At 58.5% G+C, this 57,671-nt stretch carries 44 protein-coding genes and 1 pseudogene; 2 read left to right on the plus strand and 43 right to left on the minus strand.

Translation table 11 applies throughout. The features are described from left to right. Positions 1-284: 284 nt before the first annotated feature. From HY868_09630 to HY868_09780, 31 genes are all read right to left on the minus strand, one after another. A complete protein-coding gene (locus tag HY868_09630; protein MBI5302387.1) occupies positions 285-2,279 on the minus strand; it encodes a twin-arginine translocation signal domain-containing protein in 1,995 nt (664 codons plus the stop codon). After that, a complete protein-coding gene (locus tag HY868_09635; GenBank protein MBI5302388.1) occupies positions 2,272-3,474 on the minus strand; it encodes a LamG domain-containing protein in 1,203 nt (400 codons plus the stop codon). The genes HY868_09630 and HY868_09635 overlap by 8 nt, the downstream gene beginning before the upstream one ends. Next, positions 3,471-4,487, minus strand: a complete 1,017-nt coding sequence (locus HY868_09640) for a LamG domain-containing protein (GenBank protein MBI5302389.1) — start codon at positions 4,485-4,487, stop codon at positions 3,471-3,473. Before HY868_09640 ends, HY868_09635 begins: the two co-directional genes overlap by 4 nt. Before the next feature lie 286 nt (positions 4,488-4,773). Further along, positions 4,774-6,534, minus strand: a complete 1,761-nt coding sequence (locus tag HY868_09645; protein MBI5302390.1) for a LamG domain-containing protein — start codon at positions 6,532-6,534, stop codon at positions 4,774-4,776. A 325-nt stretch (positions 6,535-6,859) separates the two neighbouring features. Then, positions 6,860-9,106: a family 16 glycosylhydrolase gene (locus HY868_09650; protein MBI5302391.1), complete on the minus strand. Its 2,247-nt coding sequence runs from the start codon at positions 9,104-9,106 to the stop codon at positions 6,860-6,862. A 79-nt stretch (positions 9,107-9,185) separates the two neighbouring features. Continuing rightward, positions 9,186-10,463 carry an NAD(P)/FAD-dependent oxidoreductase gene (locus tag HY868_09655; protein MBI5302392.1) on the minus strand — a complete coding sequence of 426 codons (1,278 nt, stop codon included), beginning with the start codon at positions 10,461-10,463 and terminating at the stop codon, positions 9,186-9,188. A 198-nt stretch (positions 10,464-10,661) separates the two neighbouring features. After that, positions 10,662-11,786 (minus strand): UDP-N-acetylglucosamine 2-epimerase (non-hydrolyzing), encoded by a 1,125-nt coding sequence (gene wecB / locus HY868_09660; GenBank protein MBI5302393.1) that lies wholly within the window; start codon positions 11,784-11,786, stop codon positions 10,662-10,664. Beyond that, the gene (locus HY868_09665; protein ID MBI5302394.1) at positions 11,783-12,547 is read right to left on the minus strand and encodes a glycosyltransferase family 2 protein; all 765 of its coding nucleotides are present in this window, start codon (positions 12,545-12,547) and stop codon (positions 11,783-11,785) included. The genes wecB and HY868_09665 overlap by 4 nt, the downstream gene beginning before the upstream one ends. A gap of 91 nt (positions 12,548-12,638) precedes the next feature. Next, positions 12,639-14,696 (minus strand): PD40 domain-containing protein, encoded by a 2,058-nt coding sequence (locus tag HY868_09670; protein ID MBI5302395.1) that lies wholly within the window; start codon positions 14,694-14,696, stop codon positions 12,639-12,641. Between the two features lie 106 nt (positions 14,697-14,802). Beyond that, positions 14,803-16,536 carry a polysaccharide biosynthesis tyrosine autokinase gene (locus HY868_09675; protein MBI5302396.1) on the minus strand — a complete coding sequence of 578 codons (1,734 nt, stop codon included), beginning with the start codon at positions 16,534-16,536 and terminating at the stop codon, positions 14,803-14,805. A gap of 241 nt (positions 16,537-16,777) precedes the next feature. Beyond that, a complete protein-coding gene (locus tag HY868_09680) occupies positions 16,778-18,253 on the minus strand; it encodes a sugar transferase (protein MBI5302397.1) in 1,476 nt (491 codons plus the stop codon). A gap of 103 nt (positions 18,254-18,356) precedes the next feature. After that, positions 18,357-19,583, minus strand: coding sequence for a glycosyltransferase (locus tag HY868_09685; GenBank protein ID MBI5302398.1), 1,227 nt, complete (start codon positions 19,581-19,583; stop codon positions 18,357-18,359). Beyond that, positions 19,580-20,776, minus strand: coding sequence for a glycosyltransferase (locus HY868_09690; GenBank protein ID MBI5302399.1), 1,197 nt, complete (start codon positions 20,774-20,776; stop codon positions 19,580-19,582). Before HY868_09690 ends, HY868_09685 begins: the two co-directional genes overlap by 4 nt. Positions 20,777-20,896: 120 nt before the next feature. After that, positions 20,897-22,558 (minus strand): hypothetical protein, encoded by a 1,662-nt coding sequence (locus HY868_09695; GenBank protein MBI5302400.1) that lies wholly within the window; start codon positions 22,556-22,558, stop codon positions 20,897-20,899. Then, positions 22,548-24,026, minus strand: coding sequence for a hypothetical protein (locus HY868_09700; GenBank protein MBI5302401.1), 1,479 nt, complete (start codon positions 24,024-24,026; stop codon positions 22,548-22,550). The genes HY868_09695 and HY868_09700 overlap by 11 nt, the downstream gene beginning before the upstream one ends. After that, complete coding sequence (locus HY868_09705; GenBank protein MBI5302402.1) at positions 24,023-24,913, minus strand: glycosyltransferase family 2 protein; 891 nt, start codon at positions 24,911-24,913, stop codon at positions 24,023-24,025. Before HY868_09705 ends, HY868_09700 begins: the two co-directional genes overlap by 4 nt. 18 nt (positions 24,914-24,931) lie before the next feature. Further along, positions 24,932-26,332 (minus strand): O-antigen ligase family protein, encoded by a 1,401-nt coding sequence (locus HY868_09710; GenBank protein ID MBI5302403.1) that lies wholly within the window; start codon positions 26,330-26,332, stop codon positions 24,932-24,934. Positions 26,333-26,370: 38 nt separating this feature from the next. Beyond that, complete coding sequence (locus HY868_09715; protein MBI5302404.1) at positions 26,371-27,552, minus strand: glycosyltransferase; 1,182 nt, start codon at positions 27,550-27,552, stop codon at positions 26,371-26,373. Positions 27,553-27,563: 11 nt separating this feature from the next. Next, positions 27,564-28,469 carry a glycosyltransferase family 2 protein gene (locus HY868_09720; GenBank protein MBI5302405.1) on the minus strand — a complete coding sequence of 302 codons (906 nt, stop codon included), beginning with the start codon at positions 28,467-28,469 and terminating at the stop codon, positions 27,564-27,566. Further along, positions 28,466-29,599, minus strand: coding sequence for a glycosyltransferase family 4 protein (locus HY868_09725; protein ID MBI5302406.1), 1,134 nt, complete (start codon positions 29,597-29,599; stop codon positions 28,466-28,468). Before HY868_09725 ends, HY868_09720 begins: the two co-directional genes overlap by 4 nt. 27 nt (positions 29,600-29,626) lie before the next feature. Then, a complete protein-coding gene (locus HY868_09730; protein ID MBI5302407.1) occupies positions 29,627-30,943 on the minus strand; it encodes a glycosyltransferase family 4 protein in 1,317 nt (438 codons plus the stop codon). 14 nt (positions 30,944-30,957) lie between these two features. After that, on the minus strand, positions 30,958-32,694 hold the full coding sequence (locus HY868_09735) for a hypothetical protein (GenBank protein MBI5302408.1): 1,737 nt from the start codon (positions 32,692-32,694) through the stop codon (positions 30,958-30,960). Between the two features lie 107 nt (positions 32,695-32,801). Then, a complete protein-coding gene (locus tag HY868_09740; GenBank protein MBI5302409.1) occupies positions 32,802-34,664 on the minus strand; it encodes a hypothetical protein in 1,863 nt (620 codons plus the stop codon). After that, the gene (locus HY868_09745; protein MBI5302410.1) at positions 34,661-36,544 is read right to left on the minus strand and encodes a hypothetical protein; all 1,884 of its coding nucleotides are present in this window, start codon (positions 36,542-36,544) and stop codon (positions 34,661-34,663) included. The genes HY868_09740 and HY868_09745 overlap by 4 nt, the downstream gene beginning before the upstream one ends. A gap of 22 nt (positions 36,545-36,566) precedes the next feature. Next, a complete protein-coding gene (locus tag HY868_09750) occupies positions 36,567-38,054 on the minus strand; it encodes an oligosaccharide flippase family protein (GenBank protein ID MBI5302411.1) in 1,488 nt (495 codons plus the stop codon). Positions 38,055-38,079: 25 nt separating this feature from the next. Next, positions 38,080-39,051: a GDP-mannose 4,6-dehydratase gene (locus tag HY868_09755; GenBank protein MBI5302412.1), complete on the minus strand. Its 972-nt coding sequence runs from the start codon at positions 39,049-39,051 to the stop codon at positions 38,080-38,082. Beyond that, a complete protein-coding gene (locus tag HY868_09760; protein MBI5302413.1) occupies positions 39,051-40,676 on the minus strand; it encodes an O-antigen ligase family protein in 1,626 nt (541 codons plus the stop codon). Before HY868_09760 ends, HY868_09755 begins: the two co-directional genes overlap by 1 nt. A gap of 3 nt (positions 40,677-40,679) precedes the next feature. Continuing rightward, positions 40,680-42,332: a radical SAM protein gene (locus tag HY868_09765; GenBank protein ID MBI5302414.1), complete on the minus strand. Its 1,653-nt coding sequence runs from the start codon at positions 42,330-42,332 to the stop codon at positions 40,680-40,682. Between the two features lie 48 nt (positions 42,333-42,380). Next, positions 42,381-43,580: a glycosyltransferase family 2 protein gene (locus HY868_09770; GenBank protein ID MBI5302415.1), complete on the minus strand. Its 1,200-nt coding sequence runs from the start codon at positions 43,578-43,580 to the stop codon at positions 42,381-42,383. A gap of 11 nt (positions 43,581-43,591) precedes the next feature. Further along, positions 43,592-44,311, minus strand: a complete 720-nt coding sequence (locus HY868_09775) for an acyltransferase (GenBank protein MBI5302416.1) — start codon at positions 44,309-44,311, stop codon at positions 43,592-43,594. Between the two features lie 280 nt (positions 44,312-44,591). Next, positions 44,592-44,771: a hypothetical protein gene (locus tag HY868_09780; protein MBI5302417.1), complete on the minus strand. Its 180-nt coding sequence runs from the start codon at positions 44,769-44,771 to the stop codon at positions 44,592-44,594. 940 nt (positions 44,772-45,711) lie between these two features. Here HY868_09780 and cysK point away from each other — a divergent pair. Both cysK and cysE read left to right on the plus strand, forming a co-directional pair. Beyond that, a complete protein-coding gene (gene cysK, locus HY868_09785) occupies positions 45,712-46,644 on the plus strand; it encodes a cysteine synthase A (GenBank protein ID MBI5302418.1) in 933 nt (310 codons plus the stop codon). Positions 46,645-46,721: 77 nt separating this feature from the next. After that, positions 46,722-47,420, plus strand: coding sequence for a serine O-acetyltransferase (gene cysE, locus HY868_09790; protein MBI5302419.1), 699 nt, complete (start codon positions 46,722-46,724; stop codon positions 47,418-47,420). Positions 47,421-47,476: 56 nt separating this feature from the next. Here cysE and HY868_09795 read toward each other — a convergent pair whose 3' ends face one another. The 12 genes and pseudogenes from HY868_09795 to trmD all read right to left on the minus strand — a co-directional run bounded on the left by HY868_09795 (position 47,477) and on the right by trmD (position 57,608). After that, positions 47,477-48,898: a hypothetical protein gene (locus HY868_09795; protein MBI5302420.1), complete on the minus strand. Its 1,422-nt coding sequence runs from the start codon at positions 48,896-48,898 to the stop codon at positions 47,477-47,479. Next, the gene (locus tag HY868_09800) at positions 48,891-51,221 is read right to left on the minus strand and encodes an ABC transporter permease (protein MBI5302421.1); all 2,331 of its coding nucleotides are present in this window, start codon (positions 51,219-51,221) and stop codon (positions 48,891-48,893) included. Before HY868_09800 ends, HY868_09795 begins: the two co-directional genes overlap by 8 nt. A gap of 199 nt (positions 51,222-51,420) precedes the next feature. Beyond that, complete coding sequence (locus HY868_09805) at positions 51,421-51,831, minus strand: thioredoxin domain-containing protein (protein ID MBI5302422.1); 411 nt, start codon at positions 51,829-51,831, stop codon at positions 51,421-51,423. Between the two features lie 39 nt (positions 51,832-51,870). Continuing rightward, the gene (locus HY868_09810) at positions 51,871-52,125 is read right to left on the minus strand and encodes a hypothetical protein (protein ID MBI5302423.1); all 255 of its coding nucleotides are present in this window, start codon (positions 52,123-52,125) and stop codon (positions 51,871-51,873) included. Positions 52,126-52,132: 7 nt separating this feature from the next. Then, positions 52,133-52,600 (minus strand): annotated as a pseudogene (locus HY868_09815) (thioredoxin domain-containing protein). A 3-nt stretch (positions 52,601-52,603) separates the two neighbouring features. Continuing rightward, entirely contained in the window at positions 52,604-52,834 is a 231-nt protein-coding gene (locus HY868_09820; GenBank protein MBI5302424.1) for a hypothetical protein, read from the minus strand. Between the two features lie 247 nt (positions 52,835-53,081). Then, positions 53,082-53,711, minus strand: a complete 630-nt coding sequence (locus tag HY868_09825) for a ribonuclease HII (protein MBI5302425.1) — start codon at positions 53,709-53,711, stop codon at positions 53,082-53,084. 40 nt (positions 53,712-53,751) lie between these two features. Next, a complete protein-coding gene (locus HY868_09830) occupies positions 53,752-54,279 on the minus strand; it encodes a hypothetical protein (protein MBI5302426.1) in 528 nt (175 codons plus the stop codon). Next, positions 54,276-54,917, minus strand: coding sequence for an HD domain-containing protein (locus tag HY868_09835; GenBank protein MBI5302427.1), 642 nt, complete (start codon positions 54,915-54,917; stop codon positions 54,276-54,278). The genes HY868_09830 and HY868_09835 overlap by 4 nt, the downstream gene beginning before the upstream one ends. A gap of 60 nt (positions 54,918-54,977) precedes the next feature. Continuing rightward, positions 54,978-55,373: a 50S ribosomal protein L19 gene (gene rplS / locus HY868_09840; GenBank protein MBI5302428.1), complete on the minus strand. Its 396-nt coding sequence runs from the start codon at positions 55,371-55,373 to the stop codon at positions 54,978-54,980. A gap of 235 nt (positions 55,374-55,608) precedes the next feature. After that, entirely contained in the window at positions 55,609-56,781 is a 1,173-nt protein-coding gene (locus HY868_09845) for a putative C-S lyase (GenBank protein MBI5302429.1), read from the minus strand. A 95-nt stretch (positions 56,782-56,876) separates the two neighbouring features. Further along, on the minus strand, positions 56,877-57,608 hold the full coding sequence (gene trmD / locus HY868_09850; GenBank protein ID MBI5302430.1) for a tRNA (guanosine(37)-N1)-methyltransferase TrmD: 732 nt from the start codon (positions 57,606-57,608) through the stop codon (positions 56,877-56,879). Between the last annotated feature and the right edge of the window lie 63 nt (positions 57,609-57,671).

The raw sequence follows: 57,671 nt of genomic DNA on the forward strand, positions 1-57,671 counted from the left end.
ATGTTGTAATTACAATTCCCGTCCACCTTGCCACGCTTGTCGTTAATACGTGTCGCAAAATGAAACGGATTGACCCGCCGCGTCGCCCATCGTACTGAACATCGCGGTTCTTCGCTTTGTTCTAGATAATAGACGCGAGTAACGTCTGTGTCAAGATGGGCAAAATTCCTATCCCAGTGACTAGCCAACCTTGCGAAGGTTTGAACGCGCAATTCTCAAAATCGAATTTGACATCGTCGCGCGAGGTCTCGACAAAGTGGTTGGAAACCTTCACAAGGGTGGGGTCACTCGTACATCGCCACAACGCGATGCGTACCCGCCATCATCGCGATCGCCGCAAATTCCGCGCCGCTTACTGCGCGCGCACGCGTGTTCACCATCGCGCCATCCATCTCGACGCGCGCTACACGCCGCGCGTTGAATTGCGCCGGTACGAGTATCTCCATCGTCACATCCGCCGCCGCGCGGCTCGTCACTTGAAACGCCAAGCGCCGCGCCGTCGCATCCCAGACGAGATTCTCGAATGCCGCGTCGTGCCGCGTGTCGCTCCAACGCAACCAATGTTCGGCATTCCAAATCGGCATGCCGCGCGACGCCGCGTACGCGAGCGTGCCATCGAGAAAGCGCGTCGCGTTCGCGGCAAAATCGCCGCCCGCCGCGAACGGGTCAACGTGAAACTGCGCGCCGAGCGCCGCCGGCGCGTCGCGCAACGCGCGGTCTATCGCCGCGCGCGCGATGTGCGCGGCAGCATCGCCGGTCAGATTCGCCCAGCCACCGCCCCACGGCATTTTCATCAAATGCTCGTCCACCAACTGCGTGGCTTGTTGGAGGATATCGAGCACACGTCCTTGCTCGTCCACAAATTTCATCGGCACACCACTGCCGGTAAAATAACCGTATGCCCAATCGCCGGACGCGCGTTGGAACGCCGTGCCATAATGATAGTAATCCAAATTCATCCGAATGCCGAAACCGGCTTGCACGCGCGCCGTCTCGACCCAGCCCGTCCACAAAATGCGATGCGTCCGCACCGTCGGCGCGACCGGCGCGTATCCGTGCGTCGAAAATTCTTGCCAATATCGTCGCGCGCCGTTCTCCAAACCTTCTTCGACGTAGGGATGAAAACCAAACTCGTGACCGCGCGCGCGCCACTGCGCGACCTGGGTCGGCGTCGGCTCGACCCAGCGACCGCCGAACAACGCCAGCGCGTCCGCGCCGCCCACTTTGAACACGCCGCGCCGCCAGCCATTCCAAAATCCCGGCGTGTAATAAATACTCATCCGCCCGCCGAACGATTCGACGCGCGCGAGCACCTGTTCAACCGCCTCCGCGGGCGCTTGATGCGCGTCGCCAGTCGCAATCAATAGAGCATCCATCTGGCTTGGAAAATACCACACACGCGGCAAGGGCAACACATCGGTCAGCATTTCGTTGATGAGCCGGCTGAACAAACGCATCTGCTCGTCCGCCTGCGGAATTTCGCAACGCTTCAAATCCATCCAGCCGACAAATGCGTCTACCGCGCGAATACCCTCGCGACCGTCGCGCTCTTGATTCGCCCACTGTGGATTGCCCTGTCGCGTGTACGCGATACTCTGCGCGAGATCGAACGCCCAGAGCGCGGCTTGTCCTTTGCCAAAACGATTGAGCGTGACCGCCGGAAAATCTCCGCGCGTGCCCACGTCATCCGTCAGTCGCGCGACGATCTCCGCGCTCGTCACGCGATACGAATCTGCCGCGGCGTGAATCTGCAACGGCGAGTTCATACCACTTGCGTAGCGCGATTCGATTTTGAGATTCGTTTCCGCGCGCACGCCCGCGGCTTGCTCGACGCCGAACAGTGCGCTCGCCTCGGGTCGCAACGCGATCAACTTGCCGCCGTTCGCGACGTACGCGCTAAACCGGTCGCTTTCCGCGCGCGTCCACGCGCCGGCGCTCACGATCACCAGCGCGCATCGCGCGAGCATCTCGCGGTCGAGCGCCGCGAGTCGCGTGATACGAAAACAGTTCAACCCCTCAGCGCGCAGAATTTCGGCGAGGTACGCGCCGAATGGATGCTCTACGCGATTGTTGACGACGACCAGGATCGGCGCGTCCGTCACCGCCCAACCTGGGTCGCGCGCGTACGGCGAACGCGTGTTGGGAAGATTCGCCGAATCATCGGCGACCCAGCGATAGCCGAAGGCGAGCGGTACGGTTGTCGCGCCCGCGACGCCGGCAATCTTGAGAAATTGGCGACGCGAGAGTCCGCGCCGCGTGGGAGAGGTTGCGTTAGTCATGCACTTTAGCAGTGCGATGTGAAATAAAATAGATCAGCCCAACTAAAACCAATCCCAGCACGAATAGGATAATCGCGTCCAGTTTGAAAATCATCGGTAAGAAAGTCGTGCTCGGCACCGGCGGCGGTGGCGTCGGTGTTAAGGTTGGCGTGTTCGTTGTCGTGTTCGTTGCCGTGCTCGTCGGCGTGATGGTGCGCGTACTGGTTGGCGTGCTCGTTGGCGTGATGGTGCGCGTACCGGTTGCTGTGCTCGTCGGTGTGTTGGTGCGCGAACTGGTTGGGGTGTTCGTCGCGCCGCCAACCGCAAAGGGAATGTCTGTTGTGTAAACGGGACCGGCTGGGGCAGAGCCGCCGGGCTTGCACGTTCCGTTGCTGGGTCCGCCGCTCGCGCCGGAACTATCGAGGATCGTCTGATTCGTCGCGCACAACCCGGCAGGTCCTTCGTCGAAATGGTACAACGCCATCGTGTTGGCATCGGTCGTAAACGGCGCACCGGGGCGCGTGAAATTCGCGCTGTACCGAATTGAATTCGAAATGCGAACTTCGTCAACCCAGCCCTTGAACGAGGGATATTGCGAACCAGCATCGTGTTTTTCCGCGCCGATAACGAGGAAGGGATCACTGTTGGGAAAACTCGTCGTGCGTCCGTCGCGATAACTAAGGTTACCGGTCGGACCATTCACCGGCGCGGCAATATCAAGTGACCCATCTACATAGAGTCGTATTGTACCACTAGAATTACGAGTAACGGCGATGTGATGCCATATTCCATTCGCCACAGTAGTGTTGCCACATACGGTCGTGCCACTTGATCCATTGTTCGCACCGAACGCAATCCTGCCACTACCCAGCGCGATGCCGTAATCACCGTAATCTCCGCTATTGAACACATCGCGATCGAAAATAATGTTCGCCGTGATCCAGCCATCATTCGCGCCGCAACTCGCGGTGCCGGCGTTTTCACCGGCGTTCGCCTTCATCCAAAACTCGAACGTCAAATCGCCCGCGCCGACATCGGCAGGCACTTGCGGATCAATTGGAATCTTGACGCGATCAATGTCACCGACGCCATGTCCGTAAAAGCGCAACGAATAATTCGTTCCTTGCGCGTGACTGGGACGCGCGGACGTCAACGTAACGAACGACCACGCACACAGCAACACGAATGTCGCGAGAATCCACGTCGCGCGTTTCATCGCCGTCTCCACCACACACCGAGCGCAAGCGCGCCCGTGCCAAGCCCACCGAGTATCAGCCACATCCAATCCGTTGATTCGCCGCGCACTCTCAGGTTTGAAACTTGCACCGCCGTTGGCGGACCGAATGGCACATCGGTTGTGTAGACCGGACCGGCGGGTGCAGCGCCGCCGTACTGACACGCGCCGTTGCTCGGTCCACCGCTCGCGTTGGACGCGTCGAGAATAGCGCCGGTGCACGCACCCGCGGGTCCTTCATTAAAGTGGTACAACGCGACCGTGTTGCCATCGGGTGTAAAGGCGGAGACCGGTCGTGTAAAATTCGCGGTGTAACGAATCGAGTTTGAAAGGCGAACCTCGTCGAGCCAACCTTTGAACGCGGGGTACGCCGCGCCAACGTCGTGTTTTTCCGCGCCGAGGACGAGGAACGGATCGCTGTTCGGATAACTCGTCAGCCGTCCATCGCGATAACTGATGTTGCCGGTCACGCTAGCGACTTGGGCATCCAACTGCCCGTCCACAAACATGCGAATCTCGCCGGTGGTCGCGTTACGCGTCACCGCGATATGATGCCACGCGCCATTCGCCACATTTGTCGCGCCGCACACGGTTGTGCCAGTCATGCCATTATTCACACCGAACGCGATTTTGCCGCTGTTGAGTGCGACGCCAAAATCGCCGTAATCACCATTGCCGAACACATCGCGATCAAAGACCACATTACCCGTAATCCAACCATCGTCTTGATTGCAGGTTACGCTCCCGGAATTTTCGCCGGTCGCCGCTTTGAGCCAAAACTCGCAAGTGAAATCGGTTGCGCCTACATCCGCCGGCACGGCTGGGTCAATCGCGATTTTCACGCGATCCAAATCCGGCGCGCTAGAGCCGTGTCCGTAAAAACGGAGCGACAAGTTAGTGCCTTGTGCGTGACTAACCTGCGCGAAAAACAGGACAACACAAAAAGCCATCACGCCCAGTGCGCCTCTGCGCCAAGTCAGTCGAAAAGTAAACATCGTTCACGATCCTTTCACGTTAATCGTCAAAAGTGGTTTTGGATCCTCCACCCTTGCAAAGGCAAACGCGAACGCGGTCTTTCAGAAACGCGTTTCCATTTACAATACCTTCGCCAAATCGTTTTCGCCCGTTTTTTTATCCGCGAATAGCGCGAATCTCCGCTAATTTTCAAAATCATTCGGGTTACACTTGCCCTGGCGGGAACACAAGTGCCAGGGTTCGCGTTATGCGCGGATAAATTAATGATTTTGGCGAAGGCGTTGATTTAACCTTCGCAAAATTTCTCTAGAACCCGGAAATCCAAATCGGGTCGGCGCTGTCCGGACTCGTACTCGTACCGAGTGTGGCGGCGTTGCCGGACGCGGAAGCATCGCGCGCGGTTTGTCCCGCGCCCTCGTTGAACTGCCACAAGCCCAGCGTGTTTGCATCAGGCGTAAATGGCGCGGTCGGCGGCGTAAAGTTCGCCGTGTAGCGCAACGCATTCGAAATGCGTATCTCATCCAACGCGCCAGTGAAGTACGGATACCCAATGAGTCCCCCGAATTGCAACCAGGGTCCCTGGGTCAACGTGCCGACGCTCCGGGCGGTCGAGCCGACACCGTTCACGAACACACGCGCCGAGCCGGCGGAGTACGTCGCGGCAACGTGATACCACTGTCCCGCGACCAAACTCGTCGTATTCTGCGCGAGCTGCCAACCCAGGTTCGTCGCGACCCAGAACGACGCGCGCCCATTGTTGAGTTCGAGCGACCATCCGAAATTGTCATCACTGCCGACGATCACAAGACCATCCGCGTTGTTGATGGCGGGTCGTACCCACGCTTCAATCGTCAACGCGCTCGCGCCGATCACACGACTCGCGACTAGCACGTCGTTCACCCCATCGAACGCGAGCGCATAATTCCCAGTTCCCGACGTGGGCGTACTCGTGCGCGTCGCAGTGGGAACGGGTATTGCCGTGTTGGTCGCGGTTCCGGTTGCCGTCGGCGTGCGCGTGGGCGTACTGGTCTGCGTCGCGGTGGGCGTACTCGTGCGCGTCGCGGTAGCGATAGGTATCGCCGTGTTGGTCGCGGTTCTAGTCGGCGTATTCGTTGGCGCGGCAATCGTCGTGGCAGTCGCGGTGGCAGGAACAGCCGGTGTGTTCGTGGGCGTTGCTATCGGCGCGGTTGGATTAAATGGTGTATCGGTTGTATAAATCGGACCTGCCGGCGCACTGCCGCCGTAATTGCACACACCATTGCTCGCGCCCGTGGCATCAAGAATCGCGCCGGTGCACGCCCCTGCCGGACCTTCGTCAAAGCGATACAACGCCATCGTGTTCGCGTCGGTTACAAAGAATGTCGTCGGTCGCGCAAAATTCGCGGTGTAGCGAATGGCGTTGGAAATGCGAACCTCGTCCAACCAGCCGCGAAAAGAGGGATACTCGACGCCGGAATCGTGTTTTTCTGCGGCGATGACCAGGAACGGATCGCTGTTCGGGAAATTGGTCGCGCGTCCATCGCGATAACTCACATCGCCCGTAGGTCCGTTCGCCTGACCGTCGAGTCGTCCATCTACATACGCGCGCAATTCGCCGGTCACGCGATTGCGCGTTAGCGCGACGTGATGCCACACGCTATCGGCGAGATTCGTCGCGCCGCAAAGCGTTATGCCCGACGATCCATTGTTCACGCCGAACGCGATTCTGCCACCGCTCAACGCGATGCCGAAATCGCCATAGTCGCCATCGAAGTACACATCGCGATCAAAGATGATATTCCCATAGATCCAGCCGTCGTCCGCATTGCAATACGCCGCGCCGGTGTTTTCGCCCGGACTCGCCTTGAGCCAGAACTCGAACGTGAAATCGGTCGCGCCGACATCCACCGGCACTTGGGGATCAATGCGAATCTTGATGCGGTCAATGTCACCCACGCCGTGTCCATAAAACCGTAAGGAGTAGCCCGCGCTTTGCGCTTGAATGGTCGGTACGAGAATGAGCAGACCCAGGAATGCCAAACCAGCGAGCAAAAACCGGCTCCCAATGGCTAAACGCAACGTACTCATGTGTCTTCCTCCCTTCACACCAGGAACTGAACAACCCGCCGATCAGTGTTGGGTTGTCCATGGCAAGACTCGCCATTGAGCCAATTCCCAAAAAGCCGTCTGCCGCTAACCCAGCCAAATGTTCGCGTACAAGACGCGACCGATTTGCCGCTCGTCAGCGCCGGTTAAATCTGCATAGACCTCGCGAGTACACTACTTTCGCCAATTTATTCTTTCATCCGCGAATCCCGCGAATCTTCGCTAATTTGTTTTTTATTCGCGTGATTCGCGTTATTCGCGGATCAATTTATGATTTTGGCGAAGGTGTTGGAGTGGAGAAAGAGTTTCATCGTGTCACCGCGCTCCAAATTGGATCATCCGCACCGCTCGACGCATTCGCTCCCAGCGTTGCGTTGTTGCCGGATGGTGACGCGTCGGCGGTTGTCTGCCCAACTCCTTCATTAAACGTCCATAATCCAATCGTGTTTCCATCGAGCGCGAGTGCGGCGGGCGGCGCAAAGTTCGCGGTATAACGCGCGAGATTGGAGATACGAACGTCGTCGAGCGTACCATTCAAAAACGGATACCCGGTCAAGCCGCCAAAGCGCAACGCGGGTCCCTGCGTCAACGTACCGACCGTCGCGGCAGCGGACGCGTTACCGTTTACAAAGACGCGCACAGACCCGGCGGAGTACGTCGCGGCGATGTGAGACCATTGGTTCGCCGGCAACGCAGTTGGATGTTGCACCGATTGCCAACCCAGGTTTGTCGCGACCCAGAATGTTGCCATGCCGTTCGTCAGTTCGAGCGACCAGCCCGTGTTGTCATTCGCCGCGACGACGATCAAACCCGTTGCGCCGTTAACGCCTGGGCGCACCCAGGATTCAACCGTGAGCGGACCGACACTGTTAACTGGATTCGCCGCGGCGAGATCATTCACACCGTCGAACTGCAAACCATAGTTGCCACTCGGCGGCGGAGTGTTGGTACGTGTAGGTGTCGCGGTCGGCACGATAGGAGTGTTGGTACGCGTCGCGGTTGCGGTCGGCGGAATTGGCGTGTTCGTACGCGTTGCCGTCGCGGTCGGCGGGATCGGCGTGTTCGTCGCCGTCGCGGTCGGCGTGCCGGGCGCTGGTGTGTTGGTTGGCGTGGCGGTAACCGCTACCTGAGTCGGCGTGCGCGTGATGGTGGCGGTTCGCGTTGCCGTTGCAGTACGCGTGGGTGTGCGAGTACGGGTTGGTGTGCGCGTGCGCGTGGGCGTGCGCGTGATCGTGGGTGTGCGCGTGATCGTGGGCGTGCGTGTCGCGGTCGCCGTTGCAGTCACAGGAGTGTTCGTCCACGTTGCGGTGGCGGTGCTCGTCGGCGTGTTCGTCGGCGTGTTCGTCGCCGTCGCGGTCGCGGTGCTCGTGGGTGTACTGGTTGGCGTGTTCGTCGCCGTCGCGGTGCTCGTGGGCGTACTGGTCGGTGTGTTCGTCGCCGTCGCGGTTGGAGTGCTGGTTGGCTCACTGGTCGGCGCAAAAGTGACGCTCACTTGCTGCACTTCGGGTGAACGCATCACATCACTCGAAGTCAGGTCTACCGCATATTGCAAGTAACGACCATTCGGACTGGTGAGCGTGTTGGAGACTGGCGCAGACCACGCCGACCAAGTGTTGCCGTCATTCGAGGTGCGCGTGCGATACGCAATCCCGGTGCCGGATGGGATTGTGTCCGTTATCGCGACCGTCGTCCAAGCCACGACCTGGCTCGCATCCAACGGGCACGATACGTACGAACCACTTGGCGGATATTGTCCTCCGCGCACCCAATCCACATCGAGCGGAGTCGCGCCGTACGCGCTGGGGTCTTGATGATATAAAAAGACCCAGGAATTGATCACCGTCGTGTCAATCGTCATCGGCGCTTGCAACACATCGTCAATGTAAAAACGTGTTTGGGCAGACTCCCATTCGATGCGGAACGTATGGAACTGGGTCTTGTCCGGGTCGAGGATGTCAATGTCAACCGGCGTGTCAACTGCATTGCGCCCGCGCACAATCAAATTGTTCGGTTCGGCGTCGCCTCCAATGAACAAACGGATCGCGGTCGTATTGAAATCCGGAGTGTACAACGGCGGTTGATCGCGATAAAAACCCAGGTCGGGACGCCCGGAGGTATTCGGCGTTCGCATCAGACGCGCACGCGTTTCGTACACGCGCGGGATCGCGGTGATCCTGGCTTGCGACAGCATATAGTTTCCGTCCAGCGTAACTTGACCGCCGGATACGACGGGCAAATTCGTGTTGCCCGCTGCCGGATTCGAGATGCCAAAAGTCCAGCGCGTCCCGTCAATCGCCGCGCCGTCGAAATAATCTTCGACGGTTGCGTTCAAGCGCAACTCGCCGCCGTTCGCGCTACTCACACTCACGTTCGTCGGCAAAGCGCAGACCGCGCTAAAATCGGCGACACTCGTATGCGTAAACGTTCCGCCGCCGCTCTGCGCGACTACGCGACGCGGTCGCGCCAATCCCAATGTTATCATCACACTGGCTAGCGTAATCATCACAAACACATAGAGCAAAATTGGTTTGTGAATCACATTGTTGTGTATCATATTTTCTCCCCTCCCTCAGGGACACATCTCTTCGGATGCAAACGATTAGTGTTTGTGCGCCCGTCGCTTAACGGTGTGGCTAGGTTTCGCTCGCCAAAATTACTTGCGCCGCTTGCCGCGCGTGGCGCGTAACCGACTCGCCGTTCGTCAACGCCGGATAAATTTGCGCGGTCGTCGCGAGAAACAGCTTGGCGATTGGAGTTTGAATCGTCGGAATCAAATGCGCCGAGTTTAATCCGTGCAACGGCTCGACGTACCGTTCGCGGTGAACGAGGAAATAACGAATGGACTGGACATCGAAAGTCGGAAACATCTTGCGTAAGTTTTCCAACCAGATCGCGCGAATCTCCTCGTCCGATTTTTTTTGCCAGTCGCTATCCGGCGCGGTGTACTTGGGCAAATAAACGAGATGATAGCCGCCGACATATTTCGGATCAATGTACGCCGTCGTTTCGATGACGCCGGTGAAGGGCACGCGGTCGTCCGTAATGTTGAGCGTCCAATACCCGGTCAACGGTTTGTCGAGCACGAGCAACGGACACACGATGCCGAGGTAGTCGGTCTTGCCGAGCAAATCGTGATACTCGGCGGGCGCGTCTGGAATCAAGCGCCGAAACACCGGCGCTTGCATCGTCACGACGACCGCGTCGAACTCGCGCACCGTGTCGCGGATGCGAATGCCGCGCGCGCGATTCTGTTCGAGGACAACCTGTTGCACAGGTGTCTTCAAATGAATCTTGCCGCCGGCGGATTCAATTTTTTGCGCCATCGCTTGCATCAGCGTCGCGTACCCGCCGATGAGATGCCCCGACATTTCTTTTTGATTCGCGCCGCTGCGCGTCGAACGCGTCCGCACCATCCGCGCCCAGATGTACGTCGCGGGCGTGTTCTCGAAACCGCCGTCGAATTTCGCTTTGAGCATCGGCTTCCAGATATTTTCGTATGTGCCGCGTCCGCTCCACTGAACGAGCCAATCTTCGACGCCGACGCTTTCGAGCGCGTGCCAATCGCGAATCACTTGCGCGTACGCAATGTTCAAGCCGAGTCGAAAACGATCCACCCAGCCGAGCGGTGGAAAGCGCAAAAACTCGACGACGCTATTCATCGAGTAAATCGTGCCTTGATGAAAAAATCCCATCCGCGTTTCGCGGAATCGCAATTGATCCGCGATACCCAGATCGTCACTCAGCTCGCGCAAAGAACTATCGCTCGAAAGAATCGCGTGATAAAAGCGATCCACGGCGGTGCCATCTTCGAGCACGAGCGGTCCCGCCAGACCACCTAGCACCGGTGACGCTTCGAATATCTCAACGGGCACACCACGCCGCGCGAGCAAATAACCCAGCGTGATGCCCATGATACCACCGCCAATAATGCCTATCGCCAAAGGATACCTCGTTTGGAAATTGGAAATTGGAGACTAGAAGTTGGAAATTAGAAGTTGGAAGTCAGAAGCCAGAATTCAGAATCCAGAATCCAGGTTTCAGGTTCGCAATTCGCAATTCGCAATTTGCAATCCGCCATCCGCCATTCGCCATCCGCCATTCGCTATTCGCTACTTTAACAACGCGAGAATCGGACTGTTGACGCGTCGTTGCCCGTCGCCGATGCCGTAGCGCAGATCAACACGCGCGAGCACCGCGAGAATTTGTTGCGCTGCGTGTCCGTCGCCGAAGAGTGGTGGATGTTCCGCCGGGGTTTGCGCGTTGCGCCACGCGTCGAGCACGCGCGCCGGTTCGACGCCAACCAGGTGATTCCATCCAGCCGCAACCGTTTCGGTCCACTCGGTCTCGTCGCGCAGCGTGATGCACGGTACGCCGAAAAAGTACGCCTCGCGTTGCACGCCGCCGGAATCGGTCGCGATGAGCCGCGCGTTTTCTTCGAGCACCATCATCTCAAAGTAACTGACCGGCTCGCACACGCGCACGTGCGCGCCGAACGTCGCGCCGATGTTCGCGAGCGCCTTGCGCGTGCGCGGATGCGCGGGGAACACGACCGGCTCGCGCGCGCCGTTCAACGCGGCGACGATGTTCGCGAGCCGCGCCGGGTCGTCCGTGTTCGCGGCGCGATGCACGGTGACGAGCGCGTACTGGTGCGGCGTCACATTCACGCGCGATAACACATCGCCGGCTTGGCGGTGCGCGAGCGCGCGATTCTGCATCATCGCGTCGAGCATCACATCGCCGACGAAATGCGCGGTCTGCGTCACGCCCTCCACCGCCAGTTGGCGCACGCCTTTTTCGCTGACGCAAAAGTGCAAATCGGCGAGCGCGTCCGCGACGATGCGATTCACTTCTTCCGGCATCCGCCGATCAAAACTGCGTTCGCCGGCTTCGATGTGCGCGGCGGGTACGTGCAATTTGCTGGCGATGAGCGCGCCCGCCAGCGTCGAGTTAGTATCGCCGCGCAACAAAACCAGGTCGGGTAATTCCTTCAGCACGACCTCTTCGAGCCGCGCCATGATTTCGCCGGTCTGTTTGCCTTGCGCGCCCGAACCGACTTCGAGGTTGTAATCCGGCGCGGGAATACCGAGTTCGTCAAAAAATGCTTGCGACATTTGGTAGTCATAGTGCTGACCGGTATGGACGAGAATTTCGCGGTGCGCGGTGCGGAGCGCGCGGCTCACCGGCGCGGCTTGCACAAATTCCGGTCGCGCGCCGACAATCGAGAGAATTTTCATCGCGTCGCGCCTGCCTCGCGCGGGGCGACGCGCCGTTTGAGATGCAATCGGCGCAACAGCACCTCCCCTTGATAACCCAGGTGCGCGAGAATCGTGCGCGTGATTTTCGCTTTCGAAACGCCGTGCATGCGCGAATGCAACACGGCGGGATATTCCGCGACGCGATAGCCCAGCATCATCGCATTCACCATCAGTTCCGTGCCGGCAAGAAATCCGTTCGCCTCGAACGGCACGCGCTCGATCACCTCGCGGCGATACGCGCGGAACAAACAGGTGTACGTGTTCACGTTCCAGTCCGCGATGAGGCGATACATCAGCGAAGAGCCGCGGCTGAAAAAGAGCCGCCACGCCGGCACGCCGACGATTGCGCCGCGCGGATGGTACGGCGACGCGGTCACCATGTCCACACCCGGCGTCAAGCACGCGAGCAGATCGGGGATCGTTTGGAACTGGTACGTCCCGTCGCTGTCGGTCGTGACGATCACCTCGCCGCGCGCGGCGGCAAAGCCGGTTCGCATCGCCGCGCCCAAACCGCGATTGACCGGATGTTTTTCAAAACGCACGGTCACATTCGGCAAGGGAAAATTCGTGAACGCGCCGGTCAGCGCGTCCCAGGTTCCATCCCGGCTTCCGTCGTCCACAAAGATCACTTCGACGGAACGCGTTTGGGCAAGTGCGCCGACGACCGGAAAAAATTCGTCGCGGATTTTTTCGACGTTATCCGCTTCGTTATAACAGGGTACGACAATCGAAAGATTCATACGCTCCAACTATGTATTAAAGGTTGCGAGATAAAGACGGAAGGATGAAGACCGGTGTGTTTTCATCCTTCCGCGTTCGCCCTGCGCTCTTTTACTTGACCCAGACTGGGTTGATTTCGTTGTAGGGACTGTTGCTCAGGTTCGTTTGATTCTCGCCATTCACATCCATCACCCAGATTTGTGGGATGCCTGTGCGATTCGACCAGTAGACGATTTTCTTGCCATCGGGCGACCACGAGGGATGTTTGTACCACCACCATTCGCTAAACGTGATCTGCTTGGTAATCTTGTTTTCGATATCGTAGATGAAAATATCGTCGTTGCCAAACTCGTTCGACACGTACGCGATGAAATTGCCGTCGGGCGACCAGGTGGGCGAATGCGCGGCGAGGCGACCGACCAGCCGATTGGCGGGCATGCGCCGGATCCGTGAGATTCGGAATTTCCAACTGTACAAAAAGTCGTAGAGCCAAATCTGTGGAACATCCTCATCGTCGCCCGCCACATACGCCAAGAACCGGCGATCCGGCGAATATCCATCGCGCCAAATCGCGGCTTGATAGTACTCTTCGCTCGTCAACAGACCCAACACGTTGCCCGTCGCCGGGTCGAACACGATGGGCGCGTTCGCGTTGAAGGTCGTGCGATCGAGCGCGGGACCCAACGCCTGGGTATCCGGGGTCGGCGTGATTTGCGCCGCGGGCGTAATCGGAAAACGATTCGACATCGCGATGATTTTGCCGCGCAACTCGTTGGGGATGGTTACGAAAGCAAAGTTCGGCGGGGCGAGCGTCGGTGTGCTCGTCGGCACGGGGGAGAGCCGCAGCGCCGGGAGAACCAACGGCGTGGGCGTCGCGGTGATGAGACGCACGTTGGGCGGGATCGGCGTGAAGGTGCCCGTCGTCAACGCGACGGCGGTCGCGTATTGGCTGAGGTACAGCGCCGTCGCGGCATTCACCGGGGTGCCCGTCGGCGTGACGAACGCGACACCCACTTCAGGCGTCGCGGTCACCACCGCGCGCGAACGCGTCGGCGTCCCCGCGCGTATGGCGGCTTCGGTCTCGCGCACCGCAACTGCCGCGGCGGTCAGCACATTACCGGGCGTCGGCGTCGCCGTCACAATCGTCACCGCGCCGGGGATCGCGACGAGATACAACGTCGGCGTGCCCGAGCCGGCGACCCAGGTAAAGATATTGTCGCCGCTCGCCGGACCGCGCACACGAAAAGTGAGCGTGCCATTGTCTAATTGTTTTTCAAGCAGTTGACGTTGCGCGAGATTGAACTCGACGCGATTCGGTTGCCCAACGTTCAACTGCGCCGCGTTCAAGGGTTGCCCGACCGGACTAAGCGCGGGCGCGTTCGCGATTTGATTGAACGGCGCTTGGAGCCAACTTTCTGCCAACACGCTGTCCACCAACTCGACTTGCCAATCGCCGGTTGCGCCAAGCCGCGTACCATCACGACCGGTCAATTCGAGGACGGCATACAAGACCTGGGAGCCAGGCGGCAACGTGCCCACGTCAAATTGCGCGATCGCCAGATACGTTTGATTTTGCAACGCGCCAACCAGCAAATTCCGGTCGCCCCAACGCGGCGCGGGTTCATTCGTCGCCGTCCACCCCGTGCGATTCGAGTCCGCGGACAGCGTGAGCAAGGTGCCGTTCGAGGGCGGCGTCGGAATGACCAAGGGCGCGAGCGTCGGCGCCACGCGACGCGTCGCGACCGGCGTATCGGTCGGCGCGGCAGTTTCCGTCACGCGCGCAGTCGCGGTGCGCGTCGGCAAAATCGTCGCGAGGGACAGTTCGGGGGGAGTGGCGCGCGGTTGAAGCGCGAGGACAACGATGATGAGCGCGATTAGCGGAACGAGAATCAACAAACCGAGCAAAAGCCATTGTTGACGCCGGTCGCGCGTGGGGGCTGGGACAGGCGACAACGGCGCACTGGACGATGCGGTGATCACGGTGAAACGCGCGCACGAACCGTACTCGGCGGAAAAACAAACGCGTTTTTGATAATCGAATTCTACTGCGCCCGGCGATTTCGGCGAGTAGCACGCGTGGGCATTGTCCGGTTCGCGATAGTGAGATGCCGGATCACCAATTAGACCTAAGTACGGACAAATCCTTCGAATAGTCTCTGGTTGGGACATTGTCACTCCAACGCACGTAATGCGAGAAATGTTTTGTGATATGACGTACCGCAGGTCGCGATCCGAACAACTGATCGCTCCACCACACGTAGCGCTGGGAAAGTTTTTACTTACCGGTCGTCAGACCGGGCGCGAGGTTCGACGCCGGTTTGGTGCGGCGTTTGCGCCGTTTTTCGCCGGACGGCGCATACTCGTAGTAATAGTAATCATTTTTAGGAAACGCAACTCGATTGATCACCACACCCAGGATACGCGCGCCAACTTGGGTGAGAATTTCTTTGGCGCGTTGCGCTTCGTGGCGACGCGTGTGCGTCACGTCCACCACCATCAAGACGCCGTCCACCAAATTCGCGAGCACGGCTGGATCGGTGACGGGCAAGCACGGCGGCGCATCAAAGACCAACAGATCGGCTTCGGATTCGAGTTGTTGCTTCAACGTCCGCATCCGTTGCGAGCCGAGCAACTCGGACGGATTAGGCGGGAGCGCGCCGGTCGTCAGCACGCGCAAATTGTCGAGCGGGGTCGCGTGCAAATGATAGGTCGGCGACGCGTGCGTCAACAAACTGTCGGTCAGACCCATCGTGTTCATAAAGCCAAACAAACGGTGCTGGCTTGGACGGCGCAGATCGCTGTCAATTAAAATCACGCGCATCCCGGCGTGCGCCAACGTCGCGGCGAGATTCGCCGCGGTGACACTCTTGCCTTCACCGATACCTGCGCTCGTAATCATCAATGAGCGAACCGGCTTGTCCACGCCGTGAAATTGAATATTCGTCCGCAGCACGCGGTACGCTTCCGCGTCGGACGAACGCGTGGCGAGGATCGTCACCAACTTTTCACTCAAGGGTCCGGTCACCGAAGAAAAATCAATCCGTTCCGGCGCGTTGCCGAATTCGTCGGCGTTCTCGTCCTTGGTCACGGCGGGCGCGCGCATGAACGGCAATTGCGACCACCAGGGGTTTTTGCCGTTGCCAATCCGCGCGAGCGAGCCGAGAATCGGCAAGTTGAGCCAGCGGACTACATCGTCAGCATGTTTGAGCGTATCGTCGAGGTACTCGACCAACACGGTCGCGCCCAGCGAAAGGACCAACCCGATGACGGCGGCAAGCACGATGTTCACGAGCAAGTTCGGCGCGTACGGTCGCGCCGGCAATTGCGCGGGTTCGACAATCGAAAGATAGTTGGGCGAACGCGACACGAGCAACTGCGCCAAGTTGGTGTACGTTTGTTGCCATTGTCCAACCTGGGCTTCACGCGTCGTAATTTCCTGTTGTTTCGCCGCGAGATCGCGCGCGCCGGGACTGGCTTGCAACGAGACGCGCAATTCGTTGATGAGCTTTTGCTCTTCTTCGATTTTCTTTTGCAGGGCTTCGGTTTGCTGGCGAATGAAATCGCGTTGCTTGGGTTCTTGTTGCGCCGCGGGTCCTTGCAGAGTGAGTTGGTACGCCAGCTCGTTCGCCAACAACTGGGCGCGCGCCGGGTCGGTATCGTCCACCCGCAATTCGATCAACTGCGTGCCGGGCACGACACTCGCGCGGAAGCGCTCACGTAGAGTATCGGGCGAAAGTTTCAAACCGAGCGTGTCTATCGTGCCTTTGATCACCGGCGTCGTCTTGGCAATTTCGATGTACGTCAACGCGAGCGCGGCGCTAGTCGCAAAATCTTGGGGACTCGGATTCGGATTCTGTACGCCTTGACCCACGATCAACCGCGCCGATGCTTGATAAATACTCGACTGGCGTGACGTGGCAAGGTAACTCAAACCCGCCGCCAAGCCCACAGACAGCACGATCATCCACGACCATTTCCAAATGACTACCAGATAACGTTTTAATTCCATACGTCCTATTTTTCCCTGAGAGTGCTCACACTCCTGAACTCATTTTATCACACCCCGCTTACGGCGTCTAGCCCGGTAATTATCCCTAACTCGGACAAGCCGAAACCAAACAAATTATTGGACGCGGATGAACGCGGATGAACGCGGATGAACGCGGATATGTTTCTTATCCGCGAAAATCCGCGTGAATCCGCGTCCCAAAATTCTTTCTCTGCGATGAAACGTGAACAAACACTAGGAACTAGTACGCCCCTTTACCGCTCAACACGACCGAGAGGGTGCGCCAAATGATGCGAATGTCCGCCCACGCCGTATAGTTCCGAATGTAGTACATATCAAGACGCACGCGTTCGGCATAGGACAAATCGCTGCGTCCACTAATTTGCCACAAGCCAGTAATACCTGGTTTGACGGTGAGCAAATTCGTTCGCCACTTGCCGTACTTTTCCATTTCCGTCGGCGCGATCATACGCGGACCCACAACGCTCATCTGCCCCATCAGAACATTGAACAACTGCGGCGATTCGTCAATGCTATACCGACGCAAGAATTTGCCGATACGCGTGATGCGTGGATCGTCTTTTAATTTCTGATTTTGCGCAAGCTCGCGTTGGAGATCGGGATGACGCGCCAAGATTTCGTCGCCGTTCATGTACATCGTACGGAACTTGAGCGCGTAGAATTCCTTGCCACCGCGCCCCAACACACGTCGCTTGTGAAAGATCGGACCCGGCGATGTGAACTTGATCAAGAGAGCGACCGTCACCAACAACGGGATATTCAAGATGAGCGCAAGGATCGCGATGCCGTAATCGCTGACCGCTTTCACCGCGCTTTCGATCGCGTCCAAGCGCACCTTGCGCATACTCACCAACGGCACTGCGCCGATCTCTTTCACGCTCACGCCCGAGGTAAAAATCTCGAACAAGCCCGGCGAGAAACGCAACTCGACTTCGCCCGACGTGCCAAACGTTTGAAAAATCCACAGCACATCTTCGCGCGCCAAGGCGGAGGGCGATACGATCAGTTCGTCAATTTCCATCTTCTCGACAAGCGCCGGCAAATGATCCAACGCGCCGACGACCGGCACGTCGCCTTCGATCTTGGTGCCTGGCACGGAAAAGTTATCCACGAACCCGATCACGTCCGCCCCGCACCCGGGCCAGCTTAACAATTGTTGCGCGACCGCGCGCGCCTCGGAATCCGTGCCGACGATCAACGTACGCGCGGTCAGCCAGTGGCGCGCGCGCAAGACATACGACAAGCGCCGCATCAGAAAACGCCCGAGCAACACCAACACAACGGCGGCAAGCCAAGCCGCCACGATCCACCCGCGCGACACGCGGACGTACGGAATGAGAAACGTCACGACGACGACGACTGTAAACGCCACCGAGCAGGCATTAAACGCCTTTTTGTATTCCTGGGTGCTGCTGAAAAGATAGTGCGGATTGTACAGATCCGAGAGCACAAACACCATCAGCCACGCCGGCAACAAGATGCCGGCAATCGCGATGTGCGATTCGCGACCCAGGTCGGCGTCTTCGGCGAACCAGATCCAGAAGGTCTGAAAGCGGAGAATGAACGCCAGCGCGAATGCCGCGCTGACCGCCGCCACATCCGTTATGAAAAGCGCCGTAAGGAAAATCCGGTATTGCGCGTTACGACTATAGGCGCGCCGGCGCGCCGGTTCGCGGGTAAGCGTTGTCGAAATCATATCTCTACTCCTTGCAACGATCAAGAGCAACTTGATAGAACCAGTTATATTGTCGGGCAGAGCCGTTAAGAGGATCTCGTTTTGGACTGACGAGATGCTTGCATCAATGGATTCCGGTGATCTGGTGGTAAACGCATTCCAATGTTTCGGAAATGCGTTTCCAGTCGTGATGCGTTTCCACGTACGCGCGACCTTGCGCGCCAATCCGCCGGCGGCGCGGTGCGTCGTTGCACAGATCAACAATGTGTTGCGCCAGGGTCGCCGGGTCATCACCGACCAACGCGTCCGTATCGCGTTGGATGGACAATGCCGCGACCGCTTTCGAGGTGGCGACCACCGGCGTCGCCATCGCCATCGCCTCGAGCACCTTGTTCTGAATCCCCGCGCCGTACAAGATCGGCGCGACCGCGAGCGTTGCGCGCGCCAGGTGCGGACGCAGATCGGCAACCGTGCCGATCACTTGCACACGCGGCGGATGTGCGCGCGCCAGCGCCAGCACTTGCGCCGTCGGATTTTGTCCGACGATTTCGACGCGCGCGTCGGGCAGTGTTTGCCACACACGCGGCATCACTTCGTTGACCAAATGCAACGCCGCCGTGACGTTCGCGTGATAACTCATTTTGCCGGTTAGAATGATCGTGTACGGATCGCGCGCCATGTCAATCGGTTGAAAGTAATCCAAGTCTACGCCGTTCGGCAACACGTGAATCGGATGTGCGCTGGGCGGTAAGGCGAATCGGCGTTCCAGGTCTTGAAACGCCGCGCGATCTAACGGCGATGTGACGAGCACACGTTCGAACTGACGAAGCAACCTTGCTTCATGTTGGCGCGTGCGCGGCAGTTCGAGCCGCGTCACCAAACGCCCGAACGGATTGCGACTGACGCGTTGCGCTTGCTCGAACAGAAAACTGATGCAATCCACGCTGTCCCAGACCATCGGCAATTCGGTCGCGCGCGCAAAGCGCCTCAAGTAGATGCCGTACTCTGCGCCGCGCAAATGCTCGATGTGCGCCACATCCCAACGCGCCTGCGGCATCTCGGCGACGAGTCGTTGTGCGAGCGCGGGTTGCCAGCAGTACAACGATTGCAACGGTTGTCCGCGTAGCCACGCGCCGGGAAGATTGAGCGCCGTCTGTAAACGTGTGAGCGGCTCGGCGATCACGCGAATGCCTTCCGCACTGAAACCGCGCAACGCCGCGCGTTCCGTTTCATTCTCCCACAACGTCGCGAGCGTGACCGTGTTGCCGCGTTGCGCCAGCGCGCGCGTCAAGTTGTAAGGTCGCGTCCGCACGAGTGTCGGCGTGTAGGGAACGATGAAGAGAATGTTCACGCGGTCGCGCTCGCCGGTGGATAAATCTGATCCAGCAACGGATACACGGCGCGCCAGTGATACCGTTGTTCGACCCAGTGTCGCCCATTGTCCGCGATTTGTTGACCGAGCGCCGGTTGTTGAATCAGGCGAATCACCGCGTCCGCGAACGCGCGCGGCTCGTCCGCGATCAAAATGTTTTCACCGTCGCGCACTGCGATGCCTTCGCAGCCGATCGTCGTCGTGACCATCGGCACGCCGCGCGACCAGGCATCCAGAATTTTCACGCGCATGCCGCCGCCCGCGCGCAGCGGCACGATGAACACTGCGCTCTCGCTCAACAACTCGGTCGGATCGTCCACGTAACCAGTTACGCGCACGCGCGCGTCCTGTTCCGCCAAACGCAGTAACGCGGGAGCAGGTCGCGCACCGACGACGACCAAGTCCGAATCGGGGCAGACCGGCTTGACGAGCGGGAACACGTTCTGCGCGAACCAGACGATGCCGTCCACATTCGGCGGATAAAACATCCCGCCCACACAGATGATGTGCCGCGCGTTCGACGCGCGGGTCACACGCGGGAGTTTATCCGTGTCAATGCAAATCGGCATCACCGTGATCGGCAGACTGGCGTCGAGCGATTGGAGAATGCGACAGTCCTCTGCCGTGACGGTCAGAATGTGATCGAACTGCTGGCACACGCGCGCTTCGTACTTTTTCAGAACTTGCCATTCACGTTGCATCACCAGACGTTGCGGCAACGATTTTTCGTTGCGCCACATCCGCTCGACAATCGTCCACACGGCGTTGTGTTCATCCAACACTTTGGCGCCGGGAAAGTTGAGTGCGTACTGCGCCATCCCCAGTTGATCGGCGTGAACGGCATCAAAGCGTTCGGTTGCGCTGAGACGAGCAATCGTCGCGCGCATCGCGTCCACTTGATCACGCGCAATCAGAAACGGTTGACCGCGCAACACGCTCATCGCGAAAAAGTAAGCGTCGCGCCATGCCGCACGTTGAATCGGCACGGTGTGAACCGCGTGCAGGAACGAACGCAAATGCCCGGCGTTCTGTTCGTCCTTTTCCCCGCGCACGAACGAAACGAGCGTCACTCGATGCCGTTGCGCGAGATAACGCAAAACATAGTAAATTCGCATCTTGGGACCGGCGTCAAGCGGGTACGGCAAAATTTGAGTGAGGAACAGGATCTTCATGACACCAGTACCGTAGTACTATAAAGAGTACGCTGGGTTCTTCTCTGATACATTGCGCGTATTAAGGACGTGTTAGTACTCCATTTAGAATTTGTAAAAAACCGTTCATCCTTTGACAATTTATTCGCCGCTACGCCATGCCGTCGCAATCTTGACGCGATAAATCACCGCGCGCGGCGACACCCAGACTGGTTCGAGAAAGATTGCGCGGTCGGGATTCCACGCGCCGAGCGCGCGTTCGGCATCGCTCCACAAGACATAGCGCACGCCGAATTGGTCGAGCGTATCACGACGCACAAGATCGGTGGTTGTCGGATCGAAAAATTGTTCGACCTTGGCGCGCTTGTCGAAAAAGCGCAACGTCATCGCCCAGTGCGCGAGATACGCGCGTGTGCCGGTCATACCAGGAATCCAATGCCCGACTTCGTACGAACTCAACACAATAGAATCCGGCGACGCGTTCTGGTTCAACCAATCGAGCGCGTCCATTTGATCGCGCGTCAAAAAGTACGGCAGTTGGTGACGGCTCAGGTCGAGCACGCGCTGACCGATAAAGTAGAAACTTGTCGGCGCGACGAACACGACGAACGCGAGCGCCAGCGCGAGTTGGGCGCGCGTCGTTGACCAGCGGCGCAACCAATCGAGCCGCGCGAGCACGGGCAACGCGTGACGATACAGTCCGCCGGTCGCGAGCAACGCGATCGGAATTTGCCAGCCATTGAGAAAATGAATTTGGTACTCGACCGGCAAGTAAATCAGCAACACCGTGACGCCAAACCAAACCTTGACGAACAACTCGCGCGGATCGCGTTCGCGCAACGGGAGGATTCCATCGAACGTGACGATGGCAAGCAAGAACGGCAAGCCGAGCAACCACACGAGTTGCAACGGATCGGGGGTGAACACGCCGGCGTTGACAAACTGCCCCAGCGCCTCGCGCCACGTCGCGTTCGTGCGCGTGAGCAACACCATGTAAACCGGTCCCCACACCGAGAGCGCGCCGATCAGCGCGACGCTTTTGAACCAGTGCCAATTCATGCCGTCGCGCAACAGCACGACGAGCGTGAACACGCCGAGCACCGCGTAGATCAAAATCAAATCGTAGCCGTGCGACCAACCCAGGATCAGCGCGACGACGCCGGCGTACACCGCCGGACGCAATCGTTTTTGTTGATACGCGTCGAGCGCGAGCGCAAAGATGAAGGTGAACATCGCCGCGCCCAACATCAGCAAAGGAAACGACATCAGACTGTACAACGTCGTCCCTTCGGCGGTGAACTGCGCCGGGAATTTAATCTCGCCGATTATTTTTTCGATCAGCGTGATGTGCAAACTGAAACCAGAGCCGAAGACGAGCAAGAGAAACGCGATGCGCCGTTGCGTCAGGTCGGACACGAGGCGCGCGCAAAAATGGTACGCCGAAACCAGGAACAAGCCGCCGCTGATGATACGGAACACTTGATACACCTGCGCCATCGTCATCCCGGTGTACAACGCGAGCCGACCGAATAACCAAAAGACCAGATTGAAAAATACCGCGGCGTTCGGTTCGGGGGTCAGCGTGTTGCTGATGAACACCCCGCGCATAGACTCGCGCATCCACGCGAGATATTCACCGCTGTCCGGTCCGTTTTGCACGACGCCCATAAACACCAGGTCGCGCGGCGTGGTAAGCCAGCCGTAGAGATACGGCGCGCCGGACACCAACACCGCGACCAGCATCACGATACCCAGAAATTTCCAATCGGCGAGTACGGCGGGACGCACGCGTTCAGTCTGCATTCGAGTTGATGCTCCGTTTGAGTGATACGAACTGCGCGGGTCGCGCGAACGCGACATAGACAAAGACCTGGACGAGCACGAGCAACAAGAGCGGTGCGAGACTCGCCCAGCCGCGCAAACCGAAAATCATTCCGATGTTGCGCGCCAGGTCGCCCGCGAGCACGCGCGGCAACGAGTAATCGAACAGCGGCATCGGTTGCGTCTGCGGGAAACTTTGTCCGCCAATCGTCTCGATCCACACGACGACGAATGACCACACGGCGAGAATTCCCGCGCCGAATCGAAACCAGCGCGCGCGAATCGCGTCGAGAGCAAAAATGATCGGCAGAACCAGGAAGGGCAACACTGGCACCAGATAGCGCGGACCGACACCAAAGCCGCCCCACCACATCACCGACGAACCGTTGAACAGGAAATAGATCGCCACGCTCCACAGCGCGGCGGCGAATTCCACGCGATACGCGCGCGCGCGCCACCAGGACACGAATCCTGGGATGCTCAACAGCAAGAACGGGGAAAGAAAGAACAAGCCGCGAAATACGCCGAACGTGATTCCCCATATCGCTTGGATGCTCGGCGCGGTGATGCTGAAAAATCCGGCGCTGTGTTCCGCTTGCCATAGTTCGGAATGCTCGTAGCCCGCTGGCAGCGGCGTGCGAAAGATCGCGTAATTGTACAGCGCCGCGAGCGCGAGCGGCGCGATGCCGCCAAGCGCGATCCACATCCATTTGCGCCAATCGCGCACCTGCGCGAGCGTGTAGATGCCGACGCCCGCGACGATCAGCGCGGCAGGGTACTCGGTGATGAGCGCGAACGCGAAAAGAAATCCAACGACGACGAGCGTCCCCGCGCGCGGGTTGGCGCGCCAGTAGAACATCAAGTAAAACGCGGCGAACAAACAGAACGCGACGATCTGATGCCCATAAAACAAATTCGAGTACGCGAACGATGGCGTCGCTAAAGCAAAGACGAAGGTCAAGCCAAGTTTATCGCGTTCGTTCGCCGAAAACTCGCCGAGCAAGCGATACAGCAACGCGCCCAACGCGGCAGACGGAACGACCGTCGTAAAAAAGGTGACGCACACGAGCGCGATAAAAAAGTACACCTTGTCCGCGAGCAAGCCCGTGCCTTCAGGATTCATGGTCGCGGCGAAGGCGGGATTCGCCGCGAGACGCGGAATGACCGTTTGATTCAGCGCCGGCGCGAACACGGTCTTGAAGACCCAGTATACCGGAATGCCGAGGAACGATGTGCCCGGCGCTTTATCGCTGTAGTAATGTCCTTCGAACAAGGCATAGTCGCCGGTGTTCTGCCGATAATCGTCAATTCGCAATGTGCCTTGGTCCACAACCGCGAGCACGAGATCGAAACGCGAGTTTTGATTCCAGTCTGCCCAGCGCGGAAAAAAATACGCACCCACCACGAGGAGCGTCGCAAACACCCACCACCCACGCCACTGCGTTTTCATCGCGCCCCTTTGCCGGAGTAGTGCGTCCACGCGTCCGCCCACAACGTGCTCGCCTCGGCGCGCCCGCGCGCGCGGGCAACGATGCGCCGGCTCAGAATGCTCGCGCTAAAAATCAAATCGAGCGCGCGCGCGGCGAGTGCGCCGTGATGTTTACGAAAATAGCGCACCTTGCTGCGAAACAACTCCGCCTTCATCGGCGCGGCGACTTGCTTGGTGCTTTCGCCGCCCAGGTGAACGACGCGCGCGGTCGGCAACGCGTAATTGTCCCAGCCCGCGCGCTTGACGCGATAGCACAAATCCACTTCTTCCGAGTACATGAAATAAGCTGGGTCGAGCGCCCCGGCTTGGTCGAGCGCGTCGCGGCGCGCGGTCAACGCCGCGCCGAGCACCCAATCCGTCGCCACGGCGCGACCGTTCAGCGCCGCGTGCCGATCCACCGGGAAACGCGCGTCGAGTCCCCAGGCATAAATGGATTCAGAAAGTAAGGTCGGAAATTTACCGAAACAGCGTTGCGGCGAGCCATCCGCATTCACGATGTTCGCGCCGACGATCCCTGCGCGCGGCGTTGCGCGCATGAATGCGACGATCTCGGCTAGCGCGCCCGGTTGAACCACGGTATCGCTATTCAGCAACAATACGAACGGACTCGTCGTCAGTGGAATCGCTTGATTGTTCGCCGCTGCGAAACCAATGTTCGCGCGATTTTCCACGAAGTTGACCTGTGGGAAGTGCGCGCGGAGCATCGCGACCGAACCGTCATGCGACGCATTGTCCACCACCCACACATCGAGCGCGAGATCGCCCGCGGTCGCCTCGACGGACGCGAGACAATCCGCCAACAACGCGCGCGTGTTCCAACTCACAATGATGATGGATAAATCTACCATTGATTTGCCCAATCGCCCCTATTCACGGCAGTTCACCGATGATTCTTCCGATCGATTACCCGTTTCTCTGGCAAGAATCTTTGGAATCGCGGTTAACGCACCGAGAAAGATCCAACTATTGATGGTCCAGGAAAAACCAATCAAGCCCTGATTGTACACGAACGGAGTGAACCAGTCTCCAAGAAACATCGCAAGCAACACCACAATTGGCATTGCCAACGTACTACGCGCAAACGCCGCCACAAAAGGATCGCGAATCGAAATCCTTTGCAGCTTGAACGCAATCCATGCTAACGTGCCCAACAGCCACAACAGTATCACCATACCGAGTATTCCGAGTTGCAAAAGGATATCAATGTAATTGGAATGCGTCGACATGGCATTCGTAGGTATATAGGTCATGAAATAGCGCGCGTAGCCAGCTGGTCCCATCCCCAGTAGCCAATGATTCCAGACAAAGGGTTGCTCAAACAGCGTTTGCCACCGATATAAGCGCGTTCCACCCGATTCGTTGTACTCGTCGATATAACGATCCCCCACCCACGCACTGGCGCCCACTCCCAGCACAATCGCGATCAGCAACAACAGAAGAAATAACCGCTTGGATTTGAAAAAGGTCAATATCACCATCGCAAACATACCGGGCAACCACCCCGACACCCAGGTAATCCCGCGCAGGAAACTGACGGCGAACCAAATCGCGAGCAGCGTGATCGACAATCCGCGTTGCCAGTGCGATGCAGTACGATTGTACAGCAGTTGCCCAAACGCCAAACAGGCAACCCAGGTATACACCATGCCGCGCATATTCAAGCGAACGGGAAGCATCAAGAATTCCGCTAGACCGCCAATCAGTGTGACGATCAGAAATGTGTAGATAAGATATTTCAGATGCCGCGTGTGAGTAATCAAACTTGCGGTCATGATGAGCACAAACGGAGAGAAAACAAAAATCGCCAACTGACCTAGTTGCGTAAAGGGAAACGATCCCCAGGTCACCAAAAACGGATCTGACGCGATTTGTGACCACCCGTACGAGAGCAACGCAACTAGCGCGAACGCGAGCGCAGACAAAATAACAGGCGATGAAGCGAACTCGGTCTGGCGCGTGACTAACACTTGTCTCAGCAACCATAAAACGGTAAACCCCGTCGCGGCGATCAGCGCCACGGTCAGCCCTTTAGAGACATCCCAACTCGTTAGCGTAGCGGCAATCAAAATCACGGGAGGTATCCAATGCAATCGGCGCAGGATCCAATCTAGTCCCAGTGCCACAAGTGGGGCGCTCGCCACGAGCAACACGAGATATGGATCGTAACGCACCGATAAATAACCAAACGCCGCCGCCGCCGCCAATACGACAATGGCAAATGCCGGACGGAACCAAACCGACCTATAAAATTGATCGAACGTCAACATCTATTTGCTCCCGCACCCGATCAAACCGAAATACTTACTCATCCGGCGACCTGCGCGCGTACGAATTCTTCAAATTGTTTGCCGCACCGTTCCCAGGAGTAATGCGTTTCAACCAACTGCCGCGCATTGCGCGCGAGCCGCGCCCGCAGGTTTGCATCGCGCAACAACGCGAGCGTCTGCGCGGCGAACTCGGCGGGCGTGTCGGCAATCAAAATATTTTCGCCGTGCATCACGTCCAATCCTTCCGCGCCTTTCGCGGTGGTCACCACCGGCGTGCCAAGCGCCATCGCTTCCAAAATCTTGAGCCGCGTGCCGCCGCCGGTGCGCAGCGGCGCGACGCACGCCCACGCCTGCCCCACCGCCGGTCGAATATCGTCGAGATAACCGGTCAATGTAATGCCGTCGTCAAAGTTCAACGCGCTTGCGCCATTCGCGCGACCCGTAATCCGCAGAGTCGCGTTTGGCGCGTCCGCGCGAATGCGCGACCAAATCTCGCGCGCAAAAAAGCGCATCGCGTCCAGATTCGCGTCGTACGTCAGACTGCCGTTGAAAATCAGCGTGTTGGGTTGCGGCGAAAAGGTGGCGCGATAAAATTCCAGGTCCATCGCGTTCGGAACCACCGCGAGCGGTTTGCGATAATCGAGCAACTCGCGCGCCGCGCGCGCATCCAGTTCGGAAACCATCGTGCACGCATCGAACCGCGCGTACACTCCGCGCTCGAATTGCTGATACTTGAGAAAGGTCAGCGCGTAGCGCGCGCGTTTCAGCCAGCCCCGATGCGCGCGATACTTGTCCTGGATCCAACGCGTCATGCAATTGTGTTCTTCGAGCACGCGCACGCGCGCCGTACCCTTGAGCGCATACAACGCGACATCCAGCGTGCTCGCGATGATCGCGTCGAACGAATTCGTCGCGCACGCTTGGCGCACCCGCGCGTCCATCTCCCGATTATACGTGTCCACAATCGAGCGCGGCGTCGTCGCCAAAAAGCCGGCGACTGCCTGAGCGCGCGTGGGCTGATACTCCCTCCACGCGACCGTTTCGACAGAGCGGCAAACCTCGCGCAGAAATTCCGGCGCGGCGCGTTCGCCTTCGCGCACAAAGGACAGCAACGTAATGTCGTGTTGTGTGCCGAGCGCGCGCAAGAGATTGAACAACCGAATTCGAATGCCATTGTCCGGCGGATAAGGAAACCACGGGGTGAGCCACAAAATTCGCATCGCGCTTTGCCTCAGATCGCCAACGTCGCGCCGACGCGTCGCAACACCGCATCGCGCAACGCGCGCGCGAGCGCGTCGCGATGCAAACGCCGGTCGCGCCAACGCGGGCGCAACGTGTAACTCGTCACCGTACGCGCGTGGCGCAGGAACGCGCGCAGCGTTGCCAGTCCGCCGGCGTGATGTTTGCGGAACAAGAGAAATTCGTTGCGCGCGGAATAGTACGCCACGCGCGGACTCGGTTGATAATCTACCTGGACCCCCTTGTGCCACAATTTCGCTTGTGGCACGAACAACACGCGATACCCGACGCGGCGCGCGCGCAAACACCAATCCACATCTTCCCAGTACATGAAATAATCCGTGTCGAACAGACCCACGCGCGCGAGCGCATCGCACCGCGCGAGGATCGCGCACCCGGTCAACCACCCGACCGGTTCGACCGCGCGAAACTGTCCCTCGTCGCGTTGATTCTGTCCGCGATGAAAAAATTGCCAATCGCGCGTCTGTCCGCCGCCCGCCGATTGAATCATTGCCGGCGACGCGTGGTGATACACCAACGGACCCAACAGCGCGGCGTTGGGATGCACGTCCGCAGCGGCGAGCAGTTCATCCAACATCTCCGGCGCGACGACCACATCGTCGTTCAGCACGAGCGCGAATGCCGCGCCGCGATCCAGCGCGTAACGCAAACCGACGTTGTTGCCTTCGGCATAGCCCAGGTTGCGCGCGTTTGCGATGAGCGTCACCGCCGGATAATTTTGCTGGACGATTTCGCGCGTCGCATCCGTGGATTGATTATCCACCACGACGATTTCCACATTTGCCGCGCGCAGCGCCAAGAGCGAATCGAGACACTCGCGAATCGTCCGCGCGCTGTTGAACGTCAAAATGACGACGACGACGTTGGGCGGATTCATGCGCGCTCCGCCACGTGCGCGTACCACGCGCGCGTCTGCCGCGCCGCTTCGCGCCATGAGAATTGCGCTGCGCGCGCGAAACCCAGGTCGCGCAGACGTTGCGCTTCTGCCGGATCGGACAACACGCGCGCGAGGTGCCGCGCCCACGTCGCTGCGTCTTCGGCATCGGCGATGAGCGCCGCGCCACCGGCGACTTCGGGAATCGCGCCGCGATCCGATGCGAGGACGGGCGCGCCGCATGTCATCGCTTCGAGCATCGGCAAACCAAAACCTTCGATCCACGATGGAAACGCGAATGCCGCCGCCAGGTTGTACAGCGCAACCAAATCCTGTCGCGGCGGTCGTATCAACAAACGCGCGTGTCCTGCGCTGACCGCCTCGTGAATGATCGGCAACACCCGGTCGGTGCGCGCAAAGAAAACGAGTTGATGCCGCGCGCGAATCTCATCCGGCAACAATCGCCAGGCGCGCACCAACACCGCCGGATTTTTGAGTCCATCCGCCAACACAAACGGTTTGGTCAACTGATACTGCTGCCGCACCGCATCCAACTGGGTCGCGTCGAGCCGGCGCAAATCCGTCGTCGGCGCTTCCGGCACCACCGCGATTTTGCGCGGGTCGCACGCGCTCGCGCGCGCGATTTCGCGCTTGGCGTACTCGGACACCGTCAGAATCAACGCTGTGCGCGACAACGCCGCGCGCGACAAGGCGTGCAGGTACGTCATCATCACGACCGTGCGCGGATGTTTGGAATGCCCGCGCCAAATTTCCCACAACGGCATCACGTTGATGGCATCGTGGAGAGTAATGATCGCGCGCACACCGCGCGGCGCGAAACCATAGTTCGCCGGAAAGTGCGCCACGTCGAGTTGATCACGCGCCATCCACCGCGCCATCGCCCAATCGTTGTAGACGCTCGAAAATGGATTGCGGTACGGCAACCACCGCACCGTGACCGGCGGCGGCACGTCGCGCAGTTCAAACGCGCGCTTGGTGTCGGCGTACAAAAAGACCGCGTCGCCGTTCGCTTGCGCCAGCAGTTCGGGTACCAGGTTCGCGACGTAGGTATGCACCCCGCCGACGAGTCCGTGCGAAAGATAACGCACATCAATGCCAATTCGCAAAGTCATCCTTTTGTTCTATAACGATGAAAATGGTCACGCCGATTGGAGTACGAGTTCCCGGTAGAGTCCCGACAACTGGTTGACTTCTTGCTCGAAAGTGCGAAACACCGTCTCCGCGTTTCGCAAACGCGGCAAGAGGTCTGGCTCGTCGAGCAGGCGTTGCAATTGTCGCGCGAGGTCGCGCGCGTCGTCCACGCGAAAAACCAAACCGTTGCGTTCGTGTTGCACCAACTCGGCGACGCCGCCGAGATTCGAGCCAATCACGGGAACGCCGACCGCTTGCGCTTCGAGAATCGTGTTCGGACTATTTTCGACCCAGCGCGACGGCACGACCAACACATCGAGATCGGCGAGCACTTGCCAGACTTGCGCGCCGCGAAATTCGCCCGCCCATGTCACGTTGGCGAGATCGCGCATCTGCGCGCGCAACGCGTGCGCGTACGCGTCCTCGCCGGCGGCGGAGCCATACAAACGCAACTCGCGGGGATGCTCGCCGCGCAACTGCGCCCACGCGTCGAGAATCAAATCCACGCCTTTGTGTCGCTTCATCTGTCCCATGTAGCCGACGCGCAACACTGGCGATGGTTTCCGCAACACACATTGGTCGAGCTGAACACCTTGCCGCCACGCGCGCATGCGTTCCGCTGGCGCGCCGCGGGCGATGTACTGATCCGCCAGGTACTGCGACGGCGAAATCATCACGCGCGCATGACCAAGCAGGCGCATCAACGTTTCGGCGCGCGCGATTTGTGCGGGCACGCCAACTTGATCGGCGAGCGCCGGCACGCGTGCGACCGCGCGCCAAAGTTGGTCCGCCGCGCGCGGAAATTTTCGCGCGGGCACGCGATACCGCCGCAGCTCCTCGGCATGACAACGCGCGCACCCGATTGGCGTCGGTCCGTCACACCGCGCGCCGTCCCAGCGAATCAAATTGATCCGCTGGCAAATCCACCAATAATCCGTCAACGACACAACCGTCGGGATGTGTTGTTCTGCCGCCACGCGCAGAACACTCGCGGTAAGCAAGTAACCGCTGAAGAGATGCACAACGTCGGGTCGCCACTCGGCGATCAGTTCTTTCACCGCGTCGCCGGTTTGCGGATTGTCGTAACTTGCGCGGTACTGCGCGTGGTTGTCGAACGCGCGCAACGCGAGCCGCCGCACGCACACGCCGTCTTGATCGCGTTCGTCCCAGGATGGTTGCGGCGGCGTGTCCACGACCGACTCGATGCAGAGCACCCGGACTTGGACGCCCTGCGCCACGAGCGCGCGCGCTGTGCGTTCGGCGCGTCGCTCCGCGCCGCCGTTGTGCGTGGGCGGATAACCATGCACCGCAATCAAGATTCGCAAGGTCGCCTCATCCTTTATTGCCTCGAGACCACCAAACGCACGGTGTTTTGAGGTGATTTACCCAATACAATCGGCAAACCTTGAGCTAGATCCAAACCGGTATAACTCGTCGTGATGCTAGTTGACAGATCGGTAACACGATAGATGCGCGTGGGTTCGACAACGTACCATTCAGGCAAGCCATTCACACGAGGGGACTCGATGGGCATATTCCAAATCGTCTGATGACGCGGCAGGTCAAAATGGAGTACGCCACGCCATTCTTCTTCCCCGGCAATATGAATGTAGAGCAAATCCTTGTCACGATCTAGCGCGGCGCCTACACGTACGCGTGGCGACCAGGGATCAGACCAAAGACCCTGCGTTTTCCAAAAACCGTACAATAAACTCGTGCGCACAAAATTACCATCCAAGTACCAACCTTCAACAAATCCGCTTGCGCGCTGTTTGAGAAACAACACCTCAATTTCATCATCCACCCATTGCCGCGCTTCGGGAATATCGAACCATGGCAAAAGGTACAGCATAGACTCGAGGGAGTCAGCATAGCCATCTGCCTGCGGACCGTACTCCCAATCCAACGACCGTTTGGTCGCAACAGTCCGCATCATTTCCGCAATTTGACTCGAATAGCGCGATGTGCCTTCCGCTAAATCAAATGTGTGAAAAGCCGCCAGCAAATAACCCCACGTATCGAGCACCTGATTGTTAAAGGGCTTGCCGGTCGTCAAATCAACACTTCGCATCCACAAGCCCTCCTCTGTTCTACCGGTTTGGAGAACTTGGTCAAGAAAATCTTGCAGCGGTTGGCGATAGCGGATTGCCTGTGGGCGATCTAGAACCTTTTCGAGCAAGTAAAGTTCGGACAAACCCATCACGATTTCACTACCGTGATCCATTAAACTAAAGACAAAGACGCCAGAATTGTATTCTGCGGCAGGGCGAAAACGCGGGTCTTCGGGCAAGGGCTTGGCATTCTTGAAATCCCAATAATTCGCCGTCAAACCGCGATTTGCCGGAATGACCTCGAACAAATAGGTATCGGCAATTCGTTCTGCCATTTGAAGATAACGTTCATCGCGCGTGATCCAGTACAATCGGCATAAAACTTGCATCCAAGATCCGTTGATTTCTGTGCCATTCGAGAGGATGGGACCGGCGCGACTTGGCACACGCGCCAAGTCCATCACACCATCCGTGAGTTCTATCGAGCGGCTGTACCAAGGTTCCTGACGCCCAAATCGTTCCACAATCGAGACCAATCCATCTCGGCTATACTCAGCAGCCGACTTGATAGCATAATCCGGGTCGGGTTTCGTAACTGCCTTTGAACGAATTTCGATTTCACAAGTCAATCCGCCACACAGTGCGCGTTCGGTGAACACTGTTTTTTCCCAACCGGCTCGGTCAGCCGGCGCAAGATAGAAACTCGCAATAACCAGATGCGCATACAAGTTTCCACCCGCCGCGTCGGGACTCCAGATGTTGTACCAGGGAGATGCCGCGTAGGGAAGCAGACCGGTCGCTGGGTCGCGTAGACCCTTCCACGCATCTAACGCCAGCCAAGCATGCTGAAATGCTTCTTGACTCAGGGTTGCATTCAACATCGCCACTTGGGCATACTCGGCGCGCCCGTAAGCGTCGTACACGGAATTTACCACCGCGCGCCGTACAGTCACTCGGTCCGCCGACGCGTTTGGCGCGATATACAGCGGTAATGCCGGCGGCAATAGATTGAATTGCCGCAACAACGCAACACTCCGCGATTGAAACCCTGGGCGGGTGACAATCATTATGGCGAGAACAACCAAGCTCACAAGAACCAAAAACAATAGCGGTGAAATCCGGAGGGGGCGTTTCATTCGCGCGCGTCCACCAAATCTCGAAACATCATCTCAATTGTTATCAGAGGCGCGATTTTGCCAATCGTCCACAATTCGTTACCGCTCAAGTGGCGTTCCCATAACGAGCGCACCGCTTCCTCGCGAAAAATTCCGCGCGCGCGCGTCCGTTCGTCAAAGAGAATGTCCTCCGCCCATGTACGCAAATCGGTACGCAACCACTGTTCGTAATCCGCGTAGAGCGTCGCGTGGTCGCCGAACATCGGCGAGATAACTTTATGCACGCCACGCTTGAGTTTCTGCGTGACGAACGCAAATGTCCACGAGCCTTCTTTCGAAATCGGCAATTCATCGTCAGTCGTCGGCACGCGCGCAAATGCCGGGGCGCTTTTCAAAAGCACCTCCTTTTGCAGACGGCGATCATAACCTAGCTCGTACGGCAACGCGTAGCAAAACGAAATCAAGTCGGGATCAAAGTACGGAAAGCGGTACTCGATGTACGCGCGTCCAAAAATTCCGGCATAAACGATATAGCGCAAAAAGTGATTGACGATGTTGAACGCGAACGCGCGTTGCGGATACGCCACACCGTCGTAGGCGCGGACTTCGGCGATGAAACTTTCAAATGCAAGCTCGCGCACGCGCGGATAAAACGCGTCCGCGTACAAATATCTTTCTTCCGCGAACGTGATACCGGGCCACGTGTATTTTTGGCTATACAACTGGAACAAGAGCGAATTGAACGCGATGTCATCCGGGGCATTGACGAGATGGCGCGGCACGAAATTCGGTTGCGTCCACAACAAATCGCCCAGCCCGGAAATGTTCACGTCCACATGTTGACGCGCTTCGCGCAATGTGGTGATGCCGTGCATGTGAATCCAGGAATGAAAGCCCTCGGTCAACGCGACGTGAAAATCCGCCCACTCTTTGACCCAGTTGCCGTTTTCGTACCGATCATAGTGATGGTGCGCGCCTGCCACACGCGCGATTTGCCGCGCGTACACCTCATCACGACACCCGGCTTGCCCGAACGTAAAAGTGTGAATCGGATGGACATTCGGCGGCAACAATCCAACAATGCTACGTCCATCCAATCCGCCGCTCAAGAATACGCCGATCCGTTGCGGACCTTGAGTCATCTTGGCGAGCGCGGCGCGGAATAAACGCGTCGCTTCTTCGGCTGCCTCCTCAAATGTCGTGGATGCCGGGAGTGGCGCGACGCGACGAATGTCCCAATAGCATTCGGTCGTCAGCGCGCCGGTCGCGCCATCGCAACGGAGAATGCTCGCAGGCGGGAGCATCATCACATCGCGAAAAAACGTTTTGAAACCGAGCAGATGTTGAAAGCGCAGATATTCGGCGGTCGCGTCATCGCGCAACGCGCGACTGATCCCGCGATCCGCCAGCACGGCTTTCATTTCCGGCGCGAACAAGAATCGTTTGCCCACTTGGGCGGTAAAGGTCGGATAGAGCGCAAAGCGGTCGTTGCACAGCCATAAGCAATTCTGCCGCGCATCCCACAGCGCGATGACGAACGCGCCGTCCAATTGGCACACAAAATCCTTGCCCTGTTTTTCGTACAATGCCAGCGCGATTTGCTCGTCCGTGGTCGCGCCGGTGGCGCGCGCGAGCGCCGCGCGATTGTAGAACTCGCCCGCCATCGTCAGCGCGAGCGTATGTTCGGCGTTCCACACCGGTTGCGGCGCGGCGTTGAAAATACCGATACCGATTTGTCCCAGTGCGATGCCACACCTGGGATCAGCGAACTGCTGCGCGACAAACCACTCGCGATGCGTCAGTCGCTTTGCCATGGCGTCGGCTAGCACAACGATGTCGGTCTTGCGCTCGGCATCCAAGACGCCAAAAATTCCACTCATTGGTTACCTTCCACCAAATTTCGGAATACCATTTCCATTGTGATCAAGGGCGCGATTTTGCCAATCGTCCACAATTCCTTGCCGCTCAGGTGACGCTCCCACAACGCGCGCACACCGGCGGGATCGAACAAGCCGCGCGCTTGCGTGCGCTCGTCGAACAAAATGCTCTCTGCCCACGCGCACAAATCGGTGCGCAAGTACTGTTCGTAATCCGCGTAGAGACGCGGGTGCTCGGCAAAGATCGGATGCAGACGCCGATTGATCCAGCGTTTCGACCGCTGGACGAACGCGTGAGGCGAGCGAATCCATGCATTCGTGTGCGGCAAACGATTATTCTTTTCGTTCGGCACCATCGCCAACTGCGGCATCCGCCGCGTAATCACCTCGTGCTGAAATTGGAACGACGCGCGAATGTGCGCCGGCAACGCGTACAGAAATGTCACCACATCGTAATCAAAAAACGGACAGCGGACTTCGAGCGCGGCGCGCGTAAACACGATCATGTTTTGCGTCGAGCGCCGGTCGTGTTGCGCGAGGAAAAAGAACGCGCCGCGCCGTTCAGGCGCATAGTGGCGCGTCTGCGCGAACTGTTCACGGAACGAATCGAACGCCAACCCGCGCAACCCGGCGTTGCCTTGACCGCTGAACAAGGTGTCGGCTTCCGCTTCGGTCAAGCCCTGCCACGTCACCTCGCTACAAAACGCGTCGAACACTTTTTGCGTCAGCGTGAGTTCGTTCTGCGGCGTTTTGAAAATCGCATCGCGCGCATAATCGCCCGCAATGCCGAGACCTGTGAAAACCGTCCCGCCATCCCAGCCGCTCAGATTCACGTCCATCCACGCGCGCGCGTCCGCCAGCGTGTGGATGCCGTGCATATGCATCCAACTGTGCATGCCCTCGGTCAGCGCGAAATGCAGATCGGCATGGTCGAGCACCCACTTGCCGTTTTCCATCGGGAACCAATGGTGCATACTCCGGGCGCGGCGCGCCAACTCCGCCGCGTAAATCACATCCCGGCACACGGCTTGCCCGAAGGTGATCGTCGTCACGGGCACTTGCCGGTCAATGAATCCCAGGATCGTGCGCCCATCCAAACCGCCGCTCAAATAAACGCCGACGCGCTGCGGTCCTGCAATCATCGCGTCAATCGCGCGTTGAAAAAGTCGAATGCACTCGTCCACCGCGTCGTCGAACGAAATGTTCGGCAAACTGCCAATCGCGTCCCAGTCCCAGTAACGCGTCATGCACACGGTATCATCGGCGGGACGATAGCGCACTACCGATGCGGGCGGCAACAGTTGCACGTCGTCGAACCAGGTCTTGTCACCCAGGATTTGCTGAAACCGTGTGTACTCTGCGATGGCAACGGGATTCACGTTGCGCGAAATCGCGGGGTTGCACAACACGCCTTTGATTTCGGGTGCGAACGTCAACGTCCCGGCGCGATGCGCGTAATAGTGCGGATACAAACCGAAACGATCATTCACGAGGACGAGTTCGCGGGTACGTTCATCCCACACGGCGATGACGAACGCGCCGTCGAGTTTCGTCAATCCGTCCGCACCCTCGCGTAAATACACGCGCAGCGCCATCTCGACATCATCCGCGTCGGCGCGTAGTTCGCCTTGCCGAACCAACTCGGCGCGCCGCGCGGCTTGATGATAGAACTCGCCGCAGAGCCACACGCGGACTTGCTCGCCGATTGCCGGTTGCGCCGCGCGATTGAAAACGCCGATGCTCAATCGCCCCAGCGCGACGCCGGGCGTCGGCGCGCACGTTTCGGTCATGTGGTATGGTTGGTGGCGCACGCGTTGCGCCATACGCTCCGCGACGACGAGCGCGTCGCGCGAATTCGAAAGATAACCGAAGAGACCGCTCAATTTCACTCCCTTGCAAGCCGCGCTAACGCCGCACAAATCGGCGCGCCGTCGCGAGGAACAGAGACCAGTTGAACAGCCCGAACGCAAGCACGAACGCGCCGTACGTCGCCGCGCCAGCCAGGATCACGATAAACAGTTCGAACGAACTCGTCAGGATCACCACCCCACCCATCAAGCCAGCCGATAGCGTGGTCAATGCAAGTTTATGCGTTATTTTATCTAACTCGATGTGATTGCGTAAAAGCATAAAGAAACGCGTCGCCGTGAGAGAATCCATAAACACCGTGATGACCGCCGCCGCGATCATCCCGAACGGCGGAATCAAAACGACGTACAACGCAATGCCAACGAGCGTGCTCAACAAATAGATGCGCGACGCGGGGCGTTCCAAACCCAGCGCCGTTGTCAGGTTACCGCAAAACGCGTTGAACGTGAGTAGCGGCACATCCCAAATGATGATCGAAAGAATCAAGCCCGAAGGAGCGAACGCCGCGCCGTACAACAAATCCACGATGCGCGTGCCTAACAGCGACACGCCGACCGCGATGGGTAACGCGATGAGCAACATACCTTGAATACCCAGGCGCGACCAATTACGCACGCGCTCGGGGTTGGTCATATTCTCGCGCGCGAACGACGGCGTGATCGCGCGTTGAAAACCGCCGGTTATCGCAGTCAAATTGAACACCAATTTGTACGCCGCGTTGTACCAGCCAACCACACCGCTCGAATAAAAGAATCCCAGCATGACCGTGTCCACGTTGAACGAGTACGTCAGCGCGATGGACGAGAGCGCGAACGGCAAACTGGCGCGGATGAACGGACGCCACGTCTTGGGGTCAATCCGCCACTGAAAACCGCCGAGGCGCAATCGGCGAATTGCCCAGACGCACAACAGGATTTGCGCCGGCATCACCACGTAACCGGTATAGAGCAGACCCAGGAATCCCGCGCCGAGCGAGAGAAAGAGCAAACTCAGCCCGATGTTGAGTAGTTGCGCGAGCAAAAGGAGTACGGTGAGGAGATCAAAACGCTCGTTCGCGGTCAACACATTCGCCAACGGCGTTAGCACCGACGCGAACGCAAACGTGCCCGTCCACAACATCACCCCAATCATCAGCTCGCGGTCGTGACCGACGATAACCGATAAACTCGTGATCACGAAAATCCCAATCGTCGCCAAAATCAAACGCAGGACGACGACATTCCAGTACAGGTCGCGCGCGCGTGTGCGGTCCTGCGCGATCGTGCGCTCGACGTACTGCGACATGCCCAGTTCAAAAAAGACGCCGAACAAACCGACGAACGCGACGACGGTTGCGTACCGTCCCCAGCCCGTCTCGCCGAGTAAACGCACGGCGTACACCGTAAAAACGAAATTCAAAACTTTGGCGACCCATTCGCCCGCGGTGATCGCGACCGAATTGCGTAAAATCGTCACGCCCAAATCGCGGCGCGACGCGGCGATCGGTTCGTTTCTCGGTTCAGTGCTGACGGATGTATTGTTCATAGCGGTTCGGCTCGTCCCCGATCAATCAGCGCGTCGAAACCTGGGATGCCCAGGCGCGATTCGCGCGATACCATTCGACGGTTGCGCGGATTCCATCATCAAACGAAATTTGCGGAGACCACGCGAGCAAGTGTTTCGCTTTGCCAATATCCGCCCACGTCGCGAGCATATCCATCGGATTGCGCGGTTGCGGATCGAGCGCCGCTTTCTTGCCGACCGCGTCCTCGATCATCGCGATGACATCGCTCAAGACGATCGGTTGATCCGCGCCCAGGTTGATGATTTCAAAACCAAGCGGTTTGAGCGCGGCAATCGTGCCGCGCGCGACATCCGCGACAAATGTGAAATCGCGTTCCTGTTTGCCGTCGCCGAATAACGTGATCGGTTTGCCTTCGCTGATCCATTGCACAAAACGAAAGATGCTCATGTCGGGTCGCCCCGCCGGACCGTAAACGGTGAAATAGCGCAGCACCGTCACGTCAAGCCCGAACAATTCGTGGTACGTGTGACACAACACTTCGGCGGCTTTTTTCGACGCGGCATACGGCGACGGCGGCGCATCGGTGTTGGCGTCTTCGCGGAACGGACGGGGGTTCTGATTGCCGTACACGCTCGACGACGACGCGATCACGAATTTTCGCACGCCGAACTCGCGGCACATTTCGAGCAGATTGAGCGTGCCGGTCACATTCGCGTCGAAATAAACCCAGGGATTTTCGAGCGACTGACGCACGCCCGCCCGCGCCGCCAGATTGATGACGCCGCTCAACTCGCGCGTGAACACCGGACGCAACGCGTCACGCGCGCTAATGTCCAGGTGATGAAAAGCGAATTGCGAATGCGCGCGCAACTGTTCCAGACGCCACTGCTTGAGCCGCACATCGTACGCGTCGTTGATGCTATCCACGCCCACCACGCCATGTCCGTCCGCGAGCAAACGCGTGCAGACTTGCGAACCGATAAACCCAGCACAACCGGTTACGAGGTACATTGCCATTAGTATTTTATCCTTTGTGTAGCGAGAATCATTTTTTGCAACCGGGCTTGGTCGCCGATAAATTCGTACCACCACAAACGGGTTTGCAGCGGTTCCGCGTTCATGTCAATCGCGCGCCACCACGCAACGGCGTGCTCTGGTTTGCTATCGAGCGCGTCCAGTTCGCCCAACAACAACCGGGTCGCGATGTGATGCGGTGCGCGCGTGTACGCGATTTCGAAATGGCGGCGCGCCGCATCGTACTGTCCGAGCGATAGCGCGATTTGCCCCAGCCGCCGTTGCGCGGTGGCGTTCGTCGGGTCGAGCGCGAGCGCATTTTGATAGTGCGCGATTGCCGGATTCAAATTGACGATTCCGTTGCGCCGCAATTGATCTTGAAACGAATAACGGGGCCACTCGTACACCGCTAGTTCCGCGCGCGTTTGCGCCAACGCGCCGAGGTTCGCTTCGATCATCGCGCGTGTCGCGGGCGCGAACGCGACGAACATCGCGATCAGCGCGCACGCGCCGGCGAGTACCGGCGCGAGCCAGCGCGGGAATCGCGTTTGCGCTGTTACGGCGTCGCGCGCGAGAACGCCGAGTGGAATGAGCAACAGCGATAACGCGCCAGCGCCATAACCATAAAACGCGTCGTCGAGCAAACCGTGAAGAAGCAACACACCCAACGACGCGAGCGCCGCCGTCCGCCAACGCGATCCCGGCGCATTCAACCCGCCGACGATAATCAAACCCAGGAACGCGACCAGACCCAACAATCCTTGTTCGAGCCAAATATCCAAAAAGAGATTATGCGCGTGAATCGTGTGCGGCACGTGGACGAGCAAAACGTAACTGGAGTACGCCATCGTGAACGCGCCCAGCCCGATGCCGCTGAACGGATAATCGCTCGCAAGATCGAGACTGTTGCCGGCGATCAGCCAGTGCCCACCGCCTTCGCTCATCAACATCGCGCCGAGCGGCGTCAGCGTCAGCGCGATGCCGACGGTCAACGCGAGATAGGCGACGAGCGCGACCCAGATCGCCACGCGTGTGCGCCCACTCCGCAAACCCGGCATCACCCGCGCGAGCACGAATCCCATCGCGGCAATCCACGCGACCAAGCCGAACGCGATCCACGCGCCGCGCGCCGCGCTGACGATCAAGCCGAGCAGTGAAACGAACAGCAACGATGCAGAGATGGCGCGCTCCGCAGTTCGCTCGTACCAGAGCGCCGCGACCTGCAATGGAATCAGCAGCGCGAGCGCGCCGCCGAACGAGTTCGCATCGAGCGCGAGACCGGGCACGCGCGGTTGCCACGCCGCGAACCAATGCAACACCGGGTCGAGCCACACCACCTTGCCGAGCCGCGCGTTCCAATCGCTCGCGAGCGCAAAGTAGCTGATGAGCGCGACTGGCAACAACACGAGCGTCACGCGCATCACCGGAAATTCACTTTTTCCGAACGCGCGAATTTTTTCCGGCATTGCAACGAAGAACACGCACACCGCCACGCCGAGCGCAAGGGCGGCGAAGCGATTCCACGCCAGAACGGTGTTGTACGAGATCAACGCGCCGAGAAATGCGCTCAACAAAAACAACGCCACACTCAACGCAAACGCGAGTGGCAGCGGCTGGCGGAAATTCAAACGCTATCGTCCCGTTTCGTTCGCCAACGACGATTCGCCCAGCCAACCGAAATGCTGGGTGATGATGCTCAACCCGGACTTGATGCCGTCCCAGGTATTCATGCTTCGCAAGAACCACAGAATCGGTCCGGGGCGAAACGCCCATTCGCGGAACGCACGCTTTTGCCAGTACTCCAATCGTTCCGCGCGCAAGTTCGGATAGTCGAGCACGGTCGAGCGATCCATGTCCACTTCTTCCCAACGCGTCCCAGGACGGAACCAACCGTTCTTGACGACTTCGAAAAAGAACGGCGTCCCCGGGTACGGCGCGGCGATGTGGAACAATGCGATATCGAGCGGCAATTTTTTCGAGAATGCCATCGTTTGCTGAATCGTCTCTTCGGTTTCGCCGGGCAAGCCGATGATAAAATAGCCCCAGTTGCGAATGCCGGCTTGGCGCGCCCAGGTCAATGCGCGTTCCGCTTTCGCCGGGTCGGCGCCCTTGTGCGCGCGTTTCAAAATTTCGTAACTGCCGGACTCGATGCCCCACGAGATCATCCAGCATCCGGCTTTTGCCATCCACTGGAGCATCTCTTCGTCCACGTAATCCACCCGGCTGTTGCTCATCCAGTGCATGTCCAGATTTTCGGCGATCATCGCTTTGCAAATGCCAATCACCTGTTCGCGCGACAAGGTGAACAAATCGGCGTAGAACTGGAAATAATTGATGCCGAGCGATTTCAGCAATCGCAATTCCTTCATGATGTTTTCGGGCGAGCGCAGGCGCAGCGACCATTGATAACTCACGTGCTTGATGCAATAGATACAACCCGCGCTACACCCGCGACTCGGTACGACGAACGAGTACGCGCCCTTCATCATCGGTCCGCGATATTTTTGGAGCGGCAACAGATTGTGCATCGGCGTCGGCAAGTCGTCGAGATTCGGAATGAACGGACGATCCGGATTGACGATGACCTTGCCATCCTTGCGCCACACGAGACCTTTGATGTGCGACAAGTCGCCGTTCGTTTCGGTCGCCGATTTCGTCGGCACTTGCGACCCTGTATCGGTCAGCAGTTTGGTGATGCTGGGATCGGTCGCGGGCTTGGACTCAAACGTGTCCACGATTTCGCGCAGAGTCATTTCGGGTTCGCCGCGCAGAATGAAATCGAGCGCGGGGAACGGATCCATCGTTTCGTACGGCATGGGCGTCACGTGCGTGCCGAACGCCATCGTCTTCGCGCCAAGTGCTTTCGCAAGAAACACGCCGTACATATCGTTCTGCAAAGTCGGCGCGGTCATCTCGGTGAGATAGTACTTCGGCAGCAACGTGCGGAGACGCGCTTCGAATTGCGCCCAGGTCAGTCGCTCGCCAATCGCGTCAATGATCGCGACCTTGTAATCGTGCGCGAGCAACGCCGCCATCTGCGCGAGTTCGACCTGGGGCCAGTACATATTCTCGCGCGACTTGCGTCCGACGCGATGCTGGCTACGAATCCAGATGCCGCCGTCCGGCGCGGGTGGATTCACGAGCAGAACATCCACCGCCTCGGCGGAACGCGCGACCGGCGCGATTTTTTCGCGCACGGCGGCGCTTGCATCCGGAAAACGCGGCACGGGAATCATCTGTCGCGTGCGCGTGCCGAGATTGACTGTCACTTTATCTTCGCTCATCGTGAGAAAACTCCTTTATACTTGTGAGAGGCAAATTGGAAATTTGCCCTACGCATCTTCTGCCAAATCGCGTTGCGCGAACGCGTCGCGTTGCGCGAGTTCGTCGAGCACGCGCATCACGATCCACGACACACTCAACTGAATGCCGATGATGCTAAATGCGGCGGCAACCAACAAATACAACCACAACCGCGCAATGTCCCACCCTTGCAGACTCAACACCAGCGCGCCCGCGCCAATCGCCGCGCCGCCGAGCGCCGCGACCACGCCCATCCAACCGAACTGATATTCGAGCGGCGTCTTGAACAGCGGCTTGCCGAACAAGCCCTGCCGAACCGGTTTCTTGTGAAACAGCGCGACGAGATAGTTGAACATCGCGCCGAGCGTAAACAAACTGATGCCGGCGATGCTAAACAGCACCGCGCCAAAAATGAGATACAATTGCCACGGGTTCAACGTCGTCACGCCACTCGCACGCAAACCAATCGTGTACAGCGCGACGAGTCCCGCGAGCGCGATCATCGCCAGCGCGATCAAACCGAGGATCCGAACGGGGTTGTACGCGAGCGCCGTCCACACAATCGCGTTCGTAAAGCGAAAGCCGTCGCGCACGACGGACAGTTTCGAACGACCGACGCGTTCGGCGTACGGCACGGGCACTTCGATCACCTTAAGATTTTCGTGCAAGGCGCGCGTGCTCATCGCGGGCGTAAATTGCAAACCATCCGGCAACGGATAGAGCGATTCGAGTTTGCTGCGCCGAATCACGCGCATCCCGGACGCGGTATCGCGCACGCGTTGGTTGCCAATCAAACTGAGCAACATCGAAAACGCCAGGTTGCCCACGCGTCGCGTCAACGGCATCTCGCTCTTCGCGCCGCTCATCCGCGAGGCGACCACCATGTCGCCGCCCTGCTCGATTGCCGCGCGCGTCAGGTCGGGCAAATTCTCCGGCGGATACGTCGCGTCCGCATCGAGGAACGCCAGATACTCGCCGCACGCGTGACGAAAGCCGGTCTTGATCGCCGCGCCATACCCGCGATTTTTCGGATGACGAATCAAGTGCACATCGGGATACGCGCTGATGCGCGCGGCAGTTTGGTCGCGCGAGCCGTCGTCCACGATGATAAATTCGAGATCCGCGCCAGCACGCTTGAGCGCGTCGCGCGCGCCGAGCACGCGTTTGATCACGCGGTCAATCCCATCCTCTTCGTTGTATGCTGGAATAACAACCGATAATGTAGTCATAGTTTCTCCGATCAAGCCGCGGTTTCTGCCCCGGCGTAAATTGGAATGTTTGGCAACGGCTCATCGCCGGTAATCGTCTTGAGGATGCGCGCCGGCACGCCGCCGACGAGCGTATGCGGAGGCACATCGCGCGTCACGACCGCGCCGGCGGCGACGACTGCGCCGCGCCCGAGGCGCACACCATCAAGAATGATCGCGCCCGCGCCGATCCAACAATCGTCTTCGACGACGATGCCTTGCGCGGTGATGCCTTGCTCGATGATTGGACGCGCGGGATCGTTATAAACGTGATTGACCGCGAGGAGTTGCGCGAGCGGCGCGGTGTAGACGTTATCGCCAATCGTGATGCCGCCCTGCCCGCGCAGAACGTTGAACTCGCTGATGAGACAATTTTTGCCGATGCGAATGCCGGCGTTCGGCAAACCGCGAAAATTGTAGACGTGCAGTTCGGCGTGGTGCATGACGTAACTGTTCGCGCCGATTTCGATCCCGCGCGGACACGCGTGCAAATAAACGCCTTCGTCAATATAGACGCCGGAACCCAAACGCAAGTCACTGGCAAAGCGAATTCGCACGCCGTTCTCGATCGCGCTGACGCCGTCCATCCGCAAAATCAAACGATAGAACACCGCGCGAATTCCAATTCCGAGCACCGTTGGAATCCAACCGAATAGGGTGAGAACGGTTTGTTCGAGCAAATAGCGCGGCACACTGACGGCTTGACGATGCATGTACAAAAGCAAGCGACTCAATGACATCTCCGCAAAAGTGGAATTTTTTGAGCGCGCTCCGCCGCTCCGGCAAATCAAGAGATCAGTCGGCGGGAAACCTGCGCGTGAACATGGCAATCGAAGTGATGCTAGAGCAAATTCCGGTTGCGTTGACGGCAGACCTGTCAGGTTTTGAAAACCTAACAGGTCTCACATCTACCACAATTACTGAAGACCTATCTGGATTTCTCTCTAGCGCAAAAAACTGGTTAGTACGTCCTGCTGTACAACAACCACCACACTACGATTCGACAACACTGGGTTGGATTTTGGGTTCGTCAATAGATTCGCTCTTGATCGTGCGGACATAGCGAATTCTGCCGCGTTCGACCACGAGGTGTACTTCGCCGAACGCGCCAATCTTGCGCAGCGCATTTTCGATGAATTCGATGTCGCGCGGACGCAGGAGACGTGTGGGCACTCGGACATCCACCAAACTGTCAGATGTGTTTTTCAAATCGGCATCCTCTCTATCTTGAAAAACAGAAACCAGCCCCCGGGATTTTTACACCTCTGTCAAGGCTAGACCAATGGCAACTGCCCGTCGTGCGTGGTACAACCGTGTGGATTGTTCCGTCCGCTCGATATGGGCGGTCGTCACAACGACGCCCTCTATTTTATGACCGCGCTTGGTAGTGTCCAATACCATGCGCGCGAATTATTCTCTCATGCATCTGAACTAAAGAGTGGTTGGATACCTCCGCAAATACAAAAAGATCGTTAAACCGGGGCGCCTTAGCATTCTCCCCATTGGGTTGGTTGCCAGGAGAGTACTGGGTACCGATTGATAACCGAACACGAGAGCGGGCGAGAGAATATCACAAAACACTATCGAATGCAATAATACTCGGCAATTTGTAGCTACTCAGCCAACGTTCCTTTATCCGCGAATTACGCGAATCTTCGCTAATTTTTTCTTCTTATTCGCGCAATTCGCGTTATTCGCGGATAAATTTGTTTTTTCATCGGCGTAAATGTGGGTTGGCTGAGTAGTTACGGCAATTTTTTGTTTTTTTAACGCTCGATCTGACCGGTGTTCTGACACACCAGACATTGTATAAATATTACGTCAAAATTTTAGCCGGGCTATTGACACGGGATTCGCGTGAGATATAATTCCACTATGGCGGTGAAAAAAGTGGATTCGCTTGAATCAATAGCTTTTCGAATTACTTGCTTATGTCCCAGGCGGAGGCGCTAGCCGCGACTGGGCTTTATCGCGTTGACCGCAACGCTTGACCGAACGGCTCACCTGCCTCCGCAGAACCAACCTGTACGGAGGCGCATCGCTCATCGAAAAAGACCGAGCACGCGCTCGGTTTTTTATTTTGCCCACACAATCCAACTCCCAAGGAGGGAACATGAAAATCGCGAACAATGTCACTGAACTGATCGGCAACACGCCACTCGTGCGCTTGAATCGCGTGACCAACGGCGCGGTGGCGACTATCGCCGCCAAGCTTGAGTTCTACAATCCGGCGCACAGCGTCAAGGATCGCATCGGCGCTTCGATGATTGATGCAGCGGAACAAGCGGGCAAGATCAACCAGGACACGATCATCGTCGAGCCGACGAGCGGCAACACCGGCATTGGCTTGGCAATGGTCTGCGCCGCGCGCGGCTACAAAAGCGTGATGACGATGCCGGAAACCGTGAGCAAAGAGCGCCGCATATTGTTGCGTGCGTACGGCGCGGAGGTGATTCTAACGCCGGGAAGCGAAGGCATGGCGGGCGCGATCAAACGCGCCGAGGACCTCGTCGCAAGCGACCCGCGTTATTTTATGCCGCAACAATTCAAGAATCCGGCGAACCCGGAAATTCATCGCCAGACGACCGCCGAAGAAATCTGGCGCGACACGGACGGCAAGGTGGACATTCTCGTTTCGGGCATCGGCACGGGCGGCACGATCACCGGCGTCGGCGAAGTCATCAAGTCGCGCAAGCCGTCGTTCAAAGTGATCGCGGTCGAGCCGGACGCGTCGCCCATACTCTCGGGCGGGCAAAAGGGACCGCACCCGATTCAAGGCATCGGCGCGGGTTTTGTGCCAGCGGTGCTCAACACGCAAATCTACGACGAGATCATTCGCGTCAAGAACGACGACGCGTTCGACATCGCGCGGCGCATGGCGAAAGAAGAAGGATTGCTCGTCGGCATCTCGTCCGGCGCGGCGACGTGGGCGGCAATCCAGGTCGCCAAACGCGCGGAGAACGCGGGCAAGCTCATCGTCGTCATCATTCCGTCCTTCGGCGAACGCTATCTCAGCACCGCGCTGTTTTCGAATTTGGCGGATTAGCAGTTTGTCGGAGAATCCACAAGAAACCAGGTTTCTCAGAGAAACCTGGTTTCTGCGGTGGACTTATGAAGGTGGCTATGTTCAAAACCATTCACGCGGACATTCAATCAGTCCTCAATCGCGATCCCGCCGCGCGCGGTTGGTTCGAGGTCGTGTTGCTCTACCCGGGCTTGCACGCGCTCTGGGCGCATCGTATTTCACATTGGTTGTGGAAACGCAATTTCAAATTGCTGGGACGCTGGGTCTCGCAACTCGCGCGCGGGTTGACCGGCATCGAAATTCATCCGGGCGCGACCATCGGCAATCGTTTTTTCATTGATCATGGCATGGGGGTCGTCATCGGCGAAACCGCCGAAGTGGGCGACGACGTAACGTTGTATCACGGCGTCACACTCGGCGGCACAAGTTTGAACAAGGGGAAACGGCATCCGACGTTGGAGAATAACGTCGTGGTCGGCACCGGCGCGAAAATTCTTGGCGCGATTACGATTGGCGCGAATTCGCGCATCGGCGCGAACGCGGTCGTCGTCAAATCAGTGCCGCCGGAATCTGTCGTCGTCGGCGTGCCCGGTCAGCCGGTCATGCGGAACCGACCGCGTGGCTTGGACACGCCCGACCTCAACCACAATGTGTTGCCCGACATGATCGGCGCGTCGGTGATTTCGCTCATGTCGCGAATGGACGCACTTGAACGCGTCGTCACCGGACACGCGAGTGTGAGCATGCCCTTCGCGTACGAGCGAGATGGTTGGCACGTGGACGATTTTACGATTTGACACCCTCAATCGCGCCCTCAAGTAGCCACGCCCTTAAGGGCATGGCTAAAAATAGTTTACCGCGTCGCGGGTGTGCCGGTTGGCACAAGCGCGGTGAACGTTGCAGCGGGAATCGGCATCGCGCGAAAATCCAAACCGCGTGGCGTATTGAGGTAACCGAGCGCGGTACCCGCGACGCCGCGCACGCCGTACTGCCACAACACGCGTCCCGCGCGATTGATAATCACGACACGGTGATTGAGATCGTCGCTGAACGCGATATTGCCATTCGGCAATTCGAGCGGATGCGACGGGCGATCCAACCACTCGCTTTCGGCGCGCGGAAAAAATTCCCACATCACTTTGCCGTTCCACGCAATCTCAAACACGCGACCTGGCTTTTCATACGCCGCAATCAGCACATTCCCCGCGCGCGTCAAATGCGCCTCCGACGGATACGCGACATTCGGCAACGTGATCGTGCGATACACCTTGCCTTGCGAATCCATCTCGCTCACGCGGCGATTCCCTGCTTCGGTCACGAGCACGCGTCCATTCGGCAGTGGACTCACCCCGACCGGTTGATCGAGCAAACCTGGGTCGCTGCCGCATTGCCCGGTCTTGCCCATCTGCGCGACGATGCGTTTCTCCGGCGAGATCGCGACGATGCGACAGTTGCGCGTATCCGCCACCAAGGTCAAGCCATCTGATACGCGATGCGCGCTTGTCGGTGTGTTGAGATGCGTATCATCCGGCGCGGCAATGCCCCACGCACCGAACGACCACGTTACCGCGCGCGACGCCAAGTCAATCTCCGCAATCTGACTAAAACGCGCGTGATTCACGATCAACGACTTGCCAGTCGGCGTCAGCATCACATCGTCCGGCGCGTTGTCCGCGCTTGTCCACACGACTCGCCGCTCGTTCGTCACTTCGATCACGCGGTTGTTGCCACTATCCGCGATGAACAACGTGCCGGGGAGAGGCAGCCGGTCGCCCGCCGGAATCGGCGGCGTGATCGTTGGCGTTGCCGACGCGCGCGGCGTTGCGCTCGGCGTTGATGTGTAGATCGAAGTCGGCGCGCGCGTTGGCAACGCGGCGAGCGCGCGAATCACGACGACGCGTTGCGCGCGAAACGTATCCGGCGCGGTCGCGTGTCCTTCGAGCCGCACCACATCCCCGCTCCGTAAATCGAGCAGACTGATCGGTTGATTATCCCCGCCGATAATTTCCGCGTCGTCCACGAGCATGACCTTGAAGAACGGCTCCGCGCGTTGATCGAGCAAGACCGCGCGCTCGTCGAACACGATGCCGGCGATCCCGGCTTGAATCGCCAGCGGCGGCGTGGGCGTGGGCGCTGGCGTCGCGGACGATTGACACGCGGCGAGAAACAACAATGCAAAAAGAATTTGGACACGGACAAACGCGGATAAACGCGGACGATATATTTTTTCAATCCGCGTCCATCCGCGTCCATCCGCGTCCCAAGACTCACTCATACCGCAACACCTGCCCCACGCGCATACGCGCGGCGGCAAGCGCGGGCGCGAGACTCGCGATCATCGCGAGAATCAGCGCGAACGCCAAACTTGCCAGCATCATCGTCGGCGTAAAAATGTAATCAATGTGAAAGAGCACAGCTTGCATCAAGTTGAGTAACAGTTGCCCGAGCGGATAACCGATCAACAACCCAAGCATCCAACCACCCAGCCCCATTGCAATCCCTTCGGTTAAAAAAACCTGGACGAGATTTTTGTCTTCCGCGCCCATCGAACGCAAGACACCGATCTCGCGGCGACGTTCGAGCACGTTCAACGTCAACGTGTTCACCACACCGAGCGCGCCGAGCGCGCCGATAATCAACGACATCGCGTACAGCGCGAGCGTCAAGATGCGCGTCTGTTCTTTCGCCGCGCGCGTCTCGCGATACGCCGAGCCGCTCCCCATCTGATATTGCTTGAACCGCGTCGAGAGTTCGCCCAAGCGTTTCTCGACCGTCGCCGGATCAGACGCGTCAAAACCAAGCGCGAAAAATGTTGCCCAACCCTCGCGGTCTTGCATCTTTTCGACGACTTTCTCCGAAAGAAATACCTTGCCCGCAACGCGACTGCCGAGAAAAATACTGTTGTCAATCACGATGCCGACAATGCGAAATGCGCGCCGCGCTTCGCCAATTTCGATTTCGAGTGTATCGTCAATTTGCAAATGACGTTCCCGCGCGAGGTCGGTGGACGCAATGACCGCATCGTAATCGTCCGCGTTGAGCCAGCGTCCGGCGACCAAACGCGGCGCGTAGAGTTGCGTGTCCGCGGGCAAGCCCCAGACCCGCACGCGACTCGTCTCCGCCCAACCATCGGTGAGCGACCAGACTTCCGCCGCGCGCACGCCCTCTTGCGCGCGAAAATTCGCGGCGAAATTCGATCCGACCCATTGATTGAGCCACGCCCATGCGTCCGCGTGAAACGTCGTGAACAATCCGTCAATCGCCGCGTCCACCGACGCACTCGTGGTTTGCGCGGACAGTGACGCGGCAACCGCGACCGCGATGACGAGCGTCGTCACGAGCGAACGCGCTTTGCGTCGCGCGAGATTTCGCAACGACATCGCGGCGAGCGGCGGCAACGCGACGAGTTTTTGCACCAGGCGATCACTCCACCCGCGTCCATACGTCGAGGTAATGCCGTACGCGTCGAGCGCGTCTTTGACGCGAATGCCGGTCGCCGCAAGCGAGGGAATCAACCCGGCAAGAATCGTCACGCCGATGCCGACGCCCGCGCCGAGCGCGATGCCTTCGGGCGACGCGACAAAATTACTTTCGAGGTTGAGCAGCGCGCCGATGTACGCGAGCAATCGCCAACTTGCGAGCGCGCCGAGCGCGATACCGATGAGCGTACCGATGACGCCGTACATCGCCGACGCGATCAGGTAAATGGTGAGCACCTGCCAACGCGTCCCGCCAATCGCTTTGACCGTGCCGATTTCGCCGACCTGTTCCGTCGTCATCGCGGCGAGCGTGTTCGCGACGAGAAAGCCGCTCGTCACCAAACCGACGCCGGAAAAAACGGAAAGCAGAACGAAGAGCGCGTCGAGTTCGCGCTTGCCGAGATAATTTTGCGGATCGCGAACCGTCGGCGCGTTGTGGCTGATGCCGCGCCGGTCGAGCAAACGCACCACGGTTTCGGCGGTCTCGCGCGCTTTACCAATGTCGTTCACTTTGATGAGCGCCTCGTTCGCGCCGCCGATGCCCAGCAAGCGCGCCACGTCCGTACGATTCGCGTACACGGTCGCGAAATCGAGAATGATCGCGGTCGGATAATTCGGGCTTTGCGCGAACCCGGCGAGCGTGAGCGCGCGCTGCGAGCCATCGCCGGCGCGGCACGAAATCGTATCGCCGACGGCAAGCGGAAACAGATTACGCACGCTCGTCTCCGCGACGAACTCGCCAACGTTCGGGACGCGATCGAGCAGACGAATTTGATTGACGCGCGTCTCGGTAAAGTTGACGCCGATGAGATAGACATCGCGGAACGCGCCATTCCATTTGCACTTGGCAAACGTGTTGTTCCGCAGTTCCGCCGCCGCCACATTTGGAATTTCTTCGAGCGCGCGCGCGGCGGCGGGCGGCGCGTCCCAGACCCAGAAAGTGATGTCGGCTTGCGAGGCGTTCAGATACGCGGCGGCTTGCGCGCGCGTGAGGTTTTGCGCGGTCGAAACAATCGCGACCATACCAGCAACGCCGATTGCAATCGCGCCAATCGTGAGGAGCGAACGCAAACGGCGTTTAGTCAAATCGCGATATGCTTTGAGGAACAGAGCGCGCATAATTGCTGAAGGTTAATGGCTGATTGCCAATAATCCAATGAGCCAACGATTCAGTTTGGCACAGTACCTCACAATTGTCATTTCGAGGGAGCGGAGCGACCGAGAAATCTCGGCGCAACAAGGAGCGATTTCTCGCTTCGCTCGAAATGACACTCAAATCTGTGATGTACTGTGGCAGATTGGTTCATTGGTCATTGGCTCATTTCTTCAAAAAGACATTGATGATTCGTTCGAATTGTTCGTACGGCTGTGCGCCGACGACCTGTTGTCCGTTGATCGTGAACGAGGGCGTGCCAGTGAAACCGAGTTTTTGGGCGGCGGCAGTTTCCGCGCGCACTTTGGCGAGATACTTGTCCGCGTCGAGACACGCGTTGAATTTCGGCGCGTCGAGACCCAGTTCAACCGCGAACCGTTTCAAGTTGGCTTTCGCGAACGCGCCGCGATTCTCGCCGCTCTGACTCTGAAATAATTTGTCGTGATATTCCCAGAACTTGGACTGCTCGCCCGCGCATTCCGATGCGACCGCCGACCATTCGGATTCCGCGCCGAGAATCGCCATGTGCTGGTATACAAATTTGACTTTGCCGGTGCTGACGTAATTCTGTTCAATTCGACGTCCCGCGTCGAAAGCGAATCGCCCGCAGTACGGTCACTGAAAGTCGGATACTTCGATCATCGTGACGGCGGCATTGGGATTACCCCGAGTTTTAACGGGGTCGGTTTGCGCCGGCGGACGTGTCCACGCGAGCAATTGACCCAGGTCACACGAAAAGAGGAGCATGAGAATCGCGACCACCGCGCCGATGCCGGCGATCCAGGGTAGATTTTTCCGCATCTTCATCTCTATAAAACGAATGCGCCCGCGCGCCCACATCGCGGACACGCCGGCGCATTCAGTCGGCAACGTGATTTTATTTGAGGAACAGATCGAACGTGCGTGAAAACTCGCCCACGTCGAGCGAACGGATTTGGAGTTGCTTGCCGTTGATAAAGAACGTCGGCGTCGAGTTGATGCCCAAGCGATTGGCTTCTGCGACATCCGCGTCAATTACCGCGCGCGTCCGTTCGGTATCTACACAGGTGTTGAATTTCTCCGTGTCGAGTTTCAAATCGGCGGCGAACTTTTTCAGGTTCGGTTTGAGATAGGTGCCGACGTACTCGCCGCGCCATTCATCGAAGAGTTTGTCGTGATATTCCCAGAACTTGCCTTGCTCGTTCGCGCATTCCGCCGCCATCGCCGACCAGTACGATTCGTTGGGCACTTTGCGCGACGCCATGTCTACGACCGGATAGTACTTGTACGTGAATTTCGCTTTACCGGTTTTGACGTACGTTTCATCGAGTCGGCGACCCGCGCCGACAGAGAATTCTCTACAGTATGGTCACTGAAAATCGGACCAGTCCACAAAGTCCACTTTGGCTTCGGCGTTGCCTTTGGTGCGACTGCTCGAAGTGGTCGCGCCGCCGCTGGGCTTGGACGCGGCTTGCGGTGTTTGAATCATGAACAATGCGACCATTGCTACCACCACGACCACGCCGATCCCCGCGGCGATGACCCAGGTGGGCAAGCCGCTTCTAGTTTCCTCTTTTTGAGGAACCGCTCTACGAGGCATATTCTTCCTTTCTGAAATGAAATTCGCAAATTACGGAGCGCGCGTTTGAGGGGCATTATCCCAAAAACCGGCAAATTGTCAAACGCTTGGTAGGGCAAATTTCCAATTTGCCGTTGCTACTCAGGTTGTCATTTCGACGAGCCGCGAAGCGTTTGCGAGGAGAAATCTCGCCCAGCGCGGGCGGAGATTTCTCGCTTCGCTCGAAATGACAGGTGAGCTGAGTTACAATTTGCCTCTCACTGGCAAGTTAGAAACTTGCTCTACGATTCACCGGCACGAAACTAACCCGATGCTCGCGCGACACGCCGAGCGTCGCGAGCGCGGCGCGATGCAGTACGGTGCCGTACCCTTTGTGCCGCGCGAAGCCGTACCCTGGAATTTGCGCGTCGAGCGCGATCATCATTTCGTCGCGCGTCACTTTGGCAAGAATGGACGCGCACGCGATCGAGAGCGATTGTTGATCGCCGCGAATGATCGAGGTCTGCGGTTCGTTGCGCGCTGGCAACGCGAGCGCGTCAATCAGCAACGCGTCCGGCGCGAGTCCGAGCGCGTCGAGCGCGCGCGTCATCGCGAGGCGCGTCGCAGGGACGATGCCGAGTTCGTCAATCTCGTCGCGCGTCGCGAGACCGGTCGCGCACGCGCATGCGTGATCGCGAATCGGCGCGACGAGCGCGGCGCGTTGGCGCGGCGAGAGCAGTTTGGAATCGCGCACGCCGGGGAGCGCGCGGCGCGAAATGTCGCGCGGCAGAATCACCGCGCCGGCAACGACGGGACCCGCCCACGCGCCCCGTCCAACTTCGTCCAACCCGGCAATGTGCACAAGTCCGCACGACCAGAGCACGTTTTCAAATTTGAGTGAGGGAGTGGGTTTTGTCATTCTCGTAGGGAACGGACGCCGTTCTGTTCCAATGTGAACGCTACAGCGAGCGTTCACTACGGAGGATTGCCAACAATTTCCTCCCGCGACTTTTCATCGCGGGTGTGCCGGTGCGCACCAGTTCGGTCAAGCGCGCGATCACCGGCGCGCGCAGTTTTTCGTCTTGGGTAACCAAGTCCGCGAGGGCTTGCATTGCAAACGTTTTGACGATACTGCTCTTGTCGCCGAAATACGTGTCGAGAATTTCGATTGCCGCGCGACGTTCGCGCGGCGTGAGGATCAAACGCGAAATGAGCTGCGCGACATGCCAGCGCACTTCTTGTTGTTCGATCAGAGCCACACGCGTGAGGAGTGTGCGTTTGTGCGGACGCAGCAAATCGGGACGCGTCGCGGTGATCTTTTCGACCGCGTCCGCGGCGCGCATTCGTAAAACTGGGTCGTCGCTCAACATCGCGTTGAACACCGCGTCGAACGCGCGTGGATTTTTGAGCACCGCCGCGACGACCCGATTCGATTCGCCAATCGAGCGGCGGTCCGTGCCGCGCAGCAAACGAACCAGGTCGCTCATCGCGGTTCAAGTTCGCGCAAGAGCGCGGCGCAAAACGCGCGCTTGGCGCACACGCGTTCGTTCGCCCACGCGCGCGATGGCTCGAAATAAAACGCGTCTATCCCGGTTTCATCGCGCGACAGACTCTCGACCAAACGCTGCGCGATGCTGGGATACGTGTTCGGCTTGTGTGGAAAAGCCGATGCACCGAGAAGAAACGCGATCATATTCGAGGGACCGATCTTGGACAATTTGTCCGCGTCCCACAACACGCGCGCGTCGTGCTCGTTGTCTGGTAACGTGCGCGGCGGATTCGAATGATTCGCCACCGCGAATTCCACGCGCGCAATCTTGTCTACCGGAAAATTGTACGACGCGAGATGCGCGCTCGCCCACTCGGCGGCGCGCAATGCGTGATGATCGCCGCCATACTGGGGCTTGAAGCGATCGTGCAACCACACGGATGCGAGCACCACCTCTTCGTCGCCGCCCACTGTTTCGAGCAAGCTGAGCGCATCGCGTTCAACCTGGCGCACGTGTTCGAACCGATAGTTAAAGTACGGTGGCGCGTCGTGCGTCGGTCCGCTCCAGTGTTCACGCGCGGCGGTCGTCGTGATCGCGATCAAATCCTCGCGCAGGTGGGTGAGCCAATCGGACATCGTACCTCCGGAAAACAAAACACCGCAAACCCCACGCTCGTGAGTTTTGCGGTATCTTGATTACGCTTCGGCTGGTTGTGCTGCGGCTGCCGTTTTCGGCGCTTCGACGGTTCGCTTTTCGCGGAGCCGAGCGGCTTTACCGTGACGCCCGCGCAGATAATACAATTGCGCGCGGCGCACGTGTGTGTGTCCCTGCAATTCCACTTTTTCCACACGCGGCGAGGCGAGGAGGAACGTTCGCTCCACACCGATGCCGTGCGAGGCGATGCGCCGAACGGTAAAACTCGCATTCACAGTCTTGCCCTTGCGGAGACGCATCACGGTGCCAATAAAAACCTGGATACGTTCACGGTCGCCTTCGACGATGCGCGTGTGCACACGCACGCGGTCGCCCGGCGCGAGCTGTGGAATATGCGGATTCGGTTCATGTTTACCAACTGCGGTTACGACATCCATTTCACACCTTCCTTGAAAGCAATGATTGCAAAATGCTTCTCTTGCCAGAGAACGGGGGCGATTATAGCACGGATGAATGAATCACGCAAATTTATTTACGGGGACCGGTGTGCGCCAAAATTTTGGAACACTCAACCTTGCGAAGGTTTTGACGACAAATCAAATAGGATTGCCGGTCAACCTTCGCACGGTTTTTTCATGCCCAAACCGATCGTCTCATGCAAATGCTTCACCCCTACGCCGTCTCGATTGCGCGGGCGAGGCGATCGAGCGCTTCGGCGAGCACCGCGCGCGGACAACCGAGATTCATGCGATAAAAACCTTCGCCGCCTGCGCCGAACATCGCGCCGTCGTTCAGCAAGAGTTTCGCGCGTTTGCGGAACAGATCGCGCAGACCTGCATCGCTCAAACCTAATGCGCGACAGTCGAGCCACGCGAGATACGTGCCTTCTGGACAAATCACCTTGATCTGCGGAATGCGTTCGCGCAGAAACGCGATCAGAAAATCAAAGTTGCCTTGAAGGTAATCGAGCAATTGATCGAGCCACTCGGCGCCGTAGCGATACGCCGCTTCCAACGCGATGTTGCCGAAAACGTTACCGACTAACAGCGCCGCGTTTTCGACCTCGACGTTGTACTGCGCGCGCAGGCGCGGGTTCGATGTAATCACCGCCGCCGCGCCCAACCCAGGTATGTTGAACGTTTTGCTCGGCGCGATGAACGTGAGCGTGTTCTGCGCGATGGCATCCGAGATGCACGCGGTCGGAATGTGCTTGAACGCTTTGAAAACCAGGTCGTGATGAATTTCGTCCGAAAGAATCACGACATTGCGGCGCACACAAATTTCGCCGAGACGTTCAAGTTCCGCGCGCGTCCACACACGCCCGACCGGGTTGTGCGGACTACACAGGATCAACGCTTTGGTGCGCGCATCAATCAGTCGTTCGAGTTCATCGTGATCCATCTCGTAACGACCGTTCGCCAACTTGAGGTGATTGACGACGAGTTGTCTACCGTTGTTGTGCACGATATGCGCGAACGGGTGATAGACCGGTTGTTGCACGATGACCTTGTCGCCCGGTTGCGTCAACGCGCGCAGCGCGAGCACGAGCGCGGGCACGACGCCGGGCACACAGGTAATCCATTCGCGCTTGATCTCCCACTGATGGCGCTTGCTCATCCAACCGATGATCGCTTCAAAGTACGAAGCGGGACGCGTCGGGTATCCAAAGATGCCGTGCGCGGCGCGTTGGTGGAGCGCCTCGATCACCGGCGCGGGCGACTCGAAATCCATATCCGCGACCCACATCGAAAGCAAGTCGGCATCGCCGAACGTGCTCGCGTTAAAACCCCACTTGCTCGAATCCGTGTTACGCCGATCAATCACGCGATCAAAATCGTACTGCACAATGTCATCTCCTCAAAATTAGTGGCGCAAGTTTCCAACTTGCGAAATGGGCAAGTTGGAAACTTGCGCTACAAATGGCAATTTGGAAATTTGCCTCACGTCTCATTCCATCCCAGGTCTCGCAAAAATGCGCGATCGGATTCGGACAGTTCTACACCGCGCAGCAAATCGGGACGACGTTGAAAGGTGCGGCGCAACGCTTCGCGGCGACGCCAGATCGTTATCTGCGCGTGGTTGCCGGAGAGCAACGCGTCCGGCACGCGCCACCCGCGAAACTCGGCGGGGCGCGTATAGTGCGGTCCTTCGAGCAAGCCGGACGCGTGCGAATCTTTGAGCGGCGCGGCGGGATCGCCGAGCGCGCCGGGAATCAAGCGCGCGACCGCATCCACGATCACCATTGCCGGGATTTCGCCGCCGGTCAGCACGTAATCGCCAATTGAGATTTCGTCGGTGACGAGATGCTCGCGCACGCGTTCGTCCACACCTTCGTAATGTCCGCAGATCAACGCGACGCGCGGCTGTTGCGCGAGTTCGAACGCGATCTGCTGAGTGAACACGCGTCCCTGGGGTGTCAACAAAATAATCGGCGGACGCGCGTCGCCCAAGACGGATTCGACGGACGCGAAAATCGGATCGGGCTTCATCACCATCCCGCCGCCGCCCGCGTACGGATAATCGTCGGTGACGTGATGTTTGCCGGTCGCATGATCGCGAACATCGTGCAACGCAATTTCAAGCAGGTTCGCTTCGCGTGCGCGTTTCAAAATACTTTCGTCGAAAATCCCAGCGAACATTTCCGGGAACAGTGTGAAAATGTCAAAACGCATCGGCATTTCTCTCCGCGCGGCATTGTAGCATGTTGATTCAAATCGAGCAAACTATCAGCCCAT

The organism is Chloroflexota bacterium, assembly GCA_016219275.1.
GTDB lineage: Bacteria > Chloroflexota > Anaerolineae > UBA4142 > UBA4142 > JACRBM01.

Excerpts from the sequence above, each read along its gene's own strand:
- HY868_09630 (MBI5302387.1), bottom strand. The coding sequence starts at position 2,279 with ATGACTAACGCAACCTCTCCCACGCGGCGCGGACTCTCGCGTCGCCAA.
- HY868_09635 (MBI5302388.1), bottom strand. The coding sequence starts at position 3,474 with ATGAAACGCGCGACGTGGATTCTCGCGACATTCGTGTTGCTGTGTGCG.
- HY868_09640 (MBI5302389.1), bottom strand. The coding sequence starts at position 4,487 with ATGTTTACTTTTCGACTGACTTGGCGCAGAGGCGCACTGGGCGTGATG.
- HY868_09645 (MBI5302390.1), bottom strand. The coding sequence starts at position 6,534 with ATGAGTACGTTGCGTTTAGCCATTGGGAGCCGGTTTTTGCTCGCTGGT.
- HY868_09650 (MBI5302391.1), bottom strand. The coding sequence starts at position 9,106 with ATGATACACAACAATGTGATTCACAAACCAATTTTGCTCTATGTGTTT.
- HY868_09655 (MBI5302392.1), bottom strand. The coding sequence starts at position 10,463 with ATGGGCATCACGCTGGGTTATTTGCTCGCGCGGCGTGGTGTGCCCGTT.
- wecB (MBI5302393.1), bottom strand. The coding sequence starts at position 11,786 with ATGAAAATTCTCTCGATTGTCGGCGCGCGACCGGAATTTGTGCAAGCC.
- HY868_09665 (MBI5302394.1), bottom strand. The coding sequence starts at position 12,547 with ATGAATCTTTCGATTGTCGTACCCTGTTATAACGAAGCGGATAACGTC.
- HY868_09670 (MBI5302395.1), bottom strand. The coding sequence starts at position 14,696 with ATGTCCCAACCAGAGACTATTCGAAGGATTTGTCCGTACTTAGGTCTA.
- HY868_09675 (MBI5302396.1), bottom strand. The coding sequence starts at position 16,536 with ATGGAATTAAAACGTTATCTGGTAGTCATTTGGAAATGGTCGTGGATG.
- HY868_09680 (MBI5302397.1), bottom strand. The coding sequence starts at position 18,253 with ATGATTTCGACAACGCTTACCCGCGAACCGGCGCGCCGGCGCGCCTAT.
- HY868_09690 (MBI5302399.1), bottom strand. The coding sequence starts at position 20,776 with ATGAAGATCCTGTTCCTCACTCAAATTTTGCCGTACCCGCTTGACGCC.
- HY868_09695 (MBI5302400.1), bottom strand. The coding sequence starts at position 22,558 with ATGCAGACTGAACGCGTGCGTCCCGCCGTACTCGCCGATTGGAAATTT.
- HY868_09700 (MBI5302401.1), bottom strand. The coding sequence starts at position 24,026 with ATGAAAACGCAGTGGCGTGGGTGGTGGGTGTTTGCGACGCTCCTCGTG.
- HY868_09705 (MBI5302402.1), bottom strand. The coding sequence starts at position 24,913 with ATGGTAGATTTATCCATCATCATTGTGAGTTGGAACACGCGCGCGTTG.
- HY868_09710 (MBI5302403.1), bottom strand. The coding sequence starts at position 26,332 with ATGTTGACGTTCGATCAATTTTATAGGTCGGTTTGGTTCCGTCCGGCA.
- HY868_09715 (MBI5302404.1), bottom strand. The coding sequence starts at position 27,552 with ATGCGAATTTTGTGGCTCACCCCGTGGTTTCCTTATCCGCCGGACAAT.
- HY868_09720 (MBI5302405.1), bottom strand. The coding sequence starts at position 28,469 with ATGAATCCGCCCAACGTCGTCGTCGTCATTTTGACGTTCAACAGCGCG.
- HY868_09725 (MBI5302406.1), bottom strand. The coding sequence starts at position 29,599 with ATGACTTTGCGAATTGGCATTGATGTGCGTTATCTTTCGCACGGACTC.
- HY868_09740 (MBI5302409.1), bottom strand. The coding sequence starts at position 34,664 with ATGAGTGGAATTTTTGGCGTCTTGGATGCCGAGCGCAAGACCGACATC.
- HY868_09750 (MBI5302411.1), bottom strand. The coding sequence starts at position 38,054 with ATGAACAATACATCCGTCAGCACTGAACCGAGAAACGAACCGATCGCC.
- HY868_09755 (MBI5302412.1), bottom strand. The coding sequence starts at position 39,051 with ATGGCAATGTACCTCGTAACCGGTTGTGCTGGGTTTATCGGTTCGCAA.
- HY868_09765 (MBI5302414.1), bottom strand. The coding sequence starts at position 42,332 with ATGAGCGAAGATAAAGTGACAGTCAATCTCGGCACGCGCACGCGACAG.
- HY868_09770 (MBI5302415.1), bottom strand. The coding sequence starts at position 43,580 with ATGACTACATTATCGGTTGTTATTCCAGCATACAACGAAGAGGATGGG.
- HY868_09775 (MBI5302416.1), bottom strand. The coding sequence starts at position 44,311 with ATGCATCGTCAAGCCGTCAGTGTGCCGCGCTATTTGCTCGAACAAACC.
- cysK (MBI5302418.1), top strand. The coding sequence starts at position 45,712 with ATGAAAATCGCGAACAATGTCACTGAACTGATCGGCAACACGCCACTC.
- cysE (MBI5302419.1), top strand. The coding sequence starts at position 46,722 with ATGTTCAAAACCATTCACGCGGACATTCAATCAGTCCTCAATCGCGAT.
- HY868_09795 (MBI5302420.1), bottom strand. The coding sequence starts at position 48,898 with ATGAGTGAGTCTTGGGACGCGGATGGACGCGGATGGACGCGGATTGAA.
- HY868_09800 (MBI5302421.1), bottom strand. The coding sequence starts at position 51,221 with ATGCGCGCTCTGTTCCTCAAAGCATATCGCGATTTGACTAAACGCCGT.
- HY868_09820 (MBI5302424.1), bottom strand. The coding sequence starts at position 52,834 with ATGCCTCGTAGAGCGGTTCCTCAAAAAGAGGAAACTAGAAGCGGCTTG.
- HY868_09825 (MBI5302425.1), bottom strand. The coding sequence starts at position 53,711 with ATGACAAAACCCACTCCCTCACTCAAATTTGAAAACGTGCTCTGGTCG.
- HY868_09830 (MBI5302426.1), bottom strand. The coding sequence starts at position 54,279 with ATGAGCGACCTGGTTCGTTTGCTGCGCGGCACGGACCGCCGCTCGATT.
- HY868_09835 (MBI5302427.1), bottom strand. The coding sequence starts at position 54,917 with ATGTCCGATTGGCTCACCCACCTGCGCGAGGATTTGATCGCGATCACG.
- rplS (MBI5302428.1), bottom strand. The coding sequence starts at position 55,373 with ATGGATGTCGTAACCGCAGTTGGTAAACATGAACCGAATCCGCATATT.
- trmD (MBI5302430.1), bottom strand. The coding sequence starts at position 57,608 with ATGCGTTTTGACATTTTCACACTGTTCCCGGAAATGTTCGCTGGGATT.